Annotated in this window: 48 protein-coding genes and 1 pseudogene (1 of these 49 running past the window's edge); 7 read left to right on the forward strand and 42 right to left on the reverse strand. The window is 44.3% G+C overall.

The window, feature by feature from the left end:
• Both M3N64_RS02445 and M3N64_RS02450 read left to right on the forward strand, forming a co-directional pair.
• Positions 1–235, forward strand: a 235-nt coding sequence (locus M3N64_RS02445) for a helix-turn-helix domain-containing protein (protein ID WP_283163279.1), incomplete at its 5' end; no start/stop codon positions are given.
• Between the two features lie 225 nt (positions 236–460).
• A pseudogene (locus M3N64_RS02450) lies at positions 461–565 on the forward strand (site-specific integrase); the annotation flags it as partial.
• A gap of 243 nt (positions 566–808) precedes the next feature.
• Here M3N64_RS02450 and glnA read toward each other — a convergent pair.
• From glnA to M3N64_RS02490, 8 genes are all read right to left on the reverse strand, one after another.
• Entirely contained in the window at positions 809–2,143 is a 1,335-nt protein-coding gene (gene glnA, locus M3N64_RS02455; RefSeq protein WP_249096921.1) for a type I glutamate--ammonia ligase, read from the reverse strand.
• Between the two features lie 60 nt (positions 2,144–2,203).
• Positions 2,204–2,587 carry a MerR family transcriptional regulator gene (locus tag M3N64_RS02460; RefSeq protein ID WP_249096923.1) on the reverse strand — a complete coding sequence of 128 codons (384 nt, stop codon included), beginning with the start codon at positions 2,585–2,587 and terminating at the stop codon, positions 2,204–2,206.
• 105 nt (positions 2,588–2,692) lie between these two features.
• The gene (locus M3N64_RS02465) at positions 2,693–3,973 is read right to left on the reverse strand and encodes a methionine gamma-lyase family protein (protein WP_249096924.1); all 1,281 of its coding nucleotides are present in this window, start codon (positions 3,971–3,973) and stop codon (positions 2,693–2,695) included.
• A 2-nt stretch (positions 3,974–3,975) separates the two neighbouring features.
• Positions 3,976–5,229, reverse strand: a complete 1,254-nt coding sequence (hflX, locus tag M3N64_RS02470; RefSeq protein WP_249096928.1) for a GTPase HflX — start codon at positions 5,227–5,229, stop codon at positions 3,976–3,978.
• 28 nt (positions 5,230–5,257) lie between these two features.
• Entirely contained in the window at positions 5,258–6,211 is a 954-nt protein-coding gene (locus M3N64_RS02475) for an AAA family ATPase (protein ID WP_249096938.1), read from the reverse strand.
• Between the two features lie 271 nt (positions 6,212–6,482).
• Positions 6,483–6,716, reverse strand: a complete 234-nt coding sequence (hfq, locus tag M3N64_RS02480) for an RNA chaperone Hfq (RefSeq protein ID WP_249096942.1) — start codon at positions 6,714–6,716, stop codon at positions 6,483–6,485.
• Between the two features lie 196 nt (positions 6,717–6,912).
• Complete coding sequence (miaA, locus tag M3N64_RS02485) at positions 6,913–7,845, reverse strand: tRNA (adenosine(37)-N6)-dimethylallyltransferase MiaA (protein ID WP_249096947.1); 933 nt, start codon at positions 7,843–7,845, stop codon at positions 6,913–6,915.
• A 183-nt stretch (positions 7,846–8,028) separates the two neighbouring features.
• A complete protein-coding gene (locus M3N64_RS02490) occupies positions 8,029–8,649 on the reverse strand; it encodes a DUF5052 family protein (RefSeq protein ID WP_249096949.1) in 621 nt (206 codons plus the stop codon).
• Between the two features lie 730 nt (positions 8,650–9,379).
• Between M3N64_RS02490 and M3N64_RS02495 the strand changes: the two genes are divergently transcribed.
• Positions 9,380–9,598: a hypothetical protein gene (locus tag M3N64_RS02495; RefSeq protein WP_249096951.1), complete on the forward strand. Its 219-nt coding sequence runs from the start codon at positions 9,380–9,382 to the stop codon at positions 9,596–9,598.
• A gap of 334 nt (positions 9,599–9,932) precedes the next feature.
• A complete protein-coding gene (locus M3N64_RS02500; protein ID WP_249096953.1) occupies positions 9,933–10,202 on the forward strand; it encodes a hypothetical protein in 270 nt (89 codons plus the stop codon).
• A gap of 8 nt (positions 10,203–10,210) precedes the next feature.
• Here M3N64_RS02500 and mutL read toward each other — a convergent pair whose 3' ends face one another.
• The 5 genes from mutL to miaB all read right to left on the reverse strand — a co-directional run bounded on the left by mutL (position 10,211) and on the right by miaB (position 17,873).
• Entirely contained in the window at positions 10,211–12,064 is a 1,854-nt protein-coding gene (gene mutL, locus M3N64_RS02505) for a DNA mismatch repair endonuclease MutL (protein ID WP_249096956.1), read from the reverse strand.
• Positions 12,065–12,160: 96 nt separating this feature from the next.
• Positions 12,161–14,752, reverse strand: a complete 2,592-nt coding sequence (gene mutS / locus M3N64_RS02510) for a DNA mismatch repair protein MutS (RefSeq protein ID WP_249096958.1) — start codon at positions 14,750–14,752, stop codon at positions 12,161–12,163.
• A gap of 377 nt (positions 14,753–15,129) precedes the next feature.
• The gene (gene cotE, locus M3N64_RS02515; protein ID WP_249096968.1) at positions 15,130–15,690 is read right to left on the reverse strand and encodes an outer spore coat protein CotE; all 561 of its coding nucleotides are present in this window, start codon (positions 15,688–15,690) and stop codon (positions 15,130–15,132) included.
• A gap of 321 nt (positions 15,691–16,011) precedes the next feature.
• Positions 16,012–16,389 (reverse strand): YlbF/YmcA family competence regulator, encoded by a 378-nt coding sequence (locus tag M3N64_RS02520; RefSeq protein WP_249096971.1) that lies wholly within the window; start codon positions 16,387–16,389, stop codon positions 16,012–16,014.
• The gene (gene miaB / locus M3N64_RS02525) at positions 16,386–17,873 is read right to left on the reverse strand and encodes a tRNA (N6-isopentenyl adenosine(37)-C2)-methylthiotransferase MiaB (RefSeq protein ID WP_249096975.1); all 1,488 of its coding nucleotides are present in this window, start codon (positions 17,871–17,873) and stop codon (positions 16,386–16,388) included. The genes M3N64_RS02520 and miaB overlap by 4 nt, the downstream gene beginning before the upstream one ends.
• Positions 17,874–18,092: 219 nt before the next feature.
• Here miaB and M3N64_RS02530 point away from each other — a divergent pair, with 219 nt between their 5' ends.
• Together M3N64_RS02530 and M3N64_RS02535 are read left to right on the forward strand one after the other, a co-directional pair.
• A complete protein-coding gene (locus tag M3N64_RS02530; RefSeq protein WP_249096977.1) occupies positions 18,093–19,364 on the forward strand; it encodes an MFS transporter in 1,272 nt (423 codons plus the stop codon).
• A gap of 322 nt (positions 19,365–19,686) precedes the next feature.
• Positions 19,687–20,952, forward strand: coding sequence for an MFS transporter (locus M3N64_RS02535; RefSeq protein WP_249096979.1), 1,266 nt, complete (start codon positions 19,687–19,689; stop codon positions 20,950–20,952).
• A gap of 66 nt (positions 20,953–21,018) precedes the next feature.
• Here the strand turns inward: M3N64_RS02535 and M3N64_RS02540 are convergent, their stop codons facing one another.
• On the reverse strand, positions 21,019–21,480 hold the full coding sequence (locus M3N64_RS02540; RefSeq protein WP_249096982.1) for a CBS domain-containing protein: 462 nt from the start codon (positions 21,478–21,480) through the stop codon (positions 21,019–21,021).
• 268 nt (positions 21,481–21,748) lie between these two features.
• On the opposite strand from M3N64_RS02540, the gene M3N64_RS02545 reads away from it, so the two are divergent.
• A complete protein-coding gene (locus tag M3N64_RS02545) occupies positions 21,749–22,009 on the forward strand; it encodes a stage V sporulation protein S (protein WP_249096983.1) in 261 nt (86 codons plus the stop codon).
• Positions 22,010–22,198: 189 nt separating this feature from the next.
• Here M3N64_RS02545 and M3N64_RS02550 read toward each other — a convergent pair whose 3' ends face one another.
• The 28 genes from M3N64_RS02550 to M3N64_RS02685 all read right to left on the reverse strand — a co-directional run.
• Positions 22,199–22,996, reverse strand: coding sequence for a TIGR00282 family metallophosphoesterase (locus M3N64_RS02550; RefSeq protein WP_249096985.1), 798 nt, complete (start codon positions 22,994–22,996; stop codon positions 22,199–22,201).
• Positions 22,997–23,277: 281 nt separating this feature from the next.
• The gene (rny, locus tag M3N64_RS02555) at positions 23,278–24,825 is read right to left on the reverse strand and encodes a ribonuclease Y (protein ID WP_438270994.1); all 1,548 of its coding nucleotides are present in this window, start codon (positions 24,823–24,825) and stop codon (positions 23,278–23,280) included.
• Between the two features lie 479 nt (positions 24,826–25,304).
• Complete coding sequence (gene recA, locus M3N64_RS02560; protein WP_249096993.1) at positions 25,305–26,354, reverse strand: recombinase RecA; 1,050 nt, start codon at positions 26,352–26,354, stop codon at positions 25,305–25,307.
• Between the two features lie 95 nt (positions 26,355–26,449).
• On the reverse strand, positions 26,450–27,697 hold the full coding sequence (locus tag M3N64_RS02565) for a competence/damage-inducible protein A (protein WP_249096994.1): 1,248 nt from the start codon (positions 27,695–27,697) through the stop codon (positions 26,450–26,452).
• 84 nt (positions 27,698–27,781) lie between these two features.
• Positions 27,782–28,360 (reverse strand): CDP-diacylglycerol--glycerol-3-phosphate 3-phosphatidyltransferase, encoded by a 579-nt coding sequence (gene pgsA / locus M3N64_RS02570; RefSeq protein WP_249096999.1) that lies wholly within the window; start codon positions 28,358–28,360, stop codon positions 27,782–27,784.
• A gap of 226 nt (positions 28,361–28,586) precedes the next feature.
• Positions 28,587–29,471 carry a helix-turn-helix domain-containing protein gene (locus M3N64_RS02575; protein WP_438270987.1) on the reverse strand — a complete coding sequence of 295 codons (885 nt, stop codon included), beginning with the start codon at positions 29,469–29,471 and terminating at the stop codon, positions 28,587–28,589.
• 936 nt (positions 29,472–30,407) lie between these two features.
• Entirely contained in the window at positions 30,408–31,136 is a 729-nt protein-coding gene (gene ymfI, locus M3N64_RS02580) for an elongation factor P 5-aminopentanone reductase (protein ID WP_249097009.1), read from the reverse strand.
• Positions 31,137–31,173: 37 nt separating this feature from the next.
• Positions 31,174–33,492, reverse strand: a complete 2,319-nt coding sequence (locus tag M3N64_RS02585) for a DNA translocase FtsK (protein WP_249097010.1) — start codon at positions 33,490–33,492, stop codon at positions 31,174–31,176.
• A 348-nt stretch (positions 33,493–33,840) separates the two neighbouring features.
• Positions 33,841–35,508: a ribonuclease J gene (locus M3N64_RS02590; RefSeq protein WP_249097012.1), complete on the reverse strand. Its 1,668-nt coding sequence runs from the start codon at positions 35,506–35,508 to the stop codon at positions 33,841–33,843.
• Between the two features lie 121 nt (positions 35,509–35,629).
• On the reverse strand, positions 35,630–36,274 hold the full coding sequence (gene pcp / locus M3N64_RS02595; protein WP_249097013.1) for a pyroglutamyl-peptidase I: 645 nt from the start codon (positions 36,272–36,274) through the stop codon (positions 35,630–35,632).
• A 241-nt stretch (positions 36,275–36,515) separates the two neighbouring features.
• Positions 36,516–37,415 (reverse strand): 4-hydroxy-tetrahydrodipicolinate synthase, encoded by a 900-nt coding sequence (gene dapA, locus M3N64_RS02600; protein WP_249097014.1) that lies wholly within the window; start codon positions 37,413–37,415, stop codon positions 36,516–36,518.
• 6 nt (positions 37,416–37,421) lie between these two features.
• A complete protein-coding gene (gene dapG / locus M3N64_RS02605; protein ID WP_249097015.1) occupies positions 37,422–38,672 on the reverse strand; it encodes an aspartate kinase in 1,251 nt (416 codons plus the stop codon).
• Positions 38,673–38,752: 80 nt separating this feature from the next.
• Entirely contained in the window at positions 38,753–39,811 is a 1,059-nt protein-coding gene (gene asd / locus M3N64_RS02610; RefSeq protein ID WP_249097020.1) for an aspartate-semialdehyde dehydrogenase, read from the reverse strand.
• A gap of 215 nt (positions 39,812–40,026) precedes the next feature.
• Positions 40,027–40,635 (reverse strand): dipicolinate synthase subunit B, encoded by a 609-nt coding sequence (locus M3N64_RS02615; protein ID WP_249097024.1) that lies wholly within the window; start codon positions 40,633–40,635, stop codon positions 40,027–40,029.
• Positions 40,632–41,528 carry a dipicolinic acid synthetase subunit A gene (gene dpaA, locus M3N64_RS02620; protein ID WP_249097032.1) on the reverse strand — a complete coding sequence of 299 codons (897 nt, stop codon included), beginning with the start codon at positions 41,526–41,528 and terminating at the stop codon, positions 40,632–40,634. Before dpaA ends, M3N64_RS02615 begins: the two co-directional genes overlap by 4 nt.
• Positions 41,529–41,712: 184 nt before the next feature.
• Positions 41,713–42,954 carry a M16 family metallopeptidase gene (locus M3N64_RS02625; protein ID WP_249097034.1) on the reverse strand — a complete coding sequence of 414 codons (1,242 nt, stop codon included), beginning with the start codon at positions 42,952–42,954 and terminating at the stop codon, positions 41,713–41,715.
• 447 nt (positions 42,955–43,401) lie between these two features.
• Positions 43,402–45,522 (reverse strand): polyribonucleotide nucleotidyltransferase, encoded by a 2,121-nt coding sequence (gene pnp / locus M3N64_RS02630; protein WP_249097041.1) that lies wholly within the window; start codon positions 45,520–45,522, stop codon positions 43,402–43,404.
• A gap of 588 nt (positions 45,523–46,110) precedes the next feature.
• Entirely contained in the window at positions 46,111–46,380 is a 270-nt protein-coding gene (rpsO, locus tag M3N64_RS02635) for a 30S ribosomal protein S15 (protein WP_249097046.1), read from the reverse strand.
• 158 nt (positions 46,381–46,538) lie between these two features.
• Positions 46,539–47,468 carry a bifunctional riboflavin kinase/FAD synthetase gene (locus M3N64_RS02640; protein WP_368389884.1) on the reverse strand — a complete coding sequence of 310 codons (930 nt, stop codon included), beginning with the start codon at positions 47,466–47,468 and terminating at the stop codon, positions 46,539–46,541.
• A gap of 60 nt (positions 47,469–47,528) precedes the next feature.
• Complete coding sequence (truB, locus tag M3N64_RS02645) at positions 47,529–48,446, reverse strand: tRNA pseudouridine(55) synthase TruB (RefSeq protein WP_249097050.1); 918 nt, start codon at positions 48,444–48,446, stop codon at positions 47,529–47,531.
• Positions 48,447–48,506: 60 nt separating this feature from the next.
• On the reverse strand, positions 48,507–48,857 hold the full coding sequence (rbfA, locus tag M3N64_RS02650) for a 30S ribosome-binding factor RbfA (protein WP_249097060.1): 351 nt from the start codon (positions 48,855–48,857) through the stop codon (positions 48,507–48,509).
• 15 nt (positions 48,858–48,872) lie between these two features.
• Positions 48,873–49,154 (reverse strand): DUF503 domain-containing protein, encoded by a 282-nt coding sequence (locus M3N64_RS02655; protein ID WP_249097062.1) that lies wholly within the window; start codon positions 49,152–49,154, stop codon positions 48,873–48,875.
• The gene (infB, locus tag M3N64_RS02660; protein ID WP_249097064.1) at positions 49,151–51,415 is read right to left on the reverse strand and encodes a translation initiation factor IF-2; all 2,265 of its coding nucleotides are present in this window, start codon (positions 51,413–51,415) and stop codon (positions 49,151–49,153) included. Before infB ends, M3N64_RS02655 begins: the two co-directional genes overlap by 4 nt.
• A gap of 4 nt (positions 51,416–51,419) precedes the next feature.
• Positions 51,420–51,737 (reverse strand): YlxQ family RNA-binding protein, encoded by a 318-nt coding sequence (locus M3N64_RS02665; RefSeq protein ID WP_249097068.1) that lies wholly within the window; start codon positions 51,735–51,737, stop codon positions 51,420–51,422.
• Positions 51,727–52,011, reverse strand: coding sequence for an RNase P modulator RnpM (gene rnpM, locus M3N64_RS02670; protein ID WP_249097069.1), 285 nt, complete (start codon positions 52,009–52,011; stop codon positions 51,727–51,729). The genes M3N64_RS02665 and rnpM overlap by 11 nt, the downstream gene beginning before the upstream one ends.
• Positions 52,012–52,023: 12 nt before the next feature.
• Positions 52,024–53,172 carry a transcription termination factor NusA gene (gene nusA / locus M3N64_RS02675; protein ID WP_249097073.1) on the reverse strand — a complete coding sequence of 383 codons (1,149 nt, stop codon included), beginning with the start codon at positions 53,170–53,172 and terminating at the stop codon, positions 52,024–52,026.
• A 31-nt stretch (positions 53,173–53,203) separates the two neighbouring features.
• Positions 53,204–53,677, reverse strand: coding sequence for a ribosome maturation factor RimP (gene rimP, locus M3N64_RS02680; protein WP_249097075.1), 474 nt, complete (start codon positions 53,675–53,677; stop codon positions 53,204–53,206).
• Positions 53,678–53,798: 121 nt separating this feature from the next.
• On the reverse strand, positions 53,799–57,671 hold the 3' portion of the coding sequence (locus M3N64_RS02685; protein ID WP_249097081.1) for a PolC-type DNA polymerase III. 441 nt of this gene lie beyond the right edge of the window; only the last 3,873 of its 4,314 coding nucleotides appear in the window; its start codon lies beyond the right edge, outside the window; the stop codon is at positions 53,799–53,801.

Genomic DNA, 57,671 nt, shown 5'->3' on the forward strand with positions numbered 1-57,671 from the left:
ATTAACGTGTAACTTATCTGTATTACTAGCAGAAAGGCATTTGAAAATATCAGATTTAGCTAAAATGACGAGAATATCGAGGACCACCCTTACAACTCTTGCTTACAATCGTAGTAAGGGGATTCAATTTGACACGATGGATGCTATTTGTACTGCTCTCAAAGTTGAACCGAGCGATATTCTAGGCAAGAGATCTTTGAATACGACATTAAAGTTACTGGATCACGTGTTTTAACAAAGGACGATCCAGCATCGAATGACTTCTATTTCAGCAACACCAAAACCGTAAATTCAGAACGTGGGTTCAAAATCACCAATGACTTCTTAATGGCCATCAGGTGCGCCATAATGCCAACAGAGACCGTTTCGGAGGATTGTATAAGTCGGACCTTGATTTAATTTAGTCTTCTGTCGTGAGGACGGATCACCACATCGTAAATCAACGCTCTTTAATGCATTTCGTAGGGTACTAAAGAAAGCCGATCTGCCGAACCTCCCCATTCACTCGCCGCGGCATACGCATTCCGTGCTTATGCTCGAATCGGGAGCGATGATGAAGGATCTTCAGATGCGGCTCGGTCACAGTTCAATGCAGATCACAGAAGATATATACTCACACACGAGTAACATTATTCAAAATGATTCGATCGCTAAGTTTGCAAAACATACCGATAAAATTTTAAATCGGCGGTCAAAAAGCGGTCAAATAATGAGAGATTGCATGAGACAAGATAAACAGCGATTTTGGCGGTCAAAACAAAACCCCCTTGAGCCATATGACTCCAGGGGGTTCAGAAAGTTTAATAGATTAATATTGTTCGAGGTATTGATCGCGTTCCCACTGGTGTACTTGAGTGCGGAACTGATCCCATTCAATTTCTTTTGCTGCATTGAAGTGTGTTACCGTATGTTCGCCGAGAGCACCGGTGATTACTTCATCAGAATTGAATGCATCTACTGCTTCTTTCAGAGATGCCGGTAATTCGTGAATGCCGAGTTCTTCGCGTTCTTCGTCATTCATCACATAAATACTGCGATCAACAGAAGCAGGAGGAGTCAGGCCTTTCTTAACTCCGTCCAGACCTGCAGCAAGCAATACGGCCATACCAAGGTAAGGGTTGGTTGCAGGATCAACGCTGCGCACTTCAATACGTGTGCTCAGGCCACGAGCAGCCGGAATACGAATTAATGCGCTTCGGTTGCTTAAAGACCATGCAATGTAACTTGGTGCTTCGTAACCCGGCACCAAACGTTTGAATGAGTTAACAACAGGGTTGGTAATTGCAGTAAATGCACGCGCGTGTTCCAGTACACCCGCAATAAATGATTTTGCTGTAGCACTCAGCCCATCTTCAGAATTTGCATCATAGAATGCATTTTCTTTTCCTTTAAACAGAGACATGTTAGAGTGCATACCTGAACCGTTTACACCAAACAGCGGCTTTGGCATGAATGTTGCGTGCAGACCATGCTGACGGGCAATCGTTTTAACGACCAGTTTGAAGGTTTGAATATTGTCACATGTTTTAACGGCATCCGCATATTTAAAATCGATTTCATGTTGACCTGGAGCTACTTCGTGGTGAGAAGCCTCGATTTCAAAGCCCATGTCTTCGAGCTCAAGCACGATATCACGGCGACAGTTTTCACCAAGATCAGTAGGTGCAAGATCGAAATAACCGCCCTTGTCATTCAAATCAAGCGTAGGATCGCCGTTTTCGTTCAGCTTAAACAGGAAGAATTCAGGTTCCGGTCCGATATTGAAGGCTGTGAATCCAAGCTTCTCCATTTCAGCTAGCTGTGCTTTCAGTACTGAGCGGGGATCACCTGGGAATGGTGTGCGATCCGGTTTGTAAATGTCGCAAATAAAACGGGCCACTTTGCCTTTTTCAGCCGTCCATGGGAAAATAACGAAGCTGTCATAATCCGGATAAAGAAGCATGTCCGACTCTTCAATTCTTACAAAACCTTCAATTGAAGAACCGTCAAACATAATATCGTTGTCAAGTGCTTTTTCGAGCTGACTTACTGGAATTTCAACATTTTTGATGATTCCAAGCAAATCAGTGAACTGCAAACGAATAAATTTGACGTTTTCTTCTTTCACTTTAGCAATGATGTCTTCTTTAGTAAACTTTGCCATTCATGATCCTCCCCAATAATAAGTTTCTTTTTTCAAAGATTTATATACACAGGCAATGGGTCACCGAAAAAAACGGGACAATTCACCTTGTATTAACGAAGTCTTGCCGAATTTACCTGCCTGAACAAGTTCAGATTTCAGATATTTCATAAGCTCGGCATCAGAAATAGCCTTCTTCTCAACTGGCCGGTTCGCTTCCAGCGGCTTTTCGCTGAGCACCCGCCTGATCCCGGCTAAATTCACTCCTTCATCAAGTAAAGACTTAATATCAAGAAGACGATCTACATCGTTGAAAGAGAAGACGCGGCGATTCCCCTCGCTACGTTCCGGATGAATAAGATCATTCTCTTCATAATAACGGATTTGTCGCGCGGTTAGTCCGGTCAGCTTCTGTACAATACCCATCGAAAATAAAGGCATTGATCGGCGTACACTATCAGCCATTTCGCCTCACGCCCCTTTCTTATTCACATTATAACCAGCGGCTTATTAGTTGTCAATCAATGTTAAGTTTTCTAACAGATGATGCAATAAATATTTAAAAAAATGTCACAATACAATTTTTGCCGGATCAAGTAACTTTTTTTCCATTAATCCGTCAACGGCCATCAGCAAAGCTGTTTTTACATGTTCAAAAGTCAGTCCGCCTTGTACATACAGCGTATACGGGGGACGGATCGGTCCATCTGCCGTCAGTTCAAGGCTCGCCCCCTGAACGAATGTTCCTGCTGCCATAATCACATCGCTTGTATAACCCGGCATTGGGCTTGGATAAGGCATGACATGCGCGTTAATCGGCGATGCCATTTGGACTGCCTGACAGAAGGCAATCATCTGATCCGGATCATGAAATGTGATGTTTTGAATCAAATCCGTGCGCGGGCTGCCCCATGAAGGATACGTATCCATACCCAGCTTTTCCATCAGTGCTGCAGTAAAAATAGCTCCCTTCACTGCCTGGGCAACCATATGTGGTGAGAGAAAAAAGCCCTGATATTGATCCTTCAATTCACTAAGTGACGGACCGACTTCTTTACCAAGTCCTGGAGCGGTCAGGCGTTCAGCGCACATCGCAACGAAACGTTCACGCCCGACAATATAGCCGCCTGATTTAGCTAATCCGCCACCCGGATTTTTAATGAGTGAACCGGCCATCAGATCGGCACCGACATGGCAAGGCTCACGTGTTTCCGTAAACTCTCCGTAACAGTTGTCAACAAAAACAAGCATGTTCGGATGCACCTTTTTTATAGCGCGGATCGCTTCACCAATTTGTGCAACCGGAATGGAGGGCCGCTGCGCATAACCGCAGGATCGCTGAATGGCTATCAGTTTTGTGTTTGGAGCAATGGCTGAGTTAACTGCATCAATATCGATTTTCCCATCACGCAGAGGAATACTGCGGAAGTCGATACCAAAATCCTTTAACGAACCATGGCTTTGTCCGGACAAGCCAATTACACCTTCTAAAGTGTCATAAGGTTTGCCGGTTATGTACATGAGCTCATCACCCGGTCTGAGGATACCGAAAAGCGCAGTTGTGATTGCATGGGTGCCTGAAATCATTTGCGATCGAACCAATCCAGATTCCGCTCCGAAGCAATCCGCATACACTGCTTCAATTCCATCCCGGCCGAAATCATCGTAACCATATCCGGTTGTTCCGTTAAAATGGGCATCGCTGATTTTGTTTTTTCGAAAGCTTGTGAGCACCCGATATTGATTTTCCAAAGCAATTGTATCTACACTTTTCAGTTTCTCGGTGATCTGTTTCTCTGTAGATTCCGTAACCTTTTTTAATAAATCCCCGTGGATCAATGCATCAAACATGTTTAAAACTCCTCATCAGTTGGTCGTGGATGGCGAATCAAGCTTGCCGCAATCGCAGTCGCTGGATATACAAAACCTTCTACTTCATAGGTTTGATCGTTTTCATTGTATACCTGCTTTTTTAAGATCGTTTTCTGTTTTACCTCGTTTAATAATTTTCCCTGATCTGCAGACAAGTGTGTATGATAGGGAACCATCTGTTTTTCAATGCATCGTTCAATCTCAATCATTATTTTTGCTTTCTCATCAGCATCTCGTGCAGAAACAAAAAGTGAATCCACAGGCGCGATGAATGGCGTCTTCAGCAGATCTTTTTTGTTATAAACCGTCAGAATGGGTACATCATCTGCCCCAAGCTCTGCTAATAAATGACGGACCGTATGCTCATGTTTTGTCAGTTCAGGGTCAGAGACATCCAGAACGTGTAATAAAAGCTGGGCGCCGCTGACTTCTTCAAGTGTTGAACGAAAGGCAGCAATTAACTGAGTCGGCAAATCCTGAATGAACCCGACTGTATCTGATAAAAGGGCCTCAAAACCGTTGGGAAGATGCACTTTCCGCGTCAGCGGATCAAGTGTGGCAAATAATTGATCTTCGGCATAGGTCTTTGCTGCAGTTAACTGATTAAATAATGTGGATTTTCCCGCGTTTGTATAGCCAACAAGCACAATCTGACATTGAGCATTGGCCTGCCGTTTGCTGCGATAGCGCCTGCGATGCCGGACAACGGCCTCCAGCTGATTACGAATGTCCTTCATTCGATTTCGTATATAGCGGCGATTAGATTCAAGTTGTGTTTCTCCCGGTCCTCTGGTGCCAATCCCGCCGCCAAGTCTCGAAAGTGATTTTCCGATTCCGTTTAATCGGGGCAGCATATATTGCAGCTGAGCGAGTTCAACTTGAAGTTTCCCTTCTTTTGACCGTGCTCTCAGCGCAAAAATATCGAGAATAAGCTGAGTCCTGTCCAACACTTTTGCAGAAAGAAACGTGCCAAGCCTTCCCTGCTGTGAAGGTGAAAGTTCGTCGTTGAAAATGACCGTCTCGGCATCCAATTGTTTTTCAAGCGCATTGAGTTCCTGCAGTTTACCGCTTCCAATATAAGTAGCGAAATCAATCTTCGGTCTTTTCTGAGTTACAACAGCCACTACCTGCCCACCGGCTGTCTGAGTTAATGCTTCGAGTTCCTCGACCGAGGACCTAAAATGGTCGTCACCCTGATCAGGCAGCTGGCAGGCTGCAAGGATCACACGTTCCATATCATTAAAAAACCTCTCTTATAACAAATTAAGCTTCGTTCTCTTGCTCCATTAAAAAATGTTCATCCAGCACCAGATCGCATGCACGAAGCGTCATCAGCGCATCACGATCAAAGCTGTTCTCTCTTACCAGCCGTACTGCCTGTTGCCGTATCATTCTTTCGATAACATTACGTACATAACGGCCATTGCTGAAATGGGATTCACATTTCTCAGATTTCAATTTGAGATGCCGAAACAGCTTTTTCTGGGCTTCCGCAGTCATCCTGTACTCTCGTTCATTGATCATTTGCTTCGCAATATCAAGAAGTTCCACACCTGTATAATCCGGGAACGAAAAAATCATCGGAAAACGAGACGGAAGCCCTGGATTCATCCTTAAAAACTCGTCCATCTCCTCCGAATAACCGGCAAGAATCAGAATAAAATCATCTTTATGATCTTCCATCTGCTTTACCAGTGTATCAATTGCTTCCTTGCCAAAATCTTTTTCACCGCCTCGAGAAAGCGAATAAGCTTCATCAATAAACAGGACGCCTCCCAACGAACGTTTGACAAGATCTCTTGTTTTCTGGGCGGTCTGACCGATATATTCACCCACAAGATCAGCGCGCTCCGCTTCCACCAGATGCCCCTTTGGCAAAATTTCCATATCACGGAACAAATCGCTTAAAAGGCGGGCAACGGTTGTTTTGCCTGTTCCCGGGTTACCCTTAAAAAGCATATGGAAGGACTGGCGTTTCACTTTTAACTGTGCTTCTTCCCGTTTTCTATAGATATACAGCCATGCATAAAGTTCACGCACCATATGTTTTACCTGATCCATTCCGACCAGTCTGCCAAGCTGTGCTTCTAATTTTTCGAGTGGCTCATGAGTGACGCGTTCATCTAATGAAAATGGCATATCTTCTTGCTTATCTTTCTTTTGACTGAACACAACGTTGATCTGGCTGTTTTTTGTAAAGGTATAAGCTTCCCGCACGGCCTTCACCTCACTGTTCTTTGGATCAAGAATTCATCATCGCCTGCGCGATCTATATATACGCGGCGACCTCACATCCGTGACAAGTGCCCAGCTGGGACCTGTAATCAACGGTCGTATTGATCCTATCATATGTGACTCATGGACGATTCAGAAGCAGAGGTGCCGAGCAGGCTCCCATTCCGCGGAAAGGTCATTGGCCCGAATTTCTTCAATTTTTATTTAGGTGGAATAAAGAAAGACAGCACTGAGGCTGCCTTTCCAGAATCTATTATGACTCGTCCTGACTTTTCCAATTCACAGGTTTTGAAGGAGAGAATGTTGAAATGGCATGTTTAAAAATTAATTGCTGCTTACCCTCACTGTCAAGCAGTACTGTGAAATTGTCGAAGCCCTTCACCTTGCCCTTCAATTGAAAACCGCTGATAAGAAAGACGGTCACATAAGTTCCTTCTTTTCGCAACTGATTCAGAAATGTATCCTGAATATTGATTGACTGTGTCATTTTATTCCTCCTCTTTTCTCTCTAAATAAAGTAAATTCGTTTAAATATAAAAATTTCCTGCAAATTAATCATTAAATCTGATCTTATTCTCTGAGAAGGAATGCAATTGTCCAATCAGAAAGATCCACATATAGATTATATTTTAATTTTCCATCATTTGCAAAGATCGTAAAAAACAGGCCCGGGATATGATCAATTAACGTCTGTACTCTTTGACGAAACGATGAATTTCTTCCGCTTTAGCCTGAAAATCGTCCAGCGCTTCAGTCATATCGATCCAGTGTATCGGCATTTGATGATTGAACCATGTATATTGACGTTTCGCATAGTGCCGAGAATGCTTCTTTAACTGATCGATTGCATCTGCAAGCGGAACCCTACCGTCAAAATAGGGAATAAACTCTTTATATCCAATGGCCTGCATCGCTTGTGCACCATGAAGACCCTGATCGTAAAGTGCACGCACTTCATTAATGAGTCCGTTCTCAATCATCTGATCCACACGTGCATTGATACGCGCATAGAGCAATGCGCGGTCCAATGTCAACCCGATACAGAAAAAGGGATACAGACACTGCGAGATCTCACGCTGGTCATGCCTGCTGAACGGTCTTCCGGTCTCATGAATAACTTCCAGCGCACGCATCACACGTACCAGATTATTGGGGTGGATCTGCTTTGCCGCATCAGGATCCAATGCTTTTAACCGTTCATGTAATGCTAATTTACCTTTTTCTTCAGCGAAACGCGCTAAGCTCAGGCGATATTGATGATCCGCACCAGTTGATCCAAAGTGATAATCATAGAGCGCTGCCTTTATATAAAAACCAGTGCCACCGACTATAATAGGCATTTTGCCGCGTGTACTCAGGTTCTCAAGTATCCGGCGTGCATCGATTTGGTAGTCGGCAACTGTATACGGTTCGCTTGGGTCACAAATATCAATTAGATGGTGCGGCACATTTTGTGCTTCCTGTCTGGTCACCTTAGCCGTACCAATATCCATGCCCCGATATACTTGAAAGGCATCTCCATTAATGATTTCGGTTTGAAATCGTTTAGCCAGGTAAATGCTCAGCTTCGTTTTTCCAACAGCCGTCGGACCGACAATGACAAGTGTTTCGTTCATCTAAAGAAAGCGCCCCTTATTGCAAAAAGTGCGTCCAGTATACCACAATTAGCTTTGAACGTGAATCATGATCATGACATGAGGCAGTCACAATCATTCAAGTACCGTTCAGATCGTTCCATACCGAAGCAAGAACCGCCCAATACTTCACTCTGTGTGTTTCTGGTACAAAAACCACCATAATTATTTCTTTAATAGTTTGGTATCATACATTGTAAAATCGCAACGATAGATGAACAAATACTTGCCGTCAATGATTAACCCGGTTGAATTCGGAACATCCGTCGCAAAATAGGAAACATGATTGCCCGCAAAAGTTGCGATTGGCTTTCCAAGCTGCGAACGGATCAGTATTACCTTGGATTTCCCATCAAAGTAATTATGAAAATCATTGACAACGCGATTGACAAATGGCATGCTGCGCTCTTGATTATCGGCCAGTATTTTTTGAGGTAACTGATTCATCACATCGCGCAGTCCCTTCTCATACATGATTAATGTGCTGCCTACATGGACGACCTGATTGCCTCCGATCGTAATGTTCAGAACGGATGATTCTTTTGTTGTCTCTCCCTTTTCGTTCGTGCGATCAAATTTACTGTCACGTGTAATCGATCCCGACACCCCTTTAATTGTGTCAACAGGTTGTCCGTCGGCATCATAAGTCTGCATCGTCACATCCAGACCTTTCAGATTGCCCTCTACCTGCGTTGTGAAAAAATCCAGCATTTGACATCCAGTGAGCGTGACCAGTGACACTGTCAGCAGTAACACAATAAAACCTGCTTTTATCCTGCGTTTCAATAAATTTCTCCCCCGCCTGCTAAAATCGAATCTATTAAAATTTTACCGTTCAGGCGCTGCTCTGTCATCCGCCCAGAGACAGATTTTTAACAAAGGCACTGTTAAACATGACTGCTGATTTCCACGAACAAGTGTGCTGAGGAGCACATTAAATTCAGCAAAAAAAAAGAGCCCATAAAGGCTCAGAAAATGACAATGTACGGTATCTATAAGGTAACATCCTTATCTCAACAAAATCTGAACGTTGTAAGAAAATTGATGTCTCAGTATCAGTTAAAAAGAGGCTGTACCAAAAGGCACCGAACTTAATCTTTTACAGGATCTTCAATTTTAGATATTTTCAGAGGTTTTTCCAACTGATGGCCACCCCCGTTTTATAATCAGCAAATTCATAGAGAGAGATCATTCGCTTAAAATCTCAGTATGATAAAATAATCATAATAGATTTTCGAGAAAAATTCCGATTTTTTTATATGGAGAGGATTTTTATGCATATAGTACTGAGAATAATATTTTCATTGCTCTTTCTCACAATCATGTATTTCTTCTGTTTTGTTCACCCCGTCACTTCTTGGCTATTTGCGGTTGTTTCTATTAGTTGGCTTGTTGCTTTTTTCATTCTCGATTACTGGATCAGAAAAAAGAGAATTGGGAGTAAATAGCTTTCATCTTTGTACTCCTCCCGCCTACCCCATCTTCGAAAATCCTGATTTTTAAGGAAGCGATAACCATGGATGAATTTCTTACAGACTTGAAAAAACGATTCACAGGAAAACGGCTTGCGTTTTTGACAATCCCTTATATTGCAGTCTTGCTTGTATTCTTGTTTCTGCCTTACCTTGGTCCTTATGAATCAATGATTATCCTTGGCCTTCTTATTTCCTACGCAGTTGCAAATTGGATATGGAACAGAGTGGATTTAAGGAAGAATCAAAACAGCGGTTCCTGATATCATCTCATCTAGCTTATTTCGCATCATTTTGTAATCGCTCTTATTGTCAGCAGACAATAAGAGCTTCAAGGAGCTGATCAAATGTTTCAGAATGTTTTCACTAAGCTCAAACGCCTTTTAAAAAAACGCTTTTTGTATTTTGAGCTTCCATATTTAGTTATTGGAGTCCTATGGCTAACCTTTACTCCTGACAAATATCATTCCTGGATCACTTATTATGTTTTTGCCTATTTGTTCCTCGTCATGATCTTCGATATCATTGGCTGGGACAAATTTAAAAAACACAATCAAAACAGAAATTCCTGATAAAAACCTGTAAGGTGGTGATCTCTTGAAAAATGTTTGGACAAAGCAAGTGATACTTTCAGCGCTCACAATCATCTGCGCCTTTATCACTGTATTTTTCCTTTTTTCTATTGGAGGCATATTCTTTCCAAATGCCGCTGCAGGCGCGCTTTCAACACTTGGTCCAGTAACAAGGGATGGGGTTGAACATATACAGACGCCCATCCATTTCACCCATAACCTTGAGAAAGAAATGGTTTTAAATTTGAAAGCTTATCTGGGCAAATTATGGGCAAACGGTTCACAGGGGTGCTGAAAACCCTGTCACTGCACGCGTTTAAACATCTTTTCCATTTCGTAGGGCGTGAAATGAACCAGTACGGGGCGGCCATGCGGACAGGTAAATGGATCCGCTGCTTTACCGAGTGCATCAAGCAGTGCCTGAATCTCGTCAGGACGCAAATAATGGTTGGCCTTGATTGAGCGTTTACATGCCATCATCATTGCCAGTTTCTCCAGTATTTTTTTAATCGATACTTTACCGGTCTCGATGATCTGATTGACCAGATCATGAATCATTTCTTCTTCTCTTCCTTTGGGTATCCACGTCGGGCAAGAACGGATGATCAGGCTCCGCGCACCGAATGACTCAAAGTACAAACCGATATCCTGCAAATAATTGTGATACTCCTGAATCGTTTCATACTCCGATGCGCTGAATTCGAAAGTCATCGGCACGAGCAGTTCCTGCACTTCCCGTGCCGTCTCCCCTACCTTCTCTCGGAAATATTCATATTTAATGCGTTCTTGTGCTGCGTGCTGATCAATAATATACAGACCGTCTTCATTTTGAGCAAAAATGTACGTTCCATGCATCTGACCAATCGGATAGAGCTTTGGCATCCTTTTCCGCGGATGATTGGTCTCCGAGGGATCGCTGATTTCTTCTTCCCTGGGTTCAGCATCTGTGTCGGCCGTCCCGTCATTCGCCCACTCAGGAGCTGCAAAGGCAGTGTCTGGTTCACGTACATGTTCCGATGCGAAGATATCTTTATCTGATTGTTTTTTCTGAATATCTGCCTCTGGAATTTCCGGTCCGGTAACGGCAGCAGGCGAAAAATCAAGTGTCTGTTGCTCATTTTGAGGGCTGTCCGGCGTCACATGTGGTTTCCCGGAAACAGACGGAATCAACCGTTCACGGTGAAATGCTTTTCGTATTGTTTCGCTGATCAGCGCGCAAAGTTCCCCCTCCTTGCTGATACGTGCCTCAAGTTTAGCCGGGTGCACGTTGACGTCGACAAGCGAAGGATCCATATAGATATGAATGACACAGATCGGATAACGTCCGACCATCATCAATGTATGGTATCCGTCCATAATGCTGTTAAAGAGCGGATAATTTCTGATGAATCGATTATTGATAAAAATATAGACATACTGCCTGCCTGCTCGTGAAATCTGTGGATGAACAGCAAGACCACTCACCTTAAAATCAAGTGACTCCCCATTAAAGGAGTATGCTGCCTTCGCAGTACGCACGCCATAGACTGCAGCAAGCACATGACTCAGATTACCACTCCCGTTTGTCTGAAAAAGCGTTTTCTGTTCATGAATCAGCGTAAACCGTACATTGGGATAGGCAAGTGCCATGCGGTTGACTACTTCTGTGATCTTACCAAGCTCAGTATGAATGCTTTTCAAATATTTCAGGCGTGCAGGTGTATTATAGAAGAGACGCTCTACTTTGATTTCCGTCCCTTTTCTGCTTTGCGCACTGCCCTTGGCTATGATATGACCTGCCTGCAAAACAAGATGGGTGCCCGGATGCTCATCATCTGACGTGATCAGTTCCAGATACGAGACCGCTGCTATACTTGGCAGCGCCTCACCGCGGAACCCGAGTGTCGCTATATGGAAAAGATCGGCATCCTTACCGATTTTACTGGTTGCATGGCGTTCAAAAGCGATCTGACAGTCCTCAGGTGCAAACCCGCATCCATCATCGGTTACCTTGATCGATTTCAGTCCCCCTTCTTCAATTTCAATTAAAACTGAAGACGCGCCCGCATCGATGGAATTTTCTATCAGTTCTTTGACAACAGACGCCGGACGTTCGACGACTTCACCGGCTGCAATTTTATTCGCAAGCGTTTCACTGAGCCTTTTTATCACACCCACTGGATTCGCCCCTTCCTCTCGATCTTATGTCTTTTATTCCTGGCTTTTCATGAATGCGGTGGATCCGTGTAAATCATAAAGTACCTTTAACGGAAATTATTTTTTTAATCGCTTCTGAAGCTGAAAAAGTTTGTTCATCGCATCCATCGGAGTCATCGTTAATAGTTCTATTTTGCTCAATTCATCAAGAACTTTCTGTTCACTTCTGCTCAGTACCTGCGTTCCGCTATTTTCCCTTGATTCAGCAAACAGCGCCAATTGCTCCGGTTCGTCCTCAGCAGCTGCCGTTTCTGCCTGAGCATCTCTTTCGCTGTCAGGTAATTGTTCCAGTCCGCGCAGGATTTCATCTGCCCGTTGAATAAGATGATCAGGAAGACCGGCAAGCTTGGCGACATGGATCCCATAGCTTTTATCTGCCTGCCCTTCAAGTACTTTGTGCAGAAAGACAACAGTTCCGTTTTCCTCTATCGCGCCAACATGGACGTTTCTTAATCGGTCAAGCTTTTCCTCAAGAAAAGTCAGCTCATGATAATGCGTGGAAAAAAAGGTTTTCGCCGCAATGTGATCATGAATGTATTCAACGATCGCCTGTGCAATTGCAATGCCATCATATGTTGATGTACCTCTCCCAATTTCATCCAGCAGAATCAGGCTGTTCTGAGTCGCATGACTCAAGGCGTAATTAGCCTCATCCATTTCAACCATGAAGGTACTTTGTCCGGAGACAAGATCATCCGCCGCGCCGATACGTGTAAAAATTTGATCGAATATCGGCATATGTGCCTCATCTGCAGCGACAAAGCAGCCGATCTGTGCCATAATTGCCGTAAGCGCGGCCTGTCGCATATAGGTGCTCTTGCCGCCCATATTGGGTCCGGTAATCATGAGCAGATCGCACGATTCATCCATATCAAAATCATTCGCAACGAAAGTTCCTCTGCGCATGACGCGTTCAATGACCGGATGGCGACTGTTTTTTATTGTTAATGTACGGCCCTTCGAAAATCTCGGCCGAACATAACCATTACGATCACTGACGGCCGCAAAACTTTGCAGCACATCAAGCGTACTGACAAGGCGCGCGAGTTTTTGCAGTCGCGTTGCCTGATCTTTTATCTTCAATCGTACATCGCTGAACAGCTGAAATTCCAGTTCAACGCGTTTTTCTTCCGCTTCGAGTATGATGCGTTCTTTCTCCTTAAGCTCCGGAGTAATGAACCGTTCAGCATTTGAAAGTGTCTGCCGGCGCTCATAGCGGCCTTCCGGAATGAGTTTGAGATTAGGTCTGGACACTTCAATATAATAACCGAATACACGGTTATAACCGATCTTCAGTGATTTAATACCCGTTGATGCCCGTTCAGAAGCTTCAAGTTCGGCAATCCAGCGTTTCCCGTTTTTCGAAGCATCACGATACTGATCCAGAGTTTTGTTGTACCCTGATTTGATGATTCCCCCATCGGCAGTTGAAAAAGGCGGGTCGTCTACAACCGCCCGGTCAATGAGCGTGCGAACCGCCTCGCACGGATCCATTTCTTTTTCATATTCGGAAAGTGACTGCTCATCAAGTTCAGCGAGTACACGCTTTATTTCCGGAACCTGTTCCAAAGAACGCCTGAGCTGGACAACTTCACGCGGATTCACATTGCCAAATGAAACACGGCCAACCAGCCGTTCCAAATCATATACATTTCCCAAAAGTTCACGCAGTGACTCACGTTCTAATAAGTGCTGTTTTAAAGCGGCTACGGCGTCCAGACGCTGATTAATCTTTTTTTGATTTAAAAGCGGTTTCTCAATCCATTGTTTCAGTCGACGTCCACCCATCGCTGTTTTCACATCATCCAGCAGCCAGAGAAGCGACCCATAGGTTTTCTTTTCACGATTTGTCTGAGTCAGCTCCAGATTACGTCTGGAATGCTGGTCAATCATCATGTATTCATTGATGTGATATACATCTGCCTGCTGAAGGTGATCCAATGACCGTTTCTGAGTGCTGAGCAGATAATTGAGCAGCCGTCCGAGTGGATGAAGCAACTTTTCCTGACTGATGCCCTCCGTTATGGCGCTCAGCTGATCGGGAATCTGATCGGATTCATTTTCGGAAAAGGTTGTATTAAGTTTTTCAAACAATTCTTCTTTTTTCCGGACATCAAAATGCGGCTCAAGTACAAGCTCACGAACATCATTAGCATCCATTTCCTGAATGACGCCATCCCACGAATCAATGAGCGTCACTCGTGTCTCACCTGTTGTTAAATCACTCATGGCCAGTCCGAATGATCCATCCTTGTATGTGCTTAAAGCAGCCAAAAAATTATTTCTTTTCGGCTGCAGCGAATCATCCTCCATAATTGTTCCGGGCGTAATCAGCTGAATGACTTCGCGTCGCACCATACCCTTCGCCTGTTTTGGATCTTCCATTTGTTCGCATATGGCAATTTTGTAACCTTTATCAATTAACACCTTAATATATTGCTTGGCTGCATGATACGGGACGCCGCACATCGGTATGTATTCATCTTTACCGCCGTTTCGGGACGTAAGGGCAATTTCCAGTTCTTTCGAAGCTTTTTTTGCATCGTCAAAAAAAAGTTCATAGAAATCACCAAGCCTGAAAAAAAGAAATGCGTCCTGATACTGCGCTTTGATTGCCAAATATTGCTGAATCATTGGGGTATAACTCATAACTGCTCCTACCACCCTGCCTCAAATGCATTATTATGTTCTTATTATTATAGCACAGAGCTCTATTTACTTTAGTTAATCTACCACGGTTAGCGTGAGAGAATAATCACAATGTATTTGATCGGATTCGATTTATGAATAACCGTTCACTTAGTTGACGGAACCTGTCAGAACAGTTCTGGCAAGTACCGGAGCAATCAGGAAGAACGAACTTTGGAAATAAATAAAAGGTCATGACCTCCAAAATGGATCATGACCTCAATGAGCCTATTTACTGTTTTGGATTAAAAAAATGATCCGCTTGTTCAATGCCTCGTGCCTACATATTGACGACATCTCGCCGAACATAACACTTGAATCGAAGATGAATCCGCGTCCTATTCTTCGTCCTCATCTTCAGTCAAAAAATCAGAATCCAAATCGTTCAATTCTTTATCAAGGTCCTTATCTTCATCCGCGTCATCTTCAACTTCTACCAATCCATTGCCATCAACTTGAACTTTAACCTTTGTTTCACCAATTACTTCTACGAGAAATTCCCGCTCAACCTGCGCCACAACACGATTGCCGTTTGATGAAATTTTTGCTTCCAGGCAATTCGGTTCCTGCAGCATCCGGCAAGTAACCTGAACATGATCTGAAACGACTTGCTTGTCGCGAAGCGTTAGTGGAACACGATCATGGTAGCTTACTGTTTCACAGACAACCTCGGTCTTCGTATTATTGTTATACGAATACCATGTATTGATGTCATAGGTTCCGTCAACATTAACCGCATCCTTGTGATAGGTTGTTTTATATTTATGATTGATTACCCAGCATCCCAGGACGTTCGTCGGTTTATGCGTCGGGGTCACAGTGTGTGCGGATCTGCTGAATTTCTTGCCTTTGCCGCAAATCGCTTTGGTAATAATTTCCCTGTATGCATACTCTGCCAAGAGTCCAAACCTCCTTTACCTTCTTCATCTTCATGTTATGCAGGGCGAATAACACGTGTGAAACAAAAAGGAGGTACAGACAATGAGAAGAAAATTTATTTATTTGCTCCTGAATATATAGACTCAGTTTGCTCAAGTTTTAAATCAGACAAGCACTGGAAAAGTTAAACAGCATCAATAGGCAAATAAGCAAGCGCTTGTTTAAAAACCGGGCAGAAAGTGCCCGGTCATCTCTTCCGCAGATGCAGTGGCTTCCACATCGCGCACTGGATATGCACAGATAGTGGAAGACCCATTGATTGTACTTACTTATATAACCGATTAATTATCGGATTGTGTCGATTGATTCTTTTTGAAAACCTGCTGTGAAACAAGCTTTACAAGCAACTGCAAAAAATCATTCACATCTTCCTGAGACTGTTTAAATTCTTGCACAACGGGAATGGATTCAAGTTCTTTTTGCAACCGATCAATGACCGCCTCATTTTGATGATAGGCTTCTGTTTTCCCAAAGTGCTGTAAATTAACCGATTCTTTCTGATAATGCTTAATCCGATCAACTAACCGCTGCACCTTCTGGTTCGAGCTGATTTTCGCTTCAGCCTGTTTGTAGAACTGTACCTGTTCAGTGCTTGAAAGCCGCTCAGCAAGCATCTTCGCCCTTGCAAGGATCTCCTCATTAGAATACAGATGCGTCATTGATGCATCGCCTCTGTTTCCGCCTGCCACTCACCATCCAGTGACCACATTTTGGCATCCGTAATTTTAACTTTGACGAGTTGACCAATCAGTGATTTCGGTCCGCGGAAATTAACGACTTTATTCGTTCTTGTGTGTCCGGAAAGTACATCGTGATTTTTGCGGCTCTCGCCCTCCACCAGGACCTCGACAACTTGATCCTGATATTTCGCATTGCTTTGAGCGGCTAATTCATCCATAAGCTTATTCAGACGCTGCAAACGCTCTTTTTTCACGTCCATAGGCACATTGTCCTTCATGCGTGCAGCCGGTGTACCTGCACGTGGAGAATAGATAAATGTAAAGGCGCCGTCAAACTGACATTCACGGACAAGTGACATCGTCTCTTCAAACTGCTCTTCAGTCTCGTTAGGAAATCCCACAATAATGTCGGTAGTAAAAGATGCGTTTGGAACCGCCCTCTTAATCTTGTGAAACAGATCAAGATAGCGTTCCCGTGTATACCCGCGCCCCATGATTTTAAGAATGGCGGAACTGCCTGATTGGACCGGCAGATGGATATGCTCGCAAAGATTGCCACCTTTCCCAAGTACCTCAACTAAATGATCATCAAAATCTTTCGGATGGCTTGTTGTGAAACGTATGCGCGGAATGCCGATTTTCCGCATTTCATCCATAAGATTGCCCAATCCATAGTTTTTAAGATCTTTCAAATCTTTTCCGTATGCATTAACATTCTGACCAAGCAAAGTGACTTCTTTATACCCTTTTCGAGCAAGCTCGCGGACTTCCTGAATGATTTCTTCAGGGCGGCGGCTCCTCTCTTTACCACGAGTATAGGGAACGATGCAATAGGTGCAGAACTTGTCACATCCATACATAATGTTAACCCAGGCCTGAATGTGGCCTCGGCGTGACTGAGGGAGATTTTCAATAATATCTCCTTCTTTTGACCATACCTCAACGACCATTTCCTTGCCAAATAACGCTTCTTTCAATAGTTGCGGCAGCCGGTGTATATTATGTGTGCCAAAGATCAAGTCAACTTGCGGATATTTGGCAAGTATTTTGTTAACAACTACTTCTTCCTGAGCCATGCATCCGCAGACACCAATAATTAGCCCCGGTTTTTCAAGTTTCAGTGTTTTCAGCGCACCGATATGGCCGAATACTTTATTCTCCGCATTTTCGCGAATGGCACAGGTATTGATCAGAATAACATCGGCATCTTTGAGTTCATCAGTCTCCTGATATCCCATTTTTTCAAGGATTCCGGCCATGACTTCTGTATCGTGTTCGTTCATCTGGCATCCATAGGTTTCAATTAAATAGCGCTTTTCACGCCCAACCGTTTCCATGTCATCCGGTATTGTGAAATCATTTATGATTTGAACCGCTTCTCTGCGCCGCCTGCGCGCATCTTTCAGAGAAGGCGGCTGGAAATACTTTGAAAAATCAACTTTGCTGAATGTCTGCCCAGCCACAAGGAAACCTCCCTTTCAAATTCCATCATTAAATTATAGCAAATTTGTTCATGAGTGGAAAGAATGACACACGCAGCACACTTTGATTTTCACCTCTGCACACGTAATCAGAAAAAGATGAGCATCCTCATTTCCGTGTATATTATAGTAACACTTTAAAAAATTCATATCATTCCATGCTATAATCACTTCAATCTTTTTTTGGAGGCATAGAGCAGAATGAATTTGTTAAAACAAAATAGAAATTTTCGTCTCTTATTTTCTGCTCGATTGATAACAAACATTGGAGACAGTGTCTATTATGTTGCCGCGATGTGGCTTGTTTATCAATTGAGCGGGTCGGCATTTTATTCTGGTATTGCCGGTTTTCTCACGATGCTGCCGAGAGTGATGCAATTTATTGTCGGTCCGATTATTGATCGCTATCCGATTAAGAAATTGATCATTGTTACCCAGCTGGCTCAAGCCATTCTTTTAGTTGTCATTCCTGTTACCGCATGGCTGAACGTCCTCAACGTACCACTTATACTCATCGTTATGCCTGTTGTATCGTTTTTTAATCAGTTTTCCTTTCCTGCCGAGAGTGCATTAATTCCGCAGCTTCTTCATAAAGAGCAACGGATTCGGGCAAACAGTTTAATGACACTGGCCTACCAGGGCACTGACGCAGTTTTTCAGGCTGTTGGTGGATTACTGATCATGGTTGCCGGAGCTGTAACGCTGTACAGCGCTGATGTTATTACTTTTTTTTGCGCGATCCTTTTGTTTTCGATGCTTCGGCTACCCGCTGCAGATCGGCCAACCCAGCAAGTTTCATTCCAGGCCCAGTGCAGGCGTTATTTTTCAGATCTTGGCGAAGGGATCTATCAGGTCAGCCATTCCATTATCGGCAAGATGATTGTCGGATCACTGATCATCAATTTTGCATTGGGGGCACTGTACGCAGCCCTCCCTGCTTTTTCGGATCAAAAAGGCAGCGCTGCTTTATATGGATTCATGATGGCAGCGATGGCCATCGGAACACTTTTCGGCGCTTTGATTGCGCCTCAGTTTGAAAAGAAACCGATCGGTAAAATGCTGATGGTCGGTTATTCAGTCGGATTTCTTCTTTGGATGACTGCTGCCCTGACTCCGAATCCGCTGCTTGTGCCTCTTTTATTTTTGTTAAGTATGATTCTGCCAGGCTGCAATAATATTATTAATTTTACTTTGATTCAAAATATCGTTCCGCACACAATGCTTGCTCGCATCATGTCATTAGTGGCCAGTTTGGCGACATGCATTATGCCTCTTGGATCGTTGATCGGTGGTGTCCTGAGTGTGGTATTCGGAGCAACAGCAGTTTTTACTGCTGCTGGTTTTGGATTCCTGTGTTACGCAGTCTATGTGGCTTGTACACCGGCTCTCAGGCACCTGCCTTCATGCAGTAAAGCCGGGGCAGAATGCTACGACTTGCGCCCCAAAAAGACTGATGTACATGAGCTCATGTAATTTTTCTCTTACTTTAGCCATTTTGAATATAATGTTGCTTTCGGACTCGCAGCAATATGCGTGCTGCCTGTGGGGCCGTTCCTGTTGATGCGTGCCAGAGAAACTCAGCAGATTTTCGATTGTCTGAGAAGGCCGCGATGGCAAATACAGGGCAATAAATGATTAAAAACAACGGCAAAAAACTCTACTTTTGAAACACTTTTTCCAGGAGTAAATCATGCTTGGGGCGCGTGCATTCTCCGACCTGCGTCTGATTGATGTGTCCACTGACTTTGGTACATTACTTAATAAAGAAATGTATAAAGGTTAAGGGGTCCTGAATGTGAAACCACTGCTCCGTCATATGAATTTTTCTATGTTATTATTCGGAAGGCTCATTTCAAATATCGGTGACAGCATGTACTACATCGCAGCAATGTGGCTTGTCTATACACTTGGTGGTTCAGCATTTTACTCCGGAATTGCTGGATTTCTGACGCTTGCTCCCCAGGCATTTCAATTTATCACAGGTCCGATCATTGATCGCCATTCAATTCGAAACCTGCTCGTTGCAACTCAGTTAATCCAGGCCTTATTGCTGTGTACGATTCCAATTGCTTATGCTTTTCACTTTTTATCTGTCACAATGATTTTCATTATCATGCCACTCGCTGCTTTTTTGAACCAGTTTTCCTTGCCCGCTGAAAATGCCTTAATCCCGCAGATTCTTCCGAAAGAGCAGAGGGTCACTGCTAATTCTTTAATGGCGGTCTCGCAACAGGGAAGTGATGCCGCATTTAATGCGCTCAGCGGTGCATTAGTCGCCTCTGTCGGCGCAATCACATTGTATATGGCGGATATTGTTACTTTTCTCCTGGCAGCATTGCTTTTTTCCGCTATAAAGCTTCAATATGCCCATGAAGAAAATAAATCTGCCAAAACCATTCAAGAGCAAACAAGACGTTATTTCAATGATCTAAAAGAAGGATTCCTTACCGTCTTCCGTTCCATTCTTGGCAAAATGCTCGTCGCCAGCGCAATTACGAATTTCGTATTTGGGGCGATGATGGCCTCACTTCCTGCCTATTCTGATACTCTCGGCGGATCTGAAATATTCGGCTTCCTATTAGCAGGTATGTCGATTGGCAGCCTGATTGGTGCCGGTTCAGCAGGCCTGTTTAAGCGATTTGCCTTTGGCCGTCTGATGATTGTCGGTTATTTTCTGGGTTTTTCTTTTTGGTTTGCTTCCGCATGTATCCCCTACATTCCGTTCAAAATTATTCTGTTCTCAATCAGCATGATCCCAATTGGTCTTTCAAATGTGCTCAGCTTTGTCTTCATGCAGAATGTTATTCCGCAAAAAATGCTTGCCCGGTCAATTTCCGTTATTACAAGTATTTCTTCATGCATGATGCCGATTGGTTCGCTTATTGGCGGTGTACTGAGCACTCTATTTAGACCTCAGATCATTTTTGCTGCAACGAGCAGCAGCCTCCTCTTTATCTCAGTCTATCTCTTATGTGTTCCGTTGCTGAGGCGTATTCCGTCTGTACAATCCATCCAGCCTGAACAATACGGCTTTCACTCCGATTCTCCCAGCGGCATTTGACGCCAGGCACGAAAAGAAAACCCTGAACATACAAAAACAGCATGGCATCTTCACGCCCATGCTGTTTTATTCTTCTAAAAACTGTGCACCGATATGCTGAATAATCTGATCGCGGGTGATCAGTCCAATGACACGATGCTGGTCATCAACTACCGGGATCCGTTTAATATGATTATGGGACAGCTGTTTTAGGACGGTGTCCAGATCTTCATCTTTATCAACTGTTTGCAAATTTCTTTTTTTCATAAAATTGCTGACTTGTTTATTAAGCAAATCGCTCAATTTGTCCTTGGACATATCAACCACCACGGCAGAAATCAGTGAATAAAGATCGTAGATGGTTTGCTGCTTTGGGGAAATGGCCCGCAGAAGATCACCGTCACTGACGTAACCTGTAAGCTGATTCTGACTGTTTACAACAGGCACCCCGCCAATTTGGTGTGTAATCATGGTTCTAATCAATGCTTTGACCGAGTCATGCTCTTGTATCGTCACAACATCTTTCAACATTAATTGTTCTACACGCATAAGCAAGTGCCTCCACATCACTTTGAATGATCTTCTTATGACATTATTGTATCATGTATTTGGAAACACTTGCATAAAGTTGCCCTTCCATACCTCTAAAGAAGAAAAATGTTGATCGCCACCTGTCTCTTATCTGCTGACTTTGTTTTATAAAATCCCAAGGATAAACCAAAAGAGTGTTTTCTTTGCAATCCAAAATAGGCATAGTCATCGCCTTGAAGAATATAGTAATTTATGGGCAATCCTCATAAGGAGATGACAAGCGGAAATGGATGTTTTAAAAGTATCAGCAAAATCTGTACCTAACTCTGTTGCCGGAGCCCTTGCGCATGCTATGAGAGAGCAAAAAACGGCAGAAATACAAGCAATCGGCGCTGGTGCGCTGAATCAGGCAGTCAAAGCGGTGGCAATTGCCCGAGGTTTTGTCGCGCCAAGCGGTCTCGATTTAATTTGCATTCCAGCTTTTACCGATATTCTGATTGATGGTGAAGAACGCACCGCTATCAAACTCATCGTTGAGCCGAGATAAAAACCGTTCTCATCTTTTTAACAAAGACGGACATATCACATTGAACAATCAAAAAACACGCAACAGTGCGTGTTTTCTTACACCTGCCTCACATACTGTGGGGTCTCTTTAATTGACGTTTACATCAGTTGTTTAAAGACCATCGTTCATCTAAAAAAGGATCACTGTTTCTGGCGAATATAAAGCGGATTATTCAAAAAACAAGTGATCTTCATTAATTAAAAGGCGGTCAATCTTTGAAGATTTTCCTGTGCTTTCATCGACTTGAATTAATACGGCTCCAAGCTGGCCTGGGCCATCCTCACTTTCAAATCGAACAGGCATTGACGTTAAGAATCTTTTTGTTACTGCAGCACGTTGGACACCAATAATCCCATTGTAAGGCCCTGTCATTCCGACATCTGTCAAATAGGCGGTTCCTTTTGGAAAAATACGTTCATCCGCTGTTTGCACATGTGTATGCGTTCCAATTACCGCAGATACGCTTCCGTCTAAATACCATCCGAGTGCCAGCTTTTCACTGGTCGTTTCTGCATGTACATCCACAAAAATAATCGGTGTCCTTTTATGTGCTTCATCAACAAGCTGCCTGACAATGCGAAACGGATCATCAAGTGACGGCAAAAAGACACGCCCCTGAATATTGATGACCGCCACCTTGACGCCATGCGGCAGTTCAATATAGCGCAATCCGCTTCCCGGCGTCCCGGCTGGAAAATTCGCAGGACGAACCAGCTGCTTTGCTTCATCAATAAACTCAAAAATTTCACGATTATCCCATGTATGATTCCCCATGGTCAGCATATCCGCCCCGACTTCCAATAATTTCTGATAGATTTTTTTGGTGAGCCCTTTACCATGTGCGGCATTCTCTGCATTGACAATCGTTGCTGCCGGTTGGTACTTGCTTTTTAACTTCGGCAGATACTGTTCAATCATCTCTCTTCCCGTACGTCCATACACGTCACCAACAAATAAAATTTTCATGGCTACCACTCTTTTCCTTAAAGCATGCCCTGTTTGTATCAGAAAGCCTGGTTTCGCTGCGCTTTGGCGAGAAAGTGGTCGCCATTGCGCTTATCATCTTTAAAAATTATATATACTAAACCGGACAAGGATGCCCTGCCGTCCATCTCCGATTATGATTTATGCTTGCCCGATTGCCGCAGGTGTTTTACTTTTCGTGTCTGGCTGACACTTTTATGCTTAGCTATAAAATCAAATACTTTTCTTACTCTGTAAAAAAAAGCGGCTCATGCCGCTTTTTTTTATTTTGCATATTCTACAGCTCTCGTTTCACGGATCACTGTAACTTTGATGTTTCCTGGATAATCCAGTTCATTCTCAATTTTCTTTGTGATATCATGCGCCAGCTGGAAAGATTTTGCATCATCCACAATATCAGGTTGAACGATGATGCGTATTTCACGGCCTGCCTGAATCGCATAAGATTTCTCCACACCTTCAAAGGACTCTGAAATTTCTTCCAGTTTTTCAAGGCGATGAATATAGGTTTCAAGTGTCTCACGCCGCGCACCCGGTCTTGCTGCAGACAGCGCGTCAGCTGCAGCAACAAGAACGGATATCACAGAAGTTGCCTCTGTATCGCCATGATGCGAAGCAATACTGTTGATCACAACCGGATGTTCCCTGTACTTCGATGCCAGTTCAACTCCGATTTCTACGTGACTCCCTTCAACTTCATGATCGATCGCCTTGCCTATATCATGCAGCAGACCTGCTCTTCGTGCCAAGTTCTCATCTTCGCCAAGTTCTGCAGCCATAATGCCAGCCAAAAATGCTACTTCCATTGAATGCTTCAGAACATTTTGACCGTAACTTGTTCTGAAGTGGAGGCGTCCCAGTATCTTGATCAAATCCGGATGCAAATTGTGAATTCCGACTTCAAAAATAGTCTGTTCACCATAATCGCGTATTTTCTCATCGACTTCATGCCGCGATTTTTCAACCATTTCCTCAATTCGAGCCGGATGAATGCGTCCGTCCTGAACAAGCTTCTCAAGAGCGATACGCGCAACCTCGCGCCGGATCGGGTCAAATCCTGAAAGGATAACCGCTTCCGGAGTATCATCAATAATCAGATCAATACCAGTTAGCGTCTCAAGTGTGCGAATATTTCTTCCTTCACGTCCGATTATTCGCCCCTTCATTTCATCATTGGGCAAATTGACCACCGAAACGGTTGTTTCTGTCACATGATCGGCTGCACAACGCTGAATCGCAAGTGAAAGAATGCTTTTCGCCTTTTTTTCAGCATCTTCCTTCGCTCTTGTTTCGATGTCCTTTGCGATTTGAGCAGCCTCATGAGCCGTTTCCTCTCTGACCTGGTTCAGAATTAACTCCTTCGCCTCATCGCTTGTTAATCCGGAAATACGTTCAAGCTCTGACTGCTGCTTTCGCAACGATTCCTCCACTTTGCTTTCCATCTCTTCAATTTGTCGACGTTTCTTGCTAAGAATTTCCTCCCTTTTTTCAAGCGAATTTTCTTTATTATCGAGTGATTCACTTTTCCGATCGAGCAAATCCTCTTTCTGCAAAAGGCGATTTTCTTGCCTCTGAAGCTCATTGCGACGTTCACGCGACTCATTCTCCACCCGGGATCTGAGCGTGTGAATTTCGTCTTTCGCTTCTAAAAGCGTTTCTTTTTTCATTGCCTCCGCATCTCTCCGTGCATCATCAACGATCTGGCGTGCAGCGGTTTCAGCAGAAGAAATTTTCGCCTCAGCAATTTTCTTCCGAATGTAATAGCCAACAAACAGACAAACTACAGAGACAAGCACAATGGAGGTGATCATAACGTAGATGATCATTATTTCACCCCCTTGCTTTTCCGTATCGTCAATAAACCAAACAGTTGCTTTTTACTGAACGATGCTTAAAAATGACCTGTCGAAACCCTAATTGCTTCCTCTCTGTCCCGGATATCAAATTAACGCGGATACATTTGAAAGAAACTGCCTGGTTCCCACACTTGCCCTGTCGTTTTTAAGCATTTTCATGCGAAAAGTTTACATATTCATGTAATCAGTAACTTTACAGTTACAAGTTTATTGTATAATTGCCTATTTGGGTTGTCAACCTTGCTCCCATTAAATGGACTCTCTCTCTTCCCGTACCGGCAAATAAGTCATTACTCCTTACGCGTCCATTCTAAAAAGTGGTTTCTGGGTATGAAAAAAGCGCTCTTCAATAATAAGCGCTTTTCTTCACCCAATCATGAAAGTATAAGGACATGGCCGTCTTTCAGCACTGTGTACGTTTTCACAGCACAGCATTACTCATTGTCGGGAAGAGGAGCCGTTTCTGCAGTTGAATCATCAGCAGGCACTTCATCCAGCTGATAATGTTCACGTATCTTCTGCTTCACTTCCGCCTTTACCGAAGTATTCTCTTTTAAATACAGCTTTGCGTTTTCACGTCCCTGACCGAGCCGTTCGCCATTGTAAGAATACCAGGAACCACTTTTTTCAACAATATCCAGATCAGAACCGATATCAAGGATCTCGCCTTCCTGTGAAATACCTTGTCCATACATGATATCAACTTCGGCCTGCTTAAACGGAGGCGCGACCTTATTTTTTACCACTTTGATTCTCGCACGGTTCCCCACAATATCATTGCCAATCTTCAGCGTTTCAGCGCGACGCACTTCCAGCCGGACAGAAGCGTAGAACTTCAGGGCACGTCCGCCCGGGGTCGTTTCGGGATTCCCAAACATGACGCCTACTTTTTCACGAATCTGGTTAATGAAAATAGCCGTTGTCTTCGATTTGCTTATTGCTCCGGAAAGTTTTCTGAGTGCCTGAGACATAAGGCGCGCCTGGAGACCGACATGCGAATCGCCCATCTCTCCTTCAATTTCCGCCCTCGGCACCAGGGCAGCTACCGAGTCGATAACAATAATATCAATGGCACCGCTGCGAACGAGCGCCTCAGCGATTTCAAGTGCCTGTTCCCCGGTATCCGGCTGTGACAAAAGCAGATCATCAATGTTAACACCGAGATTTTCGGCGTAAACCGGATCAAGCGCATGTTCAGCATCAATAAAAGCTGCCTGACCGCCATTTTGCTGCGCTTCCGCAATTGCATGCAACGCCACCGTTGTTTTACCCGAAGATTCAGGCCCGTAAATTTCGATGATGCGCCCGCGTGGATACCCGCCAACACCCATTGCTATATCTAAAGCCAGTGAACCGCTTGATACAGTTGATACGCGCTGTTCCGGCCGTTCTCCCAATCGCATAATTGATCCCTTGCCAAACTGTTTCTCGATTTGGCGAAGAGCACTGTCGAGTGCAGCTTTTCGTTCATTTTTCTCAGCCATGATCGTCGTTCATCTCCTTAAAACATTCTTTTTTTAATCATACAGGTTTTCCAGTATGAGCACAAGTGTTCTGCGAATATTTATTCGCTTTTATCTTAATGAACGATTGCCGGCAAACCCTTCAAATGTCTTCTTAAAAGGTCATAACCCGTTTTTGCAGCCTGGATTCTTATCTTGTTCCGCTGCCCGTTAAAATGAAAAAGATAGGTTTCTGTCGTTTCTTTGCTCGCGAAACCAATATAAACGGTCCCAACTTCTTTGCCTTCACTTTTGTCCGGGCCAGCAACTCCTGTAAAAGAGATACCGTAATCCGCGCTGCACAATCCACGGACGTTTTCTGCCATATGCTTTGCACACACAGCGCTGATCGCTCCTTCGGTCTCCAGAACGCTTTCCGGCACCCTCAGCACATTATGCTTGACTGAATTGGTATAGCAGACAATTCCGCCACTCAGAACGGATGAGGCACCTGAGAAACGAGCCATCCATTCAGCGGCCATGCCGGCCGTAAGGCTTTCAGCGAAGGCAACGGTTTCTTCGTGATTTTGCAGGCATTCAAAAGTAACCTGAGGGAGTGATTCTTCCCCGTATCCGTAAAGATAGCTGCCGACTCTCGCTTTAATTTTATTCTCAACTTCATCGAGCATCGCCGTAGCCTGCATCGGATTCGCATGCTTTGCCGTCAGTCTTAAGGTGACTTCACTCTCCTTGGCGAGCGGCGCAATAGTGGGATTGGTCTGCGCGTCGATCAGGTCAATGATCCTGGTCTCCAGCTGGGACTCACCGATGCCAAAAAAGCGAAGCACACGCGATTGAATATGTTCCTCGTTTCTGCGTGCAAGGTAGTGTTCCGCAAAATCGAGAAACATTGGTTTCATTTCCGCAGGAACCCCCGGCATCAATAAATAGATGTGCGCGTTTTCTTCGACCACCATCCCCGGCGCCATACCGTAGTGATTGGGAAGAACCTGGCTTCCTTCAATCACCAGAGCCTGCTTTTTATTATTCTCGGTCATTTCTCTGCCGGTAACTTTAAAATATTCAAGGATGCTGTCCATTGCTTTTTGATCCGTAACCATTTTTCTTTTCAGAACATGAGCAACAGTCTCTTTCGTCAGGTCGTCTCGGGTCGGACCAAGCCCGCCGGTAAAAATCAGCAGGTCCGCCCGTTTTTCAGCGTGATTGATCACATTAATCAACCGGTCCTGATTGTCCCCGCACACCGTGTGAAAAAACACGTTAACCCCCAGCGCAGCCAGATGTTCGGAAATAAATTGAGCATTCGTGTTTGCTATTTGTCCAAGCAAAAGTTCCGAACCCACTGCAATGATTTCAGCATTCATGAACAGGAACCCCCATCAGTATATTCGAAAATACTATTCTTTTATATTATTAGCCACAACAAAATGAAGCGCAAGCGCACCTGCTTATTTTGAGCGTAAAAAAATCGCGCGGTTTTTAATAAAATAATCTGCGCCGGATAAAACCGTTAGTAGAACGGCAATCCAAAGTATGATTTGATCAAGCGGAAATCCTCCAATGCCAAATGGAACATTATTAAATAAAAAGAGAATGATGGCCGCCATTTGAGTGGTCGTCTTCCATTTAGCAATTTTGCTCGCCGCAATCACTTCACCTTCCTCAACAGCTACCAGTCTCAGACCCGTCACGGCAAATTCACGAGCCAGGATCAGAATCACCATCCACGATTCCATTCTGCCAAGTCCGACGAAGGCGACAAAGGCACTCATGACCAGCAGCTTATCCGCAAGCGGATCAAGCAGTTTTCCAAAATTAGTAACCAAGTGATACTTGCGTGCAAGCTGTCCATCAAGCCAGTCTGTAAATGATGCCAGCATAAAAATGATTGCTGCCAGAAGCTGGGCCACGGGAAGCTGATAATATCCCATACTGATGCTGCCGAATGAAATCGGCGCAAGAAGCAGAATCAAAAAAATCGGAATCATAACCATTCTGGCGACTGTTAATCTATTGGCAATATTCATTTCCATATTCCCCCTGTATGGTGTAAATCATGATTTGACAAGTTTCGTTATAAAGCCCGGCTTTGTCAGGCATCAGGCGCAAACAAGGCGACCGTCACCTCATACTATATAAATTTTATACTCATATATTAATGGGTGTCTGCGCCAACCCCTTGCCAGTTGGCAAGTTTTCTACGATCAAAAAATGAGCCGCCTCAAGAGGCCGCTCTCCAATAAATCTTTACAGTTACTTGTTAAAATTAATGAGAAGCGTCTGCACCGTATTTTTATTTGGAAAATCAACCTTTTGCCCGTTAATTTTCAGATTCGTATCCGGAACGTTACCAAATCGAAGACGAAGTGACTGAGCACTAGAGGCATCAAATTTATAAGATTTCTTGCCATGAAGATCAACCGTGCCCTGAACAATCTGTTTATTCGTTTGACCGTCAGAGGCCATGAACCATGCACCTCGTGTCTGATTTGGTGCCGCAGAGACTGTCACCTCAAATTTTTCCGTCCCAGACAGAGAATAAGTTGTTGTTGACCCCTGCTCGCTCTCTTTCTTAAGCATTTGATTCGCTGAGGAATCCGTCGCACTGTTCGAAGAACTATCTGATGAGGCCTGATTGGAAGAGGCGCTGTCCCCTTTGAACTGGACGGAATGACTGCTGCTTGTTCCTGATGATGGATTGGAGCGATCACCCGCAAAATGCGTAATCAAAATATAAACAATCATCAGTGCGATCAGTATAAATACAATCACAAGTGCCTTATTAACAAATGATGACCAGTTTTTCGCACGAACTGCACTTCTGCGTATCGGTTTCTGCGCCCGTTCAGACTCACTTCCATCCGGCGGCATAACCGGAGTATCCACATGTTGCCTCGCAAGTTTAGGCATATCACCTGGATACTGCTCCGACAAGCTTTTAAAGTCCAGTCCAAGCGTTTCAGCATAATTCTTTATAAAAGCACGGGTATAAAATTCACCAGGCAATTGACTGTAGTCCCCTTCTTCAATTGCCTTCAAGTAACGCTTTTGAATTTTCGTTTCCCGTTGAAGGTCATCCAGAGAAAGTTTCTTTTGTTCCCTAGTCTCTTTCAATACTTGACCAAGTTCGCTCAACACTAACACCTGCCACTATGAATTAATTATTACGCTTTAATGAATTCATTCTGGTGTTTTGAACGCACCAGCATCACAATGATTTGGACATTCAATGTATGGAAAAATAATTGTTGAACGTTCTGAGTTCAACACTATTTAGAAGCAGCCGTTCTCTTATCGATCCTGATGCAGCCATACATCTTGAAAAAGAGCACCGCCGGGAGAGCGTTGACCTATTGGTATTGGCAACAGGTGATCGAAGCGGTTAAATTAAGTGGGCTGGATACAAAATGTACATTTCAAGTTAGCGTAGCGTGGAAAAAATCCGAAGCCACGAAAAGTTAAATCGTCAGCCCGTAGTTGTTCAAAGCATTTAAGATATCCCGTTTTCAAAACATAAAATACTCGATTCACCGCAGATCAAATCGCTTTGTCATCTTTGCCCTACTGTTCAGTTATTCGGAAACTTATTTGAAAAAAATCGGATGGGCAAGTGCAGAAAAGGCTTATCGCCCGACATTGGGAAAGTAAAGAATTTCCGCGTCAGAGTAGTTAATTGATTCTCTGGCACGAAGACTATTCTATATGATTATTCAGCCGGTATTCAATTTCCTTTTATGTATTTCGCTTCTCAGTCCTTCTTCTTTACGGTCGAATTTAAAATTCCTGTAAAATTACCAAAATCACGACCATTGATCAAGCTTCTGAAGCAAGCACCTGTTCAAGTTCATTACGCTAATAATATTATCATAACTTCATCATTTTAACGATATATTCATAAAAAAAGCTGCTTTTGGCACTTTATTTTTATCGATTTTTTTAATCTTGATGCAAAAGGATTCCTCATCTTCAGAAGCATATGCTTCCATAACCGGATAGGAACGCATCATTCAGATCATCCTGCAGCAATCATAACTTCCTGTATCACTTTCGAACCTTTCTGAAAAAGGCACTGATTCAGCAATACCAGGCGCCGTTGATTGAAATGACTTGCCCGCTGATGTAATCTGCGGCATCACTCATTAAATAACCGATCAATGATGCAACCTCTTCTGGAACAGCGAGGCGACCCATGGGAATGTCCTCCTTAATCAATCGGAGATCCTCCGCTCCGAACATCTTCATCATCGGCGTATCTACTGCACCTGGAGCCACTGCATTTACTGTGATACCGCTTGGAGCTACCTCTTTGGCGAGTGCCTTAACAAAGGAGTTCTGCCCGCCTTTAACCATAGAATACAATACTTCAGTCGCCGCTCCTTCGAGCCCCCAAATCGACGACACAAGCAGAATTTTACCTTTCTTTTCACGAATCATTGGTTTAACCAGTTCCTGAAGCAGACGAAACGGACTCGTCAGCTGTAACTGAATTGTTTTTTTTATTGTGTCCGTTTTTACATTCTGAAAAAGACCAATGTCGCTGTTTCCACTCGCGTAAACAACACCATCAATTTCTTCTCCCAACTGATCGAGTAAGGTGTCTGGTCCATTCGGGTGGGCGAGATCTGCTTTCACGCATACAAAATTCTGATCTTCATATTTTTCTTTTAATTGATTGGCAAGCTGTTCTGTCTTATCCTTTGAATGATAATAATGCAGATAAAGAGAAGCACCTCTATACGCCAGCACTTTTGCCACAGCACTGCCGATCGCTCCACCTGCGCCTGTAATCAGTATCCTGTTCATTGTGCAGACACCCCAATTTAATAAATAGACTACGATTCTACCTTCCGCTTACTTCGTCGCTTTGCTTGGGAACAAGTACAGTGCGTGGCTTGCTTCCTTCGTATGGTCCGACGATATGGCGTTCCTCCATTGCGTCAATCAGGCGTGCGGCACGTGTGTAGCCGATTCTAAATCTTCGCTGCAGCATGGAAACACTGGCCGTCTGCATGTCGACAACAAGTTGGACTGCATCGTCAAACAGCTCATCATCAACCTTCTCCTCCGTTTTCTCTGATTGTTCTGAAGGCATCATGTCCTTTTGATAGTTGGCTTTTTGCTGCCCAATCACATGGTTTACAACCGCCTCGACCTCTTCATCGGATAAGAAGGCACCTTGAATGCGTACCGGTTTCGAAGCGCCAATCGGCAGAAAGAGCATATCGCCCTTACCAAGCAGTTTCTCTGCACCTCCAGAGTCAAGAATCGTCCGCGAATCCATCATTGATGAAACACTGAACGCAATTCTTGAAGGTATGTTCGCTTTGATCACACCGGTAATAATGTCCACCGACGGGCGCTGAGTCGCAATAATCAAATGAATGCCGGCCGCACGTGCCATTTGGGCAAGTCTTGTCACTGTTTCTTCAACATCTTTCGAGGCAACCATCATTAAATCAGCAAGTTCGTCAATGATGACAACAATATAGGGCATGAGCGGCTGTTTTTCATCGTGTTCCCGGTTAAATTTGCGTACAGCCTCATTATAGCTTTCCAGATTACGCGTACCACTCTCGGAAAACAGTTCGTAACGACGCTCCATTTCTCCGAGTACATTTTTCAGGCCCAACGCTGCCTTAGCCGGATCAGTCACAACAGGGGTCAGCAGATGCGGAATGCCGTTGTAAACATTAAGCTCGACCATTTTGGGGTCAATCATAAATAATTTAACTTCGCTTGGCTTAGTGCGCATGAGCAATGTAATGATAATGCTGTTAATACAAACACTCTTGCCGCTTCCTGTAGCGCCTGCAACCAAAAGGTGCGGCATCCGATTTAAATCGGCTAAAATTGGTTCCCCGGAAATGTCACGTCCAAGGCCGATCGTCAATTTTGAAGACGCTCGTTTCGCATTACCGGACTCGAGTACTTCTCTGAGGCATACCATAGCAACTTCCTGATTAGGCACTTCGATACCAACCGCTGATTTTCCCGGAATCGGCGCTTCAATGCGAATATCCTTCGCCGCCAGTGCCAGTGCCAGATCATCGCTCAGGCTAAGAATTCTGCTGACCTTCACGCCTGCTTCCGGATAAATTTCATAACGGGTAACCGCTGGACCAAGATGCACTTCTTTTACCGTGGCCCGCACACCAAAACTCTCAAACGTTCTCTCTAACGTGCGGACATTGCCGGCAATATGCCGTCTTTCATTATTCTGAGCATTTTTGCCCGGTGCACGCAGCAACGACAGCGGTGGCAACTGATAATCTTCATTTTCAACCGGTCCCTGTGAGAAATTCGGTACATCATTTCTGTTCACGTTTTTATGTTCATTATAATCATCTACAGAAAGCTGCACTGGGTCGCGGGAGGCGGGATTCTCTGTATCGACCATGGCCTCGTTGAAATCATGTATCTCTGGCGCACCGCCATTTGTTTCCGAAAGTTTATCATCAACGGGCGGGGCATCCTGATCGGCCCTTTCCTGTTCTTCCGCAGAAGAGCTTTGTTTCTTTTTTTCTAACTGACGTTGAAAGAGTCTTTTAAAATAAGTGCCACTGTTTTTAGCGGATTTAAAAACACGGCCAAACAGTTTATTTAATAAATCGCGAAGCGAATGGCCCGTAATTAAAATAAGCGAAACCAGAAACAGGAAAGCAGTCATGAAATAAGTGCCGATCGTTGAGAAAAGGTAGTAAAAGAAAGCAAAACCAACAGATCCTACCATACCCCCGCCTAATCCCTGGCTTGTTATTGATCCGGTCAGTTCTTGGCGAAAAAGCAAAAAAGTATTAAAAATAACGGAGCGATTCTGCCATTCATTGACTGTGGAGAGTGCTTCGAATAATCGAACATGACTGACCAGAAGTAAAGTGAAGGTAAGAAGATAGATTCCAGAAAGTCTGCGTGTAAAAAATTCAGGCTGCCGGCGAAAAAGAATGTAGTAGACGGACAGCACAAGAAAATATAGAAGAAGCAGTACCCACCAGTCACCGGCAAAGAACCGGGCGGCTTCCTTAATCACTTCACCTGCTACTCCCAGATCACTGATACCGATGCAGGTCAGAGCAAACATACAGAGTCCTCCGACCTCATAGATCAGCGTTTCTTTCCAACCGATTTTTGCACGTGAACGTTTTCTTTTTTTCTTAGCCATAATCTTCCTGCACCTCGTTTAATTCAGAGCACTTGTTTGCTTTTCACTGCTTTTGTTTTAAATTTACTCTATCTTTTGGTATTTAGCAAAGCATTGCCAATCGCGCGTTTTCGCAATGCAGGCACAGCCACTGTTAAATCGGGCAGTTGATTTTTGGACCATTTACTGAAATACAGGTGCGTCATGAAGCCACCAACCTGCGCGCCTATGTGAGCCTGCTTATTGCGGACGAATCTCCGCTTTAATGCTCGGCTAAGCCGTTGCTTTTATTGAATGGATACAGGGCAGTGTCACCACGCTTAAAGTGGTAAATTCAAGAGTATTAAAAAACCGGGCAGGACCCGGCTTTTAAAATTCCATGATAATTGGCAGTATCATTGGACGGCGTTTGGTTTTATCAAAAAAGTATTTGCTCAACGAATCACGAATTCCACTTTTTAGCGATGACCACTCAGATACGTGCTGTGTCAATGATTTTGACAGCACATCGGAAACAATATGATTAGCTTGATCTAAAAGATCTTCTGATTCACGAACATAAACAAATCCACGTGTAATGATTTCCGGACCAGCAAGTATTTTCTTTGTTCTGCGCCCCAAGGTAACCACAACAATCACTGTACCATCTTGCGACAAAAGGCGTCGGTCTCTTAAAACAATATTTCCAACATCTCCGACACCCAGTCCGTCAACAAGGAGCTGGCCGGCCGGAACCGTGTCTGCTCTATTTGCCTCTCTGTCAGTAAATGCAACAACATCACCTTTATCAAGCAAAAATGTACGGCTGGCAGATATACCCATGGCCTCGGCCATTTTTTGCTGAGCCCTCATCATTTTAAATTCTCCATCAATTGGGATCACGTATTTGGGTCTGGTCAATTGGAGCATCATTTCAATATCTTCTCCAGCTCCATGACCGGATACGTGAACCGCTTTGCCAAAGATGACTTGAGCACCTTCACTCATTAATTGATCAATGGCATTCGTGACAGTTTTTTCATTGCTAGGCGTCAGGGAAGCCGCATAGATGATCAGGTCATGTTCCTTGAGTCTCAATTTTTTATGCAGATGGTTAGCCAGGCTTGTCAGCGGTGTTAACGGATCTCCGTCCGGACCGCTTGTCAGAATTGCGAGTTCTCTTTCCGGTTGCTTCGTCGACTTTTCCCAATTAATGAGTATGTTTTTGGGAAGCTTTAGAAATCCTTCTTTAGACGCAATAGAAATCACGCGTTCCAAATACTTTCCATCAATGGCGACCTTGCGGTTATGACGCTCACATGCCTCCAGAAATTGCTGAATACGGTAGATATTTGTTGCATGAATGGCAACAATGACTCTGCCTTCAGCCGAATAAAGTATGTGATTAAAACGATCACCAATAACAGCATCAGAAGGTTCCTTACCGGGGAGCTCTGCATGTTTGCTGTCGGAAAGAAGGCAAAGCACCCCTTTATCGCCGATTCGTGAGATTCTGCTTGTATCTGTAGGGAAACCTCCGACCGGAGTAAAATCAAACTTGTAATCTCCTGTATGCACAATGTAACCCTGATTTGTTTTGATGGCATAACCGACTGAATCAGGTATGCTGTGATATGTTCTAAAACACTCGATCATACACTGACCGATTTTCATACGCCGGTCAGGGTTAATTGTATTGAATAAATTTCGTGGAAAGTTTGCGCCTACTCTTTTAAGACTCTCCCACACAAGTGCCAGCGTAAAACGTGTCCCATAAACAGGTACGTTCAAATCCCTTAACAAGTAGGGAAGCCCGCCGATATTTGCCTGATGACCATGAGTTAAAAATATACCTTGAATTTGCTCACGGCGATCACTCAAATAAGAGACATCAGGAATCACGGTATCAACACCAAGCATATCTTCATGGGGATGCATCAACCCCGCATCAATAATATAGATGGCATGATTCACTTCAATGACTGTCATATTATTTCCAATTTCGCCAACGCCGCCCATTGCATAAACTTTCACGCTGTCTTTCGTAGCATGCGTCAATGGGCATTCCTCCTATTAAGTTGAGCAGTCATCGCTATTGACCCGAACTAATCATTGACTTTATTATACCCAATCCCTGCTGCAAAGTACAATTTTTTCTGATCAACTATCCTGATTTTAATCAACTAATGTCAGCGATTTTTTCGGAGAATACTTTTGCTGAAACGATTGCCGCTTCACGAAGTGCTTCTGTAATCTGATCAACGCTCAGGCTTGGCGCCTCCGTATCGGCCACATCAGTCACTTGTTCCGGAAGATACGGAACATGAATAAATCCGCCAATCATCGGCCTGCTCGAAAGTTCAAGCGCATGCATCAATTTATAGAAAAGATCATTGCACACAAACATTCCAGCATGCTCAGATATACGGGAAGGAATGTTTCTATTTTGAACAGCCGCAACAATTTCATGCACGGGAAGATCCGTCATATACCGATCCGGTCCCCCTTCCAGGATTTTCTGATTGATGCGCACAGTACCCTCGTTATCAGATTTATCTGAATCATCTTTGTTCATTGCATAAATTTCAGGGGTTATTGCGTCTCTTCCGCCCGCTTGTCCGACTGCAATAACGATATCGGGGCAAATGACACGAATGGATGCAAGCAAGCGTTCAGATGCTTCTCTATAGGATACAGGCAGTTTTGTTGCATAAATATCCACTGTATCGGCAGTCTGTATGCCATCCAGACGCCTGACCGCTTCCCAGGAAGGGTTTAATTTGCTCCCGCCAAACGGTGCGAAGCCGCTCAGTAACACTCTCATCTCTGATTCCTCCATCTTCATTCAAACACTTCTTTATTTTCGTGCCATTCTGTCTGAAATTACATTATTAAAGGATACAGCTGATTTATCGGCTCATTTTTAACAGGGAAGCTGAAAAATGAATTCCCATTTTCACGTCTAAATGCAACAGACTGATAAAGTCCATTTGTGCGAACACCATGATCACACGGCCAATCAAAAAAGGTGAATCGAACGATCCGTCCGAATTCACCTTTTTAAATTAATTGCTTATTTTTATATCCTCACGATTCTTAAATTCATTATAGACGCGAATCAAAGATTCCCATTCCAGTTTGGAGAGATCCACCATTGGGAGACGTACACTGCCAACCGGCATATCTAAATTATTTAAAAGCGCTTTCACCGGAGCAGGGCTAGGTGCAGCAAATAATTCACGCATCAGGGGAAGCATAGCGCGATGCAGTTCAGCGCTTTCGGAGATCCGCCCACTGAGAAAGCTGTGGATCATCTTTTTCATTTCTGGCGCAATGACATGTGACGCAACTGAGATAACCCCATGGCCGCCAATAGACAGAATGGGCAGCGTCAGTCCATCGTCACCGCTGTACAAATGGAAATTCTTATCTGTACCGCTTATAATTGCTGCAATCTGATCCAGATCGCCGCTCGCTTCTTTAACTGCGACGATGTTATGCAATTGGGATAGTCGAATAATGGTTTCTGCCGAGATATTCACCTTGGACCGGCCGGGAATGTTGTAAATAATAATCGGCACATCAACCTGATCGGAAATTGCCTTGTAATGTGCATACAAACCATCCTGATTCGGTTTGCTGTAATAAGGTGCAACCGCCATGATAGCATCCACGCCAAGTCCTGCTGCTTCTTTTGAAAAAGCAACGGTTTGTGCCGTATTATTATTGCCGGTTCCGACAATGACCTTAATTCGCCCATCAACAACTCGAACTACGTGTTCGAATAAAATCAGCTTTTCGTCATGTGACAGAGTCGGCGATTCTCCTGTCGTCCCTGCAACGACAATGCCATCTGATCCGGTTCTGATTAAATGCTCTATAATATTGGTTGTTCGTTCCAAACTCATCTTTCCATGGTCGTCAAACGGCGTCACCATGGCGGTCAATAATCGGCCAAAGTCCATATTTCCTCACTCCTGTGTAGGATGTTCCACAATGATTGATTCTTCATGCAGTGTTTCCAGATGAAACGCCTTGTGAAGGGCATTAACTGCCTCATTCATCTTATTCTGGGCAACAAGTACCCAAATTGTATTATGAGAATCGGCAGACTGCAAAATTTGAATTCCCTGTTCCGTCAGAGCGTTCACAATTTTTGAAGCCACACCCGGCACACCAGCCATACCGGCACCGACTGCGGACACTTTTGCACAGTCGGTTTGAACTTCTGGAATATACCCCTTCGTTTTCAGAGTGTTTACCGCTTTATCAGTCCACTGCTTACCGACAGTATAGACAACACCATTCGGGCTGATATTAATCAGATCCACACTGATTCCCTGTTCAGCCATTGCCTTAAATACTTTCGCCTGAAGATCAAATTCATTCTTCGCGGCGCGCACACGGATTTGTGTCACATCACGTACATAAGTAATTCCTGTAACCGGCCGTTCGACAAGATCCTGACCTCTTCCTGAACGATTCATTGTTGTCACGATCGTTCCAAGACTGTCGGACACGGTTGAGCGGATGTGAATAGGGATTTTGGCAGTCATCGCAATTTCAACAGCACGTGGATGAATCACTTTCGCTCCTTGATAGGCAAGATTGCATATTTCATTATATGTCAGTACGGATAGCCTTCGTGCATCGCTGACGATGCGCGGATCCGCCGTCATCACCCCATTGACATCAGTGAAGATATCAATCCATTCAGCATCGACTGCTGCACCAAGAGCAGCCGCCGACGTATCACTTCCACCGCGTCCAAGTGTTGTTATCTCACCGTCAGTCGTCTGGCCCTGAAAGCCGGCAACGACAACCGCATCACATGACTCCAATCTTTTAAGTAACGGGCTGACTTTCATTTCGATTATTTTGGCCTCATTAAATGCACGGTTGGTGATAAAGCCTGCCTGAGCACCAGTCATTGCTTCAGAATGAACGCCTGCCTGTTTCAGCAAGTTGGAGAAAACGATCATTGATATGGTTTCACCGCAAGACATTAAAATATCTTTTTCACGGGGTGAGGTCTTGCCGTTACTAACCAAGTCAAGTAAAGTATCCGTTGCGTAGGGATCCCCGGAACGCCCCATTGCTGAAACAACGACAATCACTTTGTATCCTTTTTTTACCGCGCTGACAACATGCCGAACCGCATGTGCGCGCATGTCATCGGTCTGTACCGAGGTACCACCGAATTTCTGTACAATAATTTTCAACCTATTCAACCCTTTCACTTAAGGGAGATCCTGTATCCTTCAATCCTTTTGACAGCAATTCCCGCAGCATAAGCATAAGTTCATGCGCTCACTAATCCGAGCTTAAGCAGACTTTCTGCAATTTGAACTGAATTCCAGGCCGCGCCTTTCAGCAAATTGTCTGAAACGATCCAGAGGTGAAACCCGTTTGCCACATCCGGATCACGTCTGACACGGCCAACAAAGACTTCCTTTTTCCCCGATGCATTTACAGGCATGGGATAAATCTGATGTGCCGGATCGTCTTCCAGAACAACGCCCGGAGCATTTCGAAGCAATTCTTTCAGATTCTCCGCATTCACGTTATTTCGATCAATTTCAATATACACGGATTCTCCATGACTGATGCTCACCGGCACACGAACACAGGTCGCCGACACTTTGATTTCCGGGGCTTCCATAATTTTTTTGGTTTCATTAATCATTTTCATTTCTTCAAAAGTATAGTCATTAGGCTGAAACAGATCAATTTGCGGAATTGCATTAAAGGCCATCTGATAGTGTTTTTCATCACTTTTTACTGGCATAATCACGGTTTCAGGCTTTTCGCCATTTAATACTGCTTCAGACTGTTTTTCAAGTTCCGCAATCGCCTTCGCTCCCGCACCGGACACTGCCTGATAAGTCGACACAATAATGCGCTTCAGTCCGTATGCCTTTCTAATCGGCTCAAGTGCCGCAACCATCTGAATCGTTGAGCAGTTCGGATTTGCAATGATTCCGTGATGATCAAACAGTGCCTTCTCGTTAACTTCCGGAACAACTAGCGGAACGTCTTTATCCATGCGGAATGCACTGGTATTATCAATAACGATTGCACCGCGTTTCGCCGCTTCCGGTGCGAGCACTTTGGAAACCGACCCACCTGCGCTGAACAAAGCAATATCTATATTCTCGAAAGACTCAGGTTTCGCTTCTTTAATCGTCCACTCTTTGTCGCCAAAAAATACTGTTTTTCCAGCCGAACGCGCCGATGCCAGCGGGAAAAGAATCTTCACCGGCAGCGGAGAGCCTTCAAGCATTTTAAGCATCCGTGTGCCGACAGCACCAGTGACGCCGACGACTGCAACGTTCAATCCTTCTGAATTGAGCAAAACCATCTCTCCTCTGTTTAAACTTAATTGTTTCTATTATTATATAATCAACTGTGTTTGAAAGGAAAGATCAAATTCTAAAAATGCCGCTTCTTCTTTAGGAATACACGATTATTTTAGCACAATCAGGCAATAAAGCTCGGATTCACCAGCCGGTTGGTGAATCCAAGAGCTTTGTTGCACTGATTATTCCCTGAAAAAGGATACTTTTTACAGTGTAATTAAGTCCTATTATTGATTCGTTGCTTTTTTTCAAGAAGAATCGGTTGCATTTGTTTTCCATCAACGGCAGCTTCTACGGTATCTGTTAGCAAATACATATGCGAAACCAGTGAATTGGGCTTGTTAACCGGATCATCCTGGCCAAATGGAATAAAGTAGATGTTTTTTGCAACGATCAATTTTGCGATATTTTGCAGGTTCAGTCCCAATCCATCATTGGTTGATACCCCAAGCACAACCGGATTTCCGTTACGCAGCGTCGCTTTAGCGGCCATTAGGACCGGGCTGTCGGTTTGTGCGTTCGCAAATTTACTCATTGAATTCCCTGTCAACGGGGCAATCACCATGCAATCCAGAGGTTTTCTTGGTCCATAGGGTTCAGCGTCGACAATTGAATCAACAACTTTATGACCGCTGATCTCTTCTACTTTGGCAATCCAATCGCTGGCTTTGCCAAATCTCGTGTCGGTAGTCTTGACTGTATGAGTAACAAACACAGAGACGCTGCACCCGGCATCCACAAGCTTCTCAATTTGAGGAACAACCTGACTGTAGGTACAGTGAGAGCCGGTAATTCCAAATCCAATATGCCGCCCTTTCAGACTCATGACTCACCCTCCTTTGAAAATTGATTCAGCAGAAGTTCAGCAAGAACGTTAGCTATAATCTGTCCGGCAGTTTTAGGTGCAACCATTCCTGGCAATCCGGGCGTGATCATTGCTTTGATCCCTCTTTTTTTTGCATAACGAAAATCCGTTCCCCCAGGTAATGAAGCAAGGTCAATAATGAAGCTATTTGCTGGCATATTCGACAATACCTTGCTTGTCAATACAAGAGCAGGAATTGTGTTGATACAGATTTCATTATCCACAACTTCTTTTTCTAAATCTTTCAGATAAAATGCTTTAACCCCCATCTCTATGGCACGGGCAATTTGCTGTGGATTTCGTGTTCCCACTTTAACGTGTGCACCGAGTGCATGGAAAGCCCTGGCAACACTCATTCCTGTACGTCCGAGACCGAGGACGATGACATTGGCATCATGAATGGTAATATCCGTATTTTGAATAACCATCATTAACGTTCCTTCGACGGTTGGAATTGAATTATAGATAGCCACATCATCGCGTGCAAACAATTTTACAACCTGGCGCTTCGTTTCTTTAGCTATATTGGTTAGATGAGGGGTAGTGATGCCCGAGTAAATGGTACAATGCTCTGGTGTATCTGCCAGCCAGTCTTTTGACAGATTGATTTTTTCATTAGAAAAAGTGGTTTCAACATTCCCCTCATGATCAGTGCCACTCACTGGAAGAATAATGCTGTCCACGTACTTAGGATCTATCTCATCCATGTTTACCTTAGATGCTCCGCTAAAATTTCTTTCTAACTGATCAAAGCCGACAAGCGACAGATGTGCATCGAGCGCGGTCAATTTATTGATCACTTCTATCTGCCGTGCGTCCCCTCCCATGACCACAATATGTCTGTTCGTCAGCATCAACATTCCCTCCGCTTAGCAATTTATGGTCTGCTTCCTGTCATCCAACACTTTATGTTATGACAATGACCCGGTAATGTGAAAATCATGGGCAATCAAAAAGACTCAGGAATTTTTCCCGAGTCTTTTTGAAAAGCTGATCCTTTATTAAGCAGGTGATTTTTTTTTCAAGCATAATAAACAATCAAACAGCAACGGCCATTGGCAGTTCACCTGTCGGACTGACTACTGAGCATGAATATGGTCTATTAAACAAATCCATTGCCACCTGATTCACGTCAACTAAAGTAACTGCATCAATCAAAGCGATTGTTTCGTCAATCGTGCGGCTTTTTCCGAGAATCAGTTCATTTTTTGCGTTTCGGCTCATGCGCCCGCTCGTGCTCTCTAAACTGAAAATCATATTGCCTTTAATCTGTGCTTTGCTACTTGCAAGTTCTTCTTCAGAAATGCCATGGTCAGCCAGCCGGTGAATTGTCCCAAGAATCGCTTTAGCCAGCTCTTCAATCTGATCTGACCCGGTGCCACCATAAATCGTAAACAAGCCACTATCCTTAAATGCGGTGTGGAACGAGAACACTGAGTACGCAAGTCCGCGTTCTTCACGGATTTCTTGAAACAGACGGCTGCTCATTCCACCGCCAAGCGCATTGTTCATAACCATCAGCGAAGCCATCGCCTGATCTTTGCTGCTGTAGCCTTCGAAACCAAAACAGATATGGGCCTGCTCTGTTTCTTTTTTTCGGGCAATTTTCCCCGGCGTAAACAACGGAGAAAGCTGACGCTCGTCAGCATCCGGAATTTCATATGGCGAAAAAATAGATTCAATTTCTTCAATAAATGCTTCATCCACATGGCCGGCAACGGAAATCACTATATTATCAGGAGTATAGTGCATATACATATGCGCACGCAAATCATTCGCCTCAAATTCAGACAAAGTTTCTTTAGTCCCAAGAATCGGATACCCAAGCGGATGATGCGCAAAACTCGTCGCACTTAGCAAGTCATGAACGAGATCATCAGGTGTATCCTCATACATTTTAATTTCTTCGCTTATAACCTGCTTTTCTTTTTCGATGTCTGCTTTTTCGAAACGCGAATGAAAAAACATGTCTGCTAAGACATGAATTGCGTAACGCGCATCTTTATCCATCACTTTCGTATAATAACAGGTGCTTTCTTTTGAAGTAAACGCATTGACCTGACCGCCGATTTTGTCAAATGCTTCAGCAATTTCGCGTGCGTTGCGTGTTTCTGTCCCCTTAAACAGCATATGCTCGATAAAATGAGAGATACCGTTGTTCGTTTCATTCTCATATCTGGAACCGGTACCGACCCATATGCCAATGCTTACCGAACGTACCGAGGAGAGCGGCTCAAGCAAAATGCGTACGCCGTTCGGCAATACCTTTTTAATCAACACAAATGAGTCCCCCCGTGCCCTGATCAATCCACTAATCTATTATTTTACACTTACTATATCATGATAAAAATTCACAGACAAATAGATTCGACATTTTCCAACAGGAAACCATGTTTTCCCAAACTTAACCACTATACGTATGAAAAATTATATGTTTTCCTTGCCAAAAAATGACTGATATTATATTGGCACTGCGTACAGGAGCCAGAAAATCCCTGAAAAATCAAAACAACTGGGATGCGCAGGATGGAACTTGATTGCCTGAACAGAACTTCAACATATAAGCTGATGCTAAGCACACGAAAAAGGCGCGAATGCTTTCAGCCTATATTCCGGTTATTCGCCATCAACCGAAACACTCTGAGCAGTCTCGCGCCATCGTACATCGCTATGCAGTTCCAGATATCCGTCTGACCATGAGACAAGATACCTCGGGCAAGGTCAGATTTACTGTCCCTGAGATTCGGCTGCCTGATCAATCAGCGCTTTTCTTGACAGCTTTATGCGTCCATGATCATCAGCTTCAATAACTTTGACACGCACGTTGTCCCCGACTTTCAGATAGTCTTCCACATGCTCTACACGCTTGTGATCAAGTTCAGAAATATGAAGCAAGCCGCCCGTATGACCGAAAAGAGAAACAAAAGCGCCGAATTTCTCAATTTTCCTGACCGTTCCAACGAAAACTTCGCCAACATGCACCACACGGGTCAGATTTTCAATGATTTCCTGTGCTTTTTTACCTTTCTCTTCATCGATTGAAAAAATCATGATGGCACCGCTTTGCTCTATATTAATTTTTACTCCCGTTTCCTCAATAATTCTGTTAATCGTTTTGCCATTTGGACCGATGACGTCCCGTATTTTATCAGGCCGAATCGTCATTCTCAAAATTTTGGGCGCATACGAGGAAAGATGATCGCGCGGTGCCGTGATCGTTGCTAAAATCGTCTCCATAATTTTCAGACGCCCTTCCCTCGCCTGAGTCAATGCGCGTCTGAGAATATCACGCGTTACACCGGATATTTTTATATCCATTTGTAATGCGGTCACACCACGCTCGGTCCCGGCACATTTAAAGTCCATGTCACCAAGTGAATCCTCCATCCCCTGTATGTCTGTTAAAATAACAACGTCATCCCTATGTTTGACGAGGCCCATTGCAATACCGGCAACCGGTGCCTTAATCGGTACGCCGGCGTCCATCAATGCCAGAGTACTCCCGCAAATACTCGCCTGAGATGAAGAACCATTTGATTCGAGAACTTCGGATACGCATCGAATCGCGTAAGGGAATGTCTCGTCATCAGGAATTATGGGTGCAAGTGCACGTTCGCCGAGTGCCCCGTGTCCAATTTCTCTTCTGCCCGGTGAACGTGAAGCTTTCACTTCCCCTGTGCTGAACCCCGGAAAGTTATAGTGATGCATGAATCGTTTTGTATCTTCTGAATCAAAGTCATCTAAAACCTGTGCTTCATCAAGTGGAGCAAGAGTGCATACACTGAGTGTCTGAGTCTGCCCACGTGTAAACAGGCCTGAGCCGTGCGCACGTGGAAGTAATCCGACACGCGCAGAAAGCGGGCGAATTTCATCAACAGCCCGACCATCGGGGCGAATATGTTCAACAACAATCATCCGCCGGACCTCTTCCTTTAGAATGGTATGTAATACTTCGTCAACGAGTGCCAGATCTATAGGTGCGTCACTTTCCGTGTTCTCAGCCTCAAACAGAGACAAGATAGATGTGTTCACTTCTTGAATGGCGGCATCACGCGCTTGTTTTTCTTCAACGCGCATTGCCTGATTCAGTTGTTCACCTACAAGTGTCCGAATGCGTTGTTCAAGTAATTCATCTGCTTTGAACAACCGAACGCGCATTTTCTCTTTTTGATTTTCGGCAATGATCTGATCTTCAAAAGCAATGATTTTTTTTATCTGTTCATGAGCAAACATTATCGCATCCAGCATATCTTCCTCGGGAATCTGATTTGCGCCTGCTTCCACCATATTGATCGCGTCCCTGGTTCCGGCTACAATTAAATGAAGATCACTCTGCTTTGTTTGCTCGATTGAAGGATTCACGATCAATGTACCGTTAATGCGCCCTACAATAACGCCTGCGATCGGACCGTTGAATGGAATATCCGACAATGACAGGGCAATGGATGAGCCAAGCATCGCCGCCATCTGAGCACTGCAGTCAAGATCCAGACTCAACACCATATTTCCAATCAGCACTTCATTGCGAAAGCCCTCTGGAAACAGCGGACGGATCGGCCGATCAATCATTCGAGCCGCCAACGTTGCCTGATCGCTCTGGCGCCCTTCCCTTTTTATAAAACCCCCAGGTATTTTACCGACAGCGTAGGCACGTTCATCATAGTTTACAGTCAGCGGAAAAAAAGAACTGTCCTTTGGTTCCTTCGATGCAGTTGCTGTTGATAGGACTACTGTATCACCATAATAAACAAGAGCTGCACCATTCGCTTGTTTGGCAACTTCTCCAATCTCAACACGGAGTGATCGCCCGGCCCATTCCAGCTGGTACGTTTTTTTCCCCGTCTTCATTTGTTTACACCTCTCTCCGTTTTTATTATTCTGCGGTTTTAGAAAACTTGGCTCCGCCAAGCCTTTGACACGGGCGAAGTCGCCGTCGCACTTATACTATTTTCCTTAAAATTTATATACTTTCTTATAGTATAAGAAAGGGGGCTGGAATCTGTGGGGTTTCACTGGTAACTACTCCCGCAGACGCCCAGCCCCTCCGTTTTGATGCTTAGCGATGATATTTTTTGGTTTGGTATGGCAGAAAATCATATATTGTCTTATCTTGTCAGAAAAACCGGGCAGGCAAATTCCTGCGGGGTCTTCCCAGGCTCGCTGATCCCGCTGGCGCCAGCACTCCCCCGCTTTGATTCTCTGCAAGACACTGGTTTATTGGTTTTCAAATGGGTCAAAATCTTATACTTTCTTATCTTGTAAAGAAAAACCGGGCAAAAAACGCCCGGTCCTTACTCCCGCAGGATGCGGTGGTTTTCACGCTGTACCTTACATCTCTGCTTTAATGCTCAGCTAAGCCATTGTTTTATTGATTTGATACAGGGCAAAATCATATACTTAGCAAAGAAGCGGGAATGCTCCCGCTTCTTTGCTGTCTTATCGGCGCAAGCCCAGTTTATTGATCAGCTCGCGATATCTTTTGACATCATTTTCACGAAGGTACGTGAGCAGGTTACGGCGTTTGCCGACCATTTTCAGAAGCCCTCGGCGTGAATGATGATCCTTCTTGTGCTGTTTCAGGTGATCATTCAATGCGTTGATTTGTTTCGTCAATACAGCGATCTGTACTTCGGGAGAACCCGTGTCATTTTCGTGCGTTGCAAATTCATGGATCAGGTTCGTCTTTTCTTCTTTTGATAAAGCCACTTACATTCACCTCCCAATCTAAAATCCCCTCAGGCATCGCTGCCGCCGGTGGAGCAAACAGCCAAGCCCAGGTTCTTGTACTTCTAATCGTGCTGATTAATAATACACTTTTTTGGCACAGAGATCAAGTGACACTTTTCCATGCTGAATACAATGATTCACTTTGAAATAAAATAACGACGTGTTTCTTCCTTATCTTTCTCCATTTGATGCACCAGCGCATCGGCAGAACTGAATTTCAGTTCCGGTCGCAGTCTTTTATACCAGTCGATCGAAACATCCTGATCGTACAAATCGCCCTCAAAATCAAGCACAAAAACTTCGACGGTTTTCACAGCTTCTTCTTTTGAATAAAAAGTAGGGCGAAGGCCCACACTGCACACTCCGTTCAGCGCTTTTCCGCCGGCAATCAGTCGTACCGCGTAGACTCCGTAGGCAGGAATAAGATAGGGATCCACTTCTTCAACATTTGCCGTAGGAAAACCAAGTGTACGACCACGGCGGTCACCATGAACGACCGTTCCGGAAGTACGATATGGACGGCCAAGTAAGTCAGCCGTCTCTTCCATCTCGCCTTTTTCAATCAGTGATCGAATATGTGACGTACTGATTTTAGCACCAAATTGCTCAACTTTGGGAATCACCGTATAACTGAACATGCTTCGGGAGTAGTCGCCGATATTTTCCATATTGCCTGCTGCTTTGCGTCCGAACGTAAAGTCATATCCGGCCACAATGTGTTTCGCATGTAGCTGAATCAAATATTCATCAACAAATTTCTGTGGTGACAGCTGGCTGAATGCAGAATCAAATTTGACAAAATATACAGTATGCACCCCCAGCTCTTCAATCAGCGTGGCCTTCATGTTAACTGGGGTCAGCTCCGTTTCCCGTTTGCAATCCGGACGCAAAACAACAGATGGATGCGGAAAAAAAGTCATGACCGCAGATTCAAGACCCTTTTCCTCGGCAATTTTAACCGCTGTTTGAATGACCTTTTGGTGTCCCAGATGAACACCATCAAAATATCCTAATGCAATCACCTTTTCACGGCGATCCATTTGTTCCATAAAAGGCCGTCCATCCAAGAAAACTCGCTCCATTACAGGCACCTTCACTTCTTTTGAACTCATACGATATCTGCCGATTTATTCTGAAACATCGTGTGCTAAGACGCGATCAGGCTTAACCAGGCCAGGCTTATTCGGATGCAGCCGATAGATTGCGAGACATTCATTACGTTTATTAAGTACGGCACAGGGGCCTGCTCCGAAACTATCCGGAGCGGCAAGCACTGCGCCATTGGCAACTTTTGCCGCTTTTTCATCATCGACGACCCACTGCGCCATATGAGTCAGTCCGAATTCCAGTGGCTTTAGTGCATGAACAAATTGATCTTCCCGATGAAGCTGTTCAATTTGTTCGAAAGTCAGACAATCCTCCATTGAAAACGGACCTGCCAGTGTTCGCGTCATCTGGTACAGGTGCGCGGGATAACCCAGCTTTCTTCCAATTGCTACTGCCAGCGCTCGAATATAGGTCCCTTTGCTGCACACTACTTTAAATGGGAGATCGGTTGAAAATGACAAAGCATCGCTGTTCAGTTGAAACTGATAAACAGTCACTTTGCGAACCGGCGGCTCCACTGCTATACCCGCACGCGCATATTCGTATAATTTTTTGCCATTCACTTTAACCGCACTGTACATCGGTGCTGTCTGATCGATTTCGCCGGTTAATTCAAGCATGGCACGCATAATGTTCTCTCTGCTGAACTGCTGATCCACACTTTTCCGAGCGACAGGAGCACCACTGGCGTCCTCCGTTGTTGTTGATAACCCAAGACGAATGATGCCTTCATAGGCTTTGTCGTACGCTAAAAGATACTGAGCAATCTTGGTCGCTCTGCCAAGACAGAGAACCAGAACTCCGTCAACATCAGGATCAAGGGTTCCTGTATGACCAATCTTTTTAAAATGCAAAAGCTGTCTGAGCTGAGAAACGCAATCATGCGAAGTCATGCCTCTTGGCTTATAAAGAGGCAGCAAACCGTTATAAACAGACATCAAAATGCCCTCCTGCTGATTTGATCGGGCACAGAAAATCTGTTGCCTGCCGCATCTGAATCATTCCTCATTCCGATGCAGCTTATTAATCAATTGATCGATATGGCTGCCGTATTCCACAGACGTATCGATTTTAAATGAAATTTCAGGGGTTTTACGCAAGCGAATTCTTTTCCCAAGCTCGCTTCGGACAAACCCCTTCGCCTTATTCAGTCCCTCAAGCGATGCTTTTTTCTTCTCATCATCGCCAAAAACACTAATGTAAATTGTCGCTTCCTGAAGATCGCCGGTAACATCCACTCCGGTCACCGTCACAAAGCCGACCCGAGGGTCCTTGATTCGGTTACCAATGATATCACTTGCTTCTTTCTTCATCTGCTCGGCGACTCGGTGCACCCGTAAGTTGGCCATAGGTCAGCCTCCTTTTTAAAACCATTCATAAAATGTATTGACACGTTCAATCTCTGTATGAAAATCGATCATTGCAAGCGCGCGTGTCAGTTCACGTTCAACAGCAACTTTGGCCGTCCCGACACATGCAAACGCAAGCTCAGTCTTCTGCCAGGCATCCTGATCATTGACTTCACTTGCTGAAAGATTATGACCGTTCCTTGCTTTTCTTAATATGCTTTGGATTACCGAACGCTTTTCTTTCAGAGAATGCGCACTGAAGAGCACACATTCACAGCGAACGACACCTACAATCATTTAGGCTGAACCTCTTCCATAACATAGGCCTCCATCGTATCGCCCTCTTTAATGTCATTGAAGTTTTCCAGGGTCACGCCACATTCAAATCCTGCTTTTACTTCCTTTGCATCATCCTTGAATCGCTTAAGTGTATCAACATGTCCCTCGTAAATAACAACACCGTTGCGTACAAGGCGTATACCTGCATCACGAGAAATCAGGCCATCAGTTACATAACATCCGGCAATGGTACCGATTCTTGACACTTTGAAAGTTGTACGTACTTCAAGCTGCCCGATCACTTTTTCCTTGAATTCCGGATCAAGCATTCCTTTCATGGCTGCTTCCATTTCATCAATTGCGTCATAAATGACTCGATACAGGCGAATGTCAACCTTTTCTTCTTCGGCTACTTTCTGTGCATGATTATCCGGGCGCACATTAAAGCCGATAATAATCGCGTTGGATGCCGAAGCAAGAATAATATCCGATTCGCTAATCCCACCGGCACCCGCATGAATAATATTTACCTTAACACCGTCAACATCAATTTTCTTCAGAGCTCCGGACAATGCTTCAACGGAACCCTGGACATCTGCTTTAATGACAAGATTGATTTCTTTCATTTCGCCTTCCTTGATCTTCTCAAACAGATCATCAAGGCTCACCTTGCTCGTTGTTTCCTTGCGTTCCGTGATCAGTGCACGTTCTGCACGGATTTCGCCAATTTGACGCGCCTTTTTCTCATCCTCAAATACAACAAACTGATCACCCGCCTGCGGAACATTGTTCAGTCCTGTGATTTCCACCGGGGTGGAAGGCACAGCTTTTTTTACGCGTCTGCCGACATCATTGACCATTGCTCTCACACGCCCATAGGTATTCCCGACCACAATCGGATCACCAATATGAAGTGAGCCGTTCTGAACAAGCAAGGTTGCAACCGGCCCTCTGCCCTTATCAAGCTCGGCCTCAATAACCGCACCTCTCGCCTGTTTATCGGGATTAGCCTTGAACTCCTCAACTTCGGCAACAAGTAAGATCATTTCAAGCAAGTCATCGATGCCCGTACCTTTTTTGGCGGATATTTTGACAAAAATGGTGTCTCCGCCCCAGTCTTCGGGAATCAGCCCCTGCTCTGAAAGCTCCTGCATCACATGATCCGGATTGGCATTCGGTTTATCGATTTTATTGACGGCTACAATGATCGGCACTTTCGCAGCACGTGCATGGTGAATGGCTTCAATGGTCTGAGGCATAACTCCGTCATCGGCCGCAACAACAAGCACTGTGATGTCAGTAATTTCTGCACCGCGTGCACGCATGGTTGTAAATGCAGCATGTCCCGGTGTATCAAGGAACGTAATCTTTTTTCCATTATGCACAACCTGATAAGCACCGATATGCTGAGTGATGCCGCCCGCTTCACCGGCCGTCACCTTGGTATGGCGAATCGAGTCGAGCAAAGTTGTTTTTCCATGGTCGACATGTCCCATTATGGTCACAACCGGCGGCCTGACAACAGCTGTCTTTTCATCAATGCCCAATCCCTCATCTTCGAAACTTGCTTCATCGATGATGACCTCTTCCTCAACGGCAACACCGTAATCACTGGCAAGCAATTCAATAGTATCCTTATCCAGATCCTGATTTTTCGTTGCCATGACACCCAGGGCCATCAACTTTTTAATGATATCTGTCGATGGGCGACCGAGTTTTTCGGCAAACTGTCCGACTGTGAGTGAACCGGATAAGGTAATTTTTTCTGGTAGCTTGATCTCAAGCCGCTGACGATTCGTCTGCTGCATTCCGCCTTTTCTTCGGTTTCTTCGATTTCTTCCATTATTATTACCGTTTCGATTGTTGTTTCGGCGACCGCCACGATTGTTGGTACCGCTGTCGAAACGATTGTGTTCATTCGTGTTTGCACCGCTGCTTGTTCTTCGGTTCGCATTTGTTTCTTCAGGTTTCGCTTTTACCGGTTTCGTATTTCTATCATTTCTTCTTGTCGTCGTTGTCGTTTCGTTTTTACTTTTTTCTTTAATTTTTGTTTGATTCACTGGACCCTCTGCTTTACTTTTATTTGGCTTTTCAGTCACCTTTTGTGCAGATGCCGTCGATCCGCCATTCAGTTTTCGATCTAGCTGGCTCATTGCATTATCAGCAATAATTGACATATGACTCTTTACATTAAATCCTAGTTCTTCCAACTTTGTAATAATTACTTTACTTGATACGTGATGCTTTTTAGCATATTCATAAACACGCATTTTACTCATATATTCACCCCCGTGATGATGGTCCGATCTTTTCGATCAGCCGGCCAGCGAATCCTTGATCTGTAACCGCGATGATCACGCGTGAAGGCTGACCAATCGCCTGGCCTAGCACCTCTCTATCCGGTACGGTCAAAAGCGGAACATGATAATAGCCACATTTATTCTGGATTGTCTTTTTTGTTCGCTCAGAGGCATCTGCGCTCAGGAGTACCATTTTCGCTTTCTTAAGGCGAATCAGCCTCAGTACAGTATCCTCTCCGGAACTCACTTTTCCTGCCCGTTGTGCAAGTCCCAAAAGCGATGCCCATTCGTTATTGGGCATCGACCGGATGTTGCTCCAAATAATGATACATTTCCTCAAACACGCGTTCTGGGACCGGAACGCCCAAGTGCCTTGAGAGCAGGTTTTTATCTTTCGCTTTTTGAATGCAATCAGCTTGCTTTGAAAGGTACGCGCCTCGTCCGTTCTTTTTACCCGTTAAATCGAGAAAAACCTCTCCTTCAGGAGAACGGACAATGCGGAACAGATTTCTTTTCTCTGTTGACTTCTGGCATGCAATACATTTGCGCAAAGGGATCTTTCTCTGTTTCGGCATTGAACAACCTCCTTAATCCCGTTCGTTTTCCGGAAAATCCTCACTCTCCGTCGACGATTCAGCTGTCTGTTCATCAACTGGTTCATGATCGGCTTCCTGGACCGGCGGATCATCAAAAAGTCCGAGTTCCTCTGCTTCCGATTCACTTTTTATATCAATTTTCCATCCTGTCAGTTTTGCAGCCAAACGCGCATTTTGTCCGCGTTTGCCAATTGCCAGAGACAGCTGATAATCAGGGACGATTACAGTTGTTGCTTTCCCCTCTTCATTGACGATAACTTTTACAACTTTAGAAGGGCTAAGCGCATTGGCAACGTAAGTAACCGGATCCTCAGACCAGCGCACAATATCAATTTTTTCGCCTTTTAGTTCATTAACAATGGTTTGGACACGTGCGCCTTTCTGGCCAACACACGCACCAACCGCATCAACGTCCGGATCAGCAGCATGAACAGCAATTTTTGATCGATCTCCCGCTTCTCTTGAAATCGATTTGATTTCAACAGTACCATCATAAATTTCCGGAACTTCCAGTTCAAATAAGCGCTTAAGGAGACCTGGGTGTGTTCTCGAAACGGTGATCATGGGCCCTTTCTTTGCATCTTCGACTTTTGTCAGATAAACTTTGATTCGATCATGCGGATGATACGTTTCATTCGGCATCTGTTCAGACTGGGGAAGAAGCGCTTCGACTCTGCCAAGATCAACGTAGATAAACCGATGATCGATTCTCTGGACAATGCCGGTCATAATGTCATCTTCACGATCAATGAATTCAGAATATATGACGCCGCGTTCAGCCTCACGCACACGCTGAGTAACCACCTGTTTTGCTGTCTGTGCAGCAATTCGTCCAAAATTTCGCGGAGTCACTTCGATTTCAACAGTGTCTCCGATCTGATAGTGTGGATTTAATCCTTTTGCCTGCTCCAGCGAAATTTGAAGGTTGTTGTTTTCAACAGCTTCAACGACCTCCTTTCTTGCATAGACTTTGATTTGTCCCAATCCTTCATTAATATCAACCCGCACATTTTGTGCCTGATCAAAGTTTCGCTTATATGCAGAAATCAGTGCTGCCTCCAGAGCATCAACCAATACTTCTTTGCTGATACCTTTATCCTTTTCCAGTGCGGTAAGTGCTTCTAGCAAATCACTGCTCATCTTTTTCTCCCCTTTTCACAGCAGTTCTGGCTTAAAATAAGATTGCCAGCCGGCTGCTCGCAATCTTGTCAAAAGGAAGAGTTACATGAGTCACTCTTGTTTTGTTTTTAATTGCGAGTACCACAAAGTCTTTATTTACTTCAGTCAGTTTGCCCTCAAAAACCTTGGAGCCATCGATAGGCTCATAGGTAGTCAGATGAACATCTTTTCCCACAGCTTTTTCGAAGTCCGCAAACTTCTTGAGCGGACGCTCCGCCCCTGGCGAAGACACTTCAAGAAAATAAGCATCTTTTATCGGATCCTTCTTGTCAAGTGCTTCACTCAACTTTTCGCTTACGGCTGCACACGTGTCTAAATCTATACCACCATTCGGAGTATCAATAAAAACACGCAAAAAATAGTTCTTTCCCTCTTTGACATATTCTACATCAACGAGTTCAAGATTCATTTCGCTTAAGATCGGGGAAATTAAATCATCTGTCATCTTCGCGATTACGCCAGCCATTTTCAGCCTCCTTTTGAAAATGAAAGAGTGGGAATTTCCCACTCTTTGCAGACGAACTATTTCCAGTATTTCCATAAACACTATATCATACCCATCTGAACAAGGCAAGGTATTCAAAACATCAGAAAAGTGACAGCTGGTTGGCGTCAGGCATCCCTTTAAGACATCCTTGTACATCCAGATATTCCAGGATTGTTTTTGATATTTTCGCCCGCCGCTGCAAATCTTCTTTTGAAAGGAACTCGCCATCTTTCCTTGCATCAGCGATCGCCTTGGCAGCATTGGTGCCGACTCCCGGTATCGCATTGAAAGGCGGTATCAGACTGTCGCCGTCGACAAGAAAACGTGTGGCATCAGAACGATAAAGATCAACTGACTGGAAACTCAGCCCGCGTTCACACATTTCAAGTGCAACTTCAAGCACTGTGAGCAAACTCTTTTCCTTGGGAAGCGCATCGTTTCCTTTCTTTTCAATTTCATCCATTTTTGTCCGGATGGCGTCGGAACCGCGTTTCATAACATCTACATCAAAATCATCAGCCCTGACACTGAAGTACGTCGCATAAAATAAAATGGGATAGTGAACTTTGAAATAAGCGATCCGAAAAGCCATGAGCACATAGGCAGTAGCATGGGCCTTTGGGAACATGTATTTAATCTTCAGGCAGGAGTCAAGATACCACTCTGGTACATTATTTGCCTTCATTTCCTGAACCCATTCTTCAGTTAACCCTTTGCCCTTTCGCACGGATTCCATAATCTTAAACGCATGTGACGGTTCAAGGCCTTGATGCATCAGATCAATCATTATATCGTCACGGCAGGAAATCACATCACGCAGCACACAGGTCCCGTCTTCAATTAAAACCTGTGCATTGCCTAGCCATACATCCGTTCCATGCGACAGGCCAGAAATTTGTACTAATTCGGCAAAAGATGTCGGTTTCGTGTCTTCCAGCATCTGACGAACAAAACGTGTTCCGAATTCAGGGATCCCAAGGGAGCCTGTTTTACATCTTATCTGTTCTGGTGTGACGCCAAGCGATTCAGTCGAACTGAATATTTTCATAACTTCCTGATCATCGGTAGGAATCGTTTTCGGATCAATACCACTTAAGTCCTGCAGCATGCGGATAACGGTCGGATCGTCGTGTCCCAGAATATCCAGTTTTAAAATGTTGTCGTGAATTGAATGAAAATCAAAATGCGTTGTCTTCCACTCTGCTGTCTTATCGTCTGCCGGATACTGAACCGGTGTGAAATCGTAAATTTCCATATCTCGCGGGACAACAACAATACCGCCAGGATGCTGCCCAGTCGTCCTTTTGGCGCCGGTGCATCCGGCAGCAAGCCGGTCCCGTTCGGCACTGCGGAAGCTGGCACCCGTATCCTCTTCATAACCCTTCACATAGCCATAAGCTGTTTTATCGGCAATTGTACCGATCGTTCCCGCACGAAAGACTTTATCTTCGCCAAACAGCACCTTCGTATAATTGTGCGCCACGGGCTGATAGTCTCCGGAGAAATTCAAATCAATATCCGGTACTTTGTCGCCCTTAAAACCGAGGAATGTTTCAAACGGAATATCATGTCCTTCTTTTTTCATAATCGTTCCGCATTCTGGACATTTTTTATCTGGTAAATCAAAGCCGCAGGCAACTGATCCATCGGTAAAAAATTCAACATGATGGCATTCTGGACAAAGATAGTGCGGTGGAAGCGGATTAACCTCCGTAATCTCAAGCATTGTCGCAACCAGCGACGATCCGACCGATCCTCGTGAACCAACTAGGTAACCGTCTGAAAGCGACTTTTTCACCAATCTATGCGCAATGAGATAAATAACTGAAAATCCGTGTCCAATGATGCTCTTAAGTTCTTTCTCCAGACGCCTCTCAACAAGTTTCGGTAATTGATCACCGTAAAGCGTATGCGCACGTTTGTATGTTTTGTCTTTAACTTCATCCTCAGCGCCATCAATTGTCGGTGTGTACAATTTATCTTTTACTGGGAGCACATCATCAATCAGATCGGCAATCGCATTGGGATTGTCAATCACGACCTGCTCTGCTTTTTCCTCCCCAAGAAAACGCATAGCCTCCAGCATTTCATCAGTCGTCCGAAAGTGTACGTCAGGCTGCGTTTGTCGATTCAGCGGGTTCGCAGCTTGTGAAGCAATTAAAATTTTGCGGTAAATCTTATCATGCTCATCCAAATAATGAACATCACCTGCAGCGATAACCGGCTTATCCATTTTTTCTCCAAGTTTGACCAGTTTAATCATAACATCCTTCAGCGCAAGTTCGTCCCGAACGATTCCTTTTTCAACGAGATGCTGATAATTGGAAGGCGGTTGGATTTCAATATAATCATAAAACTCAGCAACTTTCTCAGCGAGTTCAGCTGATTTCTGCATCATTGTTTCAAATAATTCGCCTTTTTCACAGCCGGACCCGACTAAGAGCCCTTCCCGATATTTATTTAATAGTGATCTTGGAATTCGCGGAACGCGATAAAAGTATTTAACATGCGCAAGCGAGATCAGTTTGTAAAGATTTTTAAGCCCCGTTTGATTTTTAACCAGGAGGATGATGTGTGATGGCCGTATTCTGTTAAGGTTGCCCTTGCCAAGATAATCATTCAATTGATCATGGAGGTGCATGCCCTTAACGCCGGCATCTTTAATCATCTTCCAAGCGACATAAGCAGTGGCTTCCGTATCATAAATTGCCCGGTGATGATGAGTCAGTTCGATATTGAAAGCTTTGCACAAGGTATCCAGCTTGTGATTTTTAAATTCAGGATAGAGCAGCCGTCCAAGTTCCAGAGTATCAATAACTGGGTTATCCGCCTTATCATAGCCTAACCGCTGATAAGCCGTATTCAAAAAGCCCATATCGAAAGTAGCATTGTGTGCGACAAGAATTGCTTCACCGGCAAAAGCACGAAACGCCTCAATAACCTGTGGTTCATCCGGGGCATCCTTCAGCATCTCATCGGTAATACTGGTCAGTTCAATAATTTTTTGTGGCAAAGCACGGTGTGGATTTATAAACTGATCAAATTTTTCCAGTACTTCGCCGTTCTTCATTTTTACTGCTGCAAATTCAATGATTGTGTCATAAACCGCAGACAGGCCCGTCGTTTCAACGTCAAAAACAACATAAGTATCATCTGACAGATCACGATGGGCCAGATTATAGGCAACAGGAACTCCATCGTCAATCAGATTAGCCTCAACGCCGTACAAAATTTTAATCCCATTCTTTTTCCCCGCTGCATATGCTTCCGGATACGATTGCGCAACCCCGTGATCAGTAATCGCAATGGCTCGATGCCCCCACTGTTTGGCACGCTTGATTAATGCGGATGCCGTAACCACGGAATCCATCTGACTCATCACTGTGTGCGCATGTAATTCAACCCTTTTTCTTCCCTCAGGCGCTGTATCCTGCTTACTATCTGGCATGATTTCTTCAATATCATTGGCGATCATTACCAGATCGCGAACAAAGCTGTCATTCTGAATACCGCCGCGAACTTTAACCCACATTCCCTTCTGCAGTCTACCGAATTTTGCTGCATCCTCTTTATCCCGGGAGAACGCCTTGACCATAAGTGAATCGGTATAATCTGTAATTTTAAAGAGAAGAAGCGTTCTTCCGCTGCGCAATTCGCGGATTTCCGAATCAAAGACATACCCTTGAATCGTTAATCGGCGTTCTTCATCCTGAATCGTTTCTATCGAAACCGCTTCATCATGAATGTCGTAACCGATCTTCAATGGACCGTCAGAAGTTTCTTCAGCTGCTTCCTTAGCCTCTTTTTTCTTCTGTCTTTCAATCATCGCCTGAACCACTTTTTGCTGATCTTCTGCTTCACGCTGTTTGACAAACGAATCATAGGCTTTAGTTCGGTCCTCCGCGTTTATTTTTATGTAAAGGGAAAACGGCGGGAAGCCAAAAATACGCAGTTTTTCATTCAACACTTTCGG

Source organism: Sporolactobacillus mangiferae (assembly GCF_023336505.1).
GTDB classification, from domain to species: domain Bacteria; phylum Bacillota; class Bacilli; order Bacillales; family Sporolactobacillaceae; genus Sporolactobacillus; species Sporolactobacillus mangiferae.

Bases quoted from the DNA above. Each gene is read 5' to 3' on its own strand.
- glnA (WP_249096921.1), bottom strand. From the start codon at position 2,143: ATGGCAAAGTTTACTAAAGAAGACATCATTGCTAAAGTGAAAGAAGAA.
- M3N64_RS02460 (WP_249096923.1), bottom strand. From the start codon at position 2,587: ATGGCTGATAGTGTACGCCGATCAATGCCTTTATTTTCGATGGGTATT.
- M3N64_RS02465 (WP_249096924.1), bottom strand. From the start codon at position 3,973: ATGTTTGATGCATTGATCCACGGGGATTTATTAAAAAAGGTTACGGAA.
- hflX (WP_249096928.1), bottom strand. From the start codon at position 5,229: ATGGAACGTGTGATCCTTGCAGCCTGCCAGCTGCCTGATCAGGGTGAC.
- hfq (WP_249096942.1), bottom strand. From the start codon at position 6,716: ATGACACAGTCAATCAATATTCAGGATACATTTCTGAATCAGTTGCGA.
- miaA (WP_249096947.1), bottom strand. From the start codon at position 7,845: ATGAACGAAACACTTGTCATTGTCGGTCCGACGGCTGTTGGAAAAACG.
- M3N64_RS02495 (WP_249096951.1), top strand. From the start codon at position 9,380: ATGGATGAATTTCTTACAGACTTGAAAAAACGATTCACAGGAAAACGG.
- mutS (WP_249096958.1), bottom strand. From the start codon at position 14,752: ATGAGTTATACCCCAATGATTCAGCAATATTTGGCAATCAAAGCGCAG.
- M3N64_RS02520 (WP_249096971.1), bottom strand. From the start codon at position 16,389: ATGACGCATCTGTATTCTAATGAGGAGATCCTTGCAAGGGCGAAGATG.
- M3N64_RS02530 (WP_249096977.1), top strand. From the start codon at position 18,093: ATGAATTTGTTAAAACAAAATAGAAATTTTCGTCTCTTATTTTCTGCT.
- M3N64_RS02540 (WP_249096982.1), bottom strand. From the start codon at position 21,480: ATGCGTGTAGAACAATTAATGTTGAAAGATGTTGTGACGATACAAGAG.
- M3N64_RS02545 (WP_249096983.1), top strand. From the start codon at position 21,749: ATGGATGTTTTAAAAGTATCAGCAAAATCTGTACCTAACTCTGTTGCC.
- M3N64_RS02550 (WP_249096985.1), bottom strand. From the start codon at position 22,996: ATGAAAATTTTATTTGTTGGTGACGTGTATGGACGTACGGGAAGAGAG.
- rny (WP_438270994.1), bottom strand. From the start codon at position 24,825: ATGATCACCTCCATTGTGCTTGTCTCTGTAGTTTGTCTGTTTGTTGGC.
- recA (WP_249096993.1), bottom strand. From the start codon at position 26,354: ATGGCTGAGAAAAATGAACGAAAAGCTGCACTCGACAGTGCTCTTCGC.
- M3N64_RS02565 (WP_249096994.1), bottom strand. From the start codon at position 27,697: ATGAATGCTGAAATCATTGCAGTGGGTTCGGAACTTTTGCTTGGACAA.
- pgsA (WP_249096999.1), bottom strand. From the start codon at position 28,360: ATGAATATTGCCAATAGATTAACAGTCGCCAGAATGGTTATGATTCCG.
- ymfI (WP_249097009.1), bottom strand. From the start codon at position 31,136: ATGAACAGGATACTGATTACAGGCGCAGGTGGAGCGATCGGCAGTGCT.
- M3N64_RS02585 (WP_249097010.1), bottom strand. From the start codon at position 33,492: ATGGCTAAGAAAAAAAGAAAACGTTCACGTGCAAAAATCGGTTGGAAA.
- pcp (WP_249097013.1), bottom strand. From the start codon at position 36,274: ATGAGAGTGTTACTGAGCGGCTTCGCACCGTTTGGCGGGAGCAAATTA.
- dapA (WP_249097014.1), bottom strand. From the start codon at position 37,415: ATGGACTTTGGCCGATTATTGACCGCCATGGTGACGCCGTTTGACGAC.
- asd (WP_249097020.1), bottom strand. From the start codon at position 39,811: ATGGTTTTGCTCAATTCAGAAGGATTGAACGTTGCAGTCGTCGGCGTC.
- M3N64_RS02615 (WP_249097024.1), bottom strand. From the start codon at position 40,635: ATGAGTCTGAAAGGGCGGCATATTGGATTTGGAATTACCGGCTCTCAC.
- dpaA (WP_249097032.1), bottom strand. From the start codon at position 41,528: ATGCTGACGAACAGACATATTGTGGTCATGGGAGGGGACGCACGGCAG.
- pnp (WP_249097041.1), bottom strand. From the start codon at position 45,522: ATGAAGACGGGGAAAAAAACGTACCAGCTGGAATGGGCCGGGCGATCA.
- truB (WP_249097050.1), bottom strand. From the start codon at position 48,446: ATGTCTGTTTATAACGGTTTGCTGCCTCTTTATAAGCCAAGAGGCATG.
- rbfA (WP_249097060.1), bottom strand. From the start codon at position 48,857: ATGGCCAACTTACGGGTGCACCGAGTCGCCGAGCAGATGAAGAAAGAA.
- M3N64_RS02655 (WP_249097062.1), bottom strand. From the start codon at position 49,154: ATGATTGTAGGTGTCGTTCGCTGTGAATGTGTGCTCTTCAGTGCGCAT.
- infB (WP_249097064.1), bottom strand. From the start codon at position 51,415: ATGAGTAAAATGCGTGTTTATGAATATGCTAAAAAGCATCACGTATCA.
- M3N64_RS02665 (WP_249097068.1), bottom strand. From the start codon at position 51,737: ATGCCCAATAACGAATGGGCATCGCTTTTGGGACTTGCACAACGGGCA.
- rnpM (WP_249097069.1), bottom strand. From the start codon at position 52,011: ATGCCGAAACAGAGAAAGATCCCTTTGCGCAAATGTATTGCATGCCAG.
- nusA (WP_249097073.1), bottom strand. From the start codon at position 53,172: ATGAGCAGTGATTTGCTAGAAGCACTTACCGCACTGGAAAAGGATAAA.
- rimP (WP_249097075.1), bottom strand. From the start codon at position 53,677: ATGGCTGGCGTAATCGCGAAGATGACAGATGATTTAATTTCCCCGATC.